The following is a 46,832-nucleotide window of genomic DNA, read 5'->3' as shown; positions in this document are numbered from 1 at the left end:
GAATTTCTTGACGACCATAGAGCATTGGAACCACCTGATCCCATCCCGAACTCAGCAGTGAAACGATGCATCGCCGATGGTAGTGTGGGGTTTCCCCATGTGAGAGTAGGTCATCGTCAAGATTAAATTCCGAAACCCCTATCTGCGTACGCAGGTAGGGGTTTTGTTTTTGTGCGTGAAAAAGTTTCCACTCGCTTGCCATCGCACCGGACTGCTTCAGGCTGTCACAGGCACCTGACAATGCTAAGGTTCGACCCTGGCTTTTGCACATTTCCAAGGAAGCTCTCATGGCGGACGCCTCGCTGCTCAGCGCTGGCTTTATGGTGGTCCACGGCAATCGCCTGGATGAACTGCGTAGTCTGGTAGTCAGTTGGATGCGGCGTTATCCGCTCGCGCCCCTGGAAAATGAAATTGCTCTGGTGCAGAGCAACGGCATCGCCCAATGGCTGAAGTTGGCCTTGGCCGAAGACCCTGAAGACGACGATATGGGCGGCTGCGGCATTGCAGCGGCCATAGATGTGCAGTTGCCTGGCAGCTTTATGTGGCAACTCTATCGGTTGGTGCTGGGACGCGACGAGATCCCCGCCAAGTCCTTGCTGGACAAGGCGCCACTGACCTGGCGTTTGATGCGATTGCTGCCGGAATTGATCAATCAGCCGCACTTCGAGCCCCTGCAGCGCTTCCTGACCAACGACACCGATCTGCGCAAGCGCTATCAATTGGCTGAGCGCCTGGCGGACTTGTTCGACCAGTATCAGGTCTACCGTGCGGACTGGCTGGAAGACTGGGCAGCAGGACGTCATCAGCTTCGTAATGGCCGAGGCGAGAGCAAGCCGCTGACACCGGCTAACTGTTGGCAGGCCGAGTTGTGGCGTGCGTTGCTGCTGGATGTGGGAGAACAAGGCATGGCGCAAAGTCGTGCCGGTGTTCACCAGCGGTTCATTGAAACCATCACCCGCCTGGACACCGCCCCCCGTGGCTTGCCGTCCCGGGTCATCGTTTTCGGTATCTCTTCGTTGCCCGCTCAAGCCCTGGAAGCCCTCGCTGGATTGGCGCGTTTCAGCCAGGTCCTGTTGTGCGTGCATAACCCATGTCGTCACCATTGGGCAGACATCGTCGCCGATAAAGACCTGTTAAGGCACCAATACAAACGTCAGGCACGCAAGGCCGGCATGCCCGTTGTGCTTGACCCGCAGACCCTGCACCAGCACGCACACCCATTGCTGGCGGCCTGGGGCAAGCAAGGTCGTGACTACATCAACCTGCTCGACAGCTATGACGACCCCAACAGCTACCGCTCGGCATTTCGCGACGGCCGCATCGACCTGTTCAGCGACAACCCGCCGTTCACCCTGCTCAACCAACTGCAGGACGACATCCTGGAGTTGCGTCCGCTGAATGAAACCCGCCAGCTGTGGCCGGCCATCGACCTCACGCAGGACGATTCGATTCGTTTTCACATTGCCCATAGCGCACAACGTGAAGTGGAGATTCTCCATGACCAGCTGCTTGCGCGCTTCAGTGCCAACCCTCAGTTGCGCCCACGGGATGTGATTGTGATGGTGCCGGACATCGACAGCTACGCGCCTCACATTCGGGCGGTATTCGGCCAGCTTGAACGCGAGGATCGGCGCTTTATCCCGTTCACCCTGACGGATCAGGGCCAGCGTGGCCGTGACCCGCTGCTGATTGCCGTCGAGCATTTGCTCAAGTTGCCCGATAGCCGATTCCCGGTCAGTGAAATCCTCGACTTGCTCGACGTGCCCGCCTTGCGGGCCCGATTCGGGGTACAAGAGCGCGACCTGCCGACGCTGCATCGCTGGATAGAAGGCGCGGGTGTTCGCTGGGGCATGAGTGCCGAACAGCGTGCGGGCCTGGGGCTACCGGGTGAGCTCGAGCAAAACAGTTGGCGCTTTGGCTTGCGCCGCATGCTGCTGGGCTATGCCGTGGGCAGTGGCGAGGCCTGCGATGGCATCGAACCCTACGATGAAATCGGCGGCCTGGATGCGGCCCTGATCGGCCCGTTGGTGGCCTTGCTCGATGCCTTGCAGATTGCTCACCAGGAGTTGTCACGACCGGCGTCGCCCGAGCAATGGGGCGTGCGCCTGCAAGCCTTGATGCAGGTATTTTTCCTGGCCAGCAATGAGCACGACGACTACCTGCTCGCCCAGCTCGAGTTACTGCGCGAAACCTGGCTGGAGACCTGCGAGTCGGTTGGCCTGCACGACGAGCTGCCGCTGACCGTCGTGCGTGAAGCCTGGTTGGCCGGCCTCGATCAAGGGCGCTTGTCCCAGCGGTTCCTGGCCGGCGCAGTGAATTTCTGCACCTTGATGCCGATGCGCGCCATCCCGTTCAAGCTGGTATGCCTGCTGGGCATGAACGACGGTGACTACCCGCGTGCGCAACCGCCACTGGACTTCGACCTGATGGGCAGCGACTACCGTCCCGGTGACCGTTCGCGGCGAGAAGACGATCGCTACCTGCTGCTCGAAGCCTTGCTCTCGGCTCGCGATCAGCTCTACATCAGTTGGGTCGGACGCAGTATTCGCGACAACAGCGAGCGCCCGGCATCGGTGCTCATCGGTCAGTTGCGTGATCACCTGGCCAATGGCTGGAAACGTGTGGATGAAGATCAAGAGTTGTTGGCGGCGATGACCCAGGAGCATCCACTGCAGCCCTTCAGTGCACGTTATTTCCATGAAGGTGATCAGCTGTTCAGCTACGCCCGGGAATGGCAGCTATTGCATGAGGATCGCCCTCACTCCCAGGCGCCGGTCCTGCTGGATCCCTATGTTCAGGAAGAGCCGCTGAGCCTGGCGCAGCTTCAGGATTTCCTGCGCCACCCAGTGCGGCACTTTTTCAGTCAGCGCCTCAAAGTGTTTTTCGAATCGGCGCAGGCACCCCTGGAAGACGAAGAGCCCTTTGTGCTCGATGCCCTGCAGCGCTACAGCCTGAGCGACAGCTTGCTGGAAGCGGCGCTGAGCCATCCGGATCAACCCGAGCAAGCCTTGCAGCTCCAGGCCCAGCGCTTGCAACACAGTGGCTTGCTGCCAATGGCCGGCTTCGGTGAGTGCCTGCAGCGTGAGTTGATCGAGCCGCTGCCGGATCTGGTGCAGCGTTATCAACAGCTGCTGGCGTTGTGGCCCACACCGAACACCAGCGCGCTGCCGGTTTCGCTGCAGCTCAATGGCGTGAGTCTGGAGGGCTGGCTCAGCGGGCTCCATCAGCGGGCCGACGGTGGCTTTTTGTCGGTCACGACGATCCCCAACAGCATTGGTTCGATCAAGACGCGCAAATGGCATCGGCTGACCCGGCCGTGGATCAACCATCTGGTGGCTTGCGCGTGCGGCTTGCCGATGACCACGGGCCTGGTCGCCAGTGACGACACCCTGCTACTGGCCCCGCTGGATGAACACTCCGCGCGGCAGATCCTTGGCGATCTGCTGCAGGCCTGGCAGTCGGGCATGCGTCAGCCCCTGCCGGTGGCGGTCAAGACGGCGTTCGCCTGGCTGGGCCAGACTGATCCGGTCAAAGCACAGGCTGCGGCTCGCAAGGCCTACGAGGGCGATGGCTTGACCAGCGAAGGCGAGCGCCGGGAAAGCCCTGCGTTGGCACGCCAGTTCGCCGATTACAACGCCCTGATTGCCGATGAAACCTTTGAGGCCTGGTGTGACGCGCTCTACCGTCCGCTGCTCGAAGCGTCCTGGCGTTCCGTGACCCGCGAGGAATCGCCCGCATGACAGCAACAGTCCCCCTGGCATTAGCCTTCCCGCTTCGCGGTAGCCAACTGATCGAAGCCAGCGCCGGTACCGGCAAGACCTTCACCATTTCGGCGCTGTATCTGCGCCTGGTGCTGGGGCACGGCGATCAGCTCAGCGGTTTTGGCCGCGAACTGCTGCCGCCGCAAATCCTCGTGGTGACCTTCACCGATGCGGCCACCAAGGAGTTGCGCGAGCGTATCCGCACCCGACTGGCGGAGGCCGCCCGGTTCTTCCGCGACGAAACACCGGCCCCCGACAGCCTGATCGCCGACTTGCGCGGGCAGTACAGCGTCGAGCAATGGCCCGGCTGTGCGAACCGCCTGGACATCGCCGCGCAATGGATGGATGAGGCCGCCGTTTCGACCATCCACAGTTGGTGCCAACGCATGCTGCGCGAGCACGCATTCGACAGCGGCAGCCTGTTTACCCAATCCCTTGAGACCGATCACAGCGACTTGCTCGGCGAAGTGGTGCGCGATTACTGGCGCCTGTATTGCTATCCGATGCAGGGCGACGCGCTGAACTGGGTGCGGTCCAACTGGGGCGGCCCGGCAGCGTTGTTGTCGCGGGTGCGAGGGCTGTTCGAGAGTGAGCGTGACAGCGCAGAGGGCAAGGCACCGGCCGAGTTGATTGGCGAGTGCTTGCAGGCACGACGTGAGGCGCTGGTAGCGCTCAAGGCACCCTGGGTGCAATGGGCTCCCGAGTTGCGTGACATCTGCCTGCAGGGCGTGGCGAGCAAGGCCGTTGACGGTCGCAAGATGCAAGCCCGTTACTTCGAGCCCTGGTTCGAGAAAATCAGTGCCTGGGCCGAGGATGAAAGCCTTGAGCAATTGGACATCGGCACCGGCTTCACTCGCCTGACCCCCGATGGCATGGCCGAAGCCTGGAAAGGCCAGGCCCCCACTCATCCGGGGCTGGACGCCATGTCCGGCTTGAAAGCCCATCTGGATGCACTGCCGACGCCGGACGCCGGGGTGTTGAAACATGCGGCGCAGTGGATCGGCGCGCGCTTTGAACATGAGAAACGCCGTCGCGCCGAAATGGGCTTCGACGACATGTTGCTGCGCCTGCGCGCGGCGTTGCAAGCCGAGGGCGGTGAGCGCCTGGCGACCTTGATCCGTGAGCAGTTCCCGGTTGCGTTGATCGATGAGTTCCAGGACACGGATCCGGTGCAGTACCGCATCTTCGAGAGCATCTATCGCATTGAGGACAACAACCCAGAGTGCGGGCTGTTTCTGATCGGCGATCCGAAGCAGGCGATCTATGCATTCCGGGGCGCCGATATCTACACCTACCTGCGGGCACGCCAGGCGACGAGCGGACGCTTGCACACCCTGGGCACCAACTTCCGTTCCAGCCACGGCATGGTCGATGCGGTGAACCATGTGTTCCAGAGGGCTGAATGCCGAGAGCAGGGGCGGGGTGCGTTTCTGTTCCGTGAGCCGGACGGCGAGAACCCCGTCCCCTTTTCGCCGGTAGCGTCCCAGGGCCGCAAAGAGTCGTTGCTGGTCGACGGCCAGGCGGTGCCGGCGCTGAATGTCTGGCAGCTGTCCAGCGAACAACCCTTGTCGGGCGCCGTCTATCGACAGCAACTGGCCGCCGCGTGCGCCAGTGAAATTACCGGATTGCTCAACGGTGGCCAGCAGGGGCGGGCGGGTTTCGTGCGCGACGCGCAAGCGCTCGTGGGCTTGCTGCCGGCCGACATCGCGATTCTGGTGCGCGATGGCAAGGAAGCCCAGGCCGTGCGCAATGAGTTGTCCGCGCGAGGGGTACGCAGTGTCTACCTTTCGGACAAGGACTCAGTGTTCGCCGCCCAGGAAGCCCATGACCTGCTGAGTTGGCTCAAGGCCTGTGCCGAGCCGGATGTCGAGCGTCCGCTACGTGCGGCATTGGCCAGCATCACCCTCAACCTGTCGTTGATAGAGCTGGAACGGTTGAACCAGGACGAGTTGGCCTGGGAACGGCGCGTCATGCAGTTTCGTGCGTATCGGCTGATCTGGCGGACTCAGGGGGTGCTGCCGATGTTGCGGCGCTTGCTCCACGACTTCGAACTGCCTCAGGCGCTGATTGCCCGCAGCGATGGCGAGCGGGTGTTGACCAACCTGCTGCACCTCTCGGAATTGCTGCAACAGGCCGCCGCCGAACTGGATGGCGAGCAGGCCCTGATCCGGCATCTGTCCGAGCACCTGGCGTTGTCCGGGCAGGCCGGTGAGGAGCAGATCCTGCGCCTGGAAAGCGATGAGCAACTGGTCAAGGTGGTCACCATCCACAAGTCCAAGGGCCTTGAGTACCCCTTGGTCTTCCTGCCGTTCATCTGCTCGGCCAAGCCAGTGGACGGCAGTCGCCTGCCGTTGCATTACCACGATGAGCACGGCAAGTCTCAGGTCTCCATGAGCCCGACGCCCGAGCTGATTGCACGGGCCGATCACGAGCGCCTGGCAGAAGACTTGCGGTTGCTCTACGTGGCCCTGACCCGGGCCCGGCATGCGTGCTGGCTCGGCGTCAGCGACCTCAAGCGTGGCAACAGCAACAGCTCGGTACTGCACCTCTCTGCGCTGGGTTATGTGCTCGGCGGGGGCGAACAGCTGGCTGAATCGGCGGGCCTGGCTCGTTGGCTGCGAGACATGCAGCACGACTGCGTGGCACTGAGCGTTGGCGAGATGCCCGAGGCCACCGACGAGCGCTATCACCCACCGCGCAACGAGGCGAAGTTACTCGCACCGCGAGAGCCCAAGCGCAGGGCGGCGGAAAACTGGTGGATCGCCTCCTACAGTGCGCTGCGCATTGGCGACCGCCTGGTGGGTGCTGGCGACGAGGCCCCGGAAAGCCCGCAAGCGCAAAAACTCTTCGATGACGAGCGCCTTGACCCGAACGCCCCCCGTGAGGTGCTCGTCAGTGGCGGCGATATCCATCGTTTTCCCCGTGGGCCGAATCCCGGGACCTTTCTTCATGGCCTGCTGGAGTGGGCCGGCAACGAGGGCTTCAGCGCCGATCACCAGGCCATCGAAGACGCCATTGCCCGCCGTTGCAACCGCCGCGGCTGGGAAGGCTGGATCACGACCCTGAGTGGCTGGCTGGAACACCTGATCCAGGTACCGTTGCGCCTGGGCGCGGACCAATCGCCGGTGGTATTGGGACACTTGACCGAGTACCGGGTGGAGATGGAGTTCTGGTTCGCCAGCCACACCGTCGATGTAGTGAAACTCGATGAGCTGGTGCGGCAATACACCCATGGCGGCGCTGCCCGGGTAGCGGCCGAGCCGGTGAAACTCAATGGCATGTTCAAGGGCTTTATCGACCTGACCTTCGAACACGAGGGGCGCTACTACGTGGCCGACTACAAATCCAACTGGCTGGGTGCCGACGACTCGGCCTACACCGAGCAGGCCATGGAGCAGTCGATGCTCGATCACCGTTATGACCTGCAGTACGTGCTGTACCTGCTGGCGTTGCATCGCCAGCTCAAGGCACGGCTCGCCGACTACGATTACGACCGCCACATGGGCGGCGCCTTGTACCTGTTCCTGCGGGGCACTCAGGCAGCGAGCCAGGGCGTGTATTTCACCCGTCCACCACGCACCTTGATCGAACGCCTGGACCGCTTGTTCCAGGGCCAACCAGAACCCAGGGCCGAAGCCGCCTGGGAGCAGGGTGTATTGCTATGAATCGCTCCTTCGCCGACCTGTTACCCACACCCCTGACGGCCGAGAGCCTGGCGCAACTGGCGCCCCTGAGCCGTGCCGAGGACTTGTTGTTGTTGCTTGAGCGCTGGGTCGAGCGCGGCTGGCTGCGGGCGCTGGACAAGGCCTTTGTCGCCTTCCTCCATGAGCGCGACCCGGGCGGTGATCCCCTGGTGTTGCTGGCGGGGGCATTGACCAGTCACCAGTTGGGGCACGGTCACGTCTGTCTTGACCTGTTCGAGACGCTCAAGGCGCCGGACTTCGCCCTGTCCCTGCCGCCGGAAGGCGAGGTGCAGACCGGCACCCGCTTGTTGCCCTCGCAATTGCTGGAAGCCGTGGAAGGCGCTCACTGGTGCAAGGTGCTGGCGTCAAGCCCGCTGGTGGCGTTGGCCGCCGATGGGCGAGAGGAGGCCCGGCACCGGCCGTTGGTGTTGTCCGGCAAGCGCCTGTACCTGCGCCGGTACTGGGCGTACGAGCGGCGCATCGACAGCGCATTGCGCGAACGGCTGGTGGCCCATGAGCCGGTCGCGGCTGATCTGTCCGAGCGCCTCGACGGGTTGTTTGGGCCGGTCAAGGCCGGTGCCCCGATCGATTGGCAGAAACTGGCCTGTGCCCTGGCCACCCGTGGTGCATTCAGCATCATCACCGGCGGGCCGGGCACCGGTAAAACCACCACCGTCGTGCGCTTGCTGGCGCTGCTCCAGGCACCCGCCGTGGAGGCGCAAAAGCCGTTGCGCATCCGGCTCGCGGCGCCGACCGGCAAGGCCGCTGCGCGGTTGACCGAGTCCATCAGCCAGCAAGTCCGTACGCTGCAGGTCGCCGACAATGTCAGAGACAAGATCCCCTCTGACGTGACCACGGTCCACCGTCTGCTGGGCAGCCGTCCGGGCACCCGGCATTTCCGGCATCACGCTGGCAATCCGCTGCCGCTGGATGTGCTGGTGGTCGACGAGGCGTCGATGATCGACCTGGAAATGATGGCCAACCTGCTCGACGCCTTGCCGGCCCACGCCCGCCTGGTGTTGTTGGGTGACAAGGACCAACTGGCCTCGGTGGAGGCCGGCGCCGTGCTCGGTGACCTGTGTCGCGATGCCGAGGCCGGTTGGTACAGCCCACAGACCCGTGACTGGCTGGAAGCGGTCAGCGGTGAACAGCTGGGCGGCAGCGAGCTGCAGGAGGACCACGATGGCCGTCACCCGCTGGCCCAGCAAGTGGTGATGTTGCGCCACTCGCGGCGCTTCGGTGAGGGCAGCGGCATCGGTCAGCTGGCGCGCTGGGTCAATCAACAGAACGCCGAGCACGCACGGCAGTTGCTGGCGGCCCGTAGCCATGCCGATCTGCATTTGCTGGCGCTCAAGGGCGAGCAGGACAGGGCGCTGGAGCGCCTGCTGCTCGATGGCCAGGGTGACGGCCCGAAAGGGTATCGGCATTACCTGAGCCTGCTGCGCAATCAGCGACCGCCCCTGGACGCCGCCCCCGACGATGGTTGCTGGGAGAACTGGGCCCGCGATGTCTTGCACGCCTTTGATGCGTTCCAGTTGCTGTGCGCCGTGCGCAAGGGACCATGGGGGGTGGAAGGGCTGAATCAGCGCATCACGACAGCGTTGCTCAAGGCCCGACTGATCGACAGCGACCAGCAATGGTACGAAGGTCGGCCCGTGCTGATGACGCGCAACGACTACGGCCTGGGCCTGATGAACGGCGACATCGGCATTGCCCTCAAACTGCCAGAGCGTGATGGGCAGGATGTCGGTCGCCAGGTACTGCGCGTGGCTTTTGCCCGTAACGATGGCCAGGGTGGCGTGCGGTTTGTGCTGCCGAGCCGGCTGAACGATGTGGAAACCGTGTATGCCATGACGGTGCACAAGTCCCAGGGCTCGGAATTCGCCCACACCGCGCTGATCCTTCCGGATGCGCTGAACCCGGTGCTGACCAAGGAACTGATCTACACCGGCATTACCCGGGCCAAGGACTGGTTCAGTCTGATAGAGCCCCGCAGCGGCGTGTTCGAAGAGGCGGTGCGGCGTAAGGTCAAGCGCTTGAGCGGGTTGATGCTGGAGCTGGGTTGATGGCGGTTAAAGATGACTGATCGATCAGCTTTTCCATGGGTCGCGGACGCTGGAAACACCGGATAGTCAGTCGGGCCGCGCACTGCGTGGCCTCGCCGCTGTTTCTGTGCTGTGCTATCGTTGCGGCATCATTTTCGTCACGATCAAAGAGAATTCCTGCATGAAGCTGGCTGTCTGGACGACAGAATGCATGGTGGGCTGGAAGCGATTCTGGCTGGCCGGGATGTTCTGTTTGTTCAGCCTTCCGCTGTTCGCCCAGTCGCAAGCGCCTGTGAGCATGGCCGATCAACGCGCAAAATCCGTCACCCAGGTCGTGCTGGGTATTCTCAGTTATGCGCGCTGGCCGGTAGAACCGACCCGGTTGCGGCTCTGCGTGATCGGGCCCACGGAATACACCGACGACCTGGTCAAGGGCACGACCCAGGCCACCGGGCGCCCGGTGCTCGTGCGCCGCCTGTTGGCCAGCCACCCGGACATTGTCAACGAATGTGATGCGGTCTACCTCGGCAAGTTGACCCCCGAGGAGCGCAACACGCTGTTTGCCGCGCTGACGGGTCGCCCGGTGTTGAGTATCAGCGAGGGCGGCGATCAATGTACGGTCGGCAGCCTGTTCTGCCTGCAGGTTACTGACAGCCATGTGTCATTCGAGGTCAACCTCGACTCGGTCGCTCGCAGCGGCGTGCGCATTCACCCCAGTGTCTTGCAACTGTCGCGCCGTAAACAGGCGGCCCCATGAGCCTGTTCAATAGAAGCGCGCGTCCGACCCTGCGCTCGGTCATTGGCCGTGGCAACCTGATCGTCGCCCTGGTCGGCGTGGCCATGACCAGCATATCTTTGACCGCGCTGGGCGTGCTGGCCTTGCGGGTGTACGCCGATCACAACCTGCACCTGATCGCCCGCTCCATCAGCTACACCGTGGAAGCGGCGGTGGTATTCAACGATAACGTGGCGGCGAACGAGGCGCTGGCATTGATCGCCGCCACGGAAGAAGTGGCCGATGCCCAGGTGTTCGACGCCAGTGGCCAGTTGCTGGCGCGTTGGCAGCGGCCGGAAACCGGACTGGTGTCGGAACTTGAAATGCAGATTTCCCGCGCCCTGCTGGAAGAACCCATCCGCCTGCCCATCATCCATCAGGATCGGCCCGTGGGCAGTATTCTGCTCACCGGACATGGCGCCAGCCTGATGCGCTTCCTGCTCAGCGGCCTGGCCGGGATCGTCCTGTGCACCGTACTGAGTGCCGGGGTGGCGATGTTCCTGGCGCGCCGGCAACTGCAAGGGATCATCGGCCCGTTACGGCGCTGGGCGGATGTCGCCCATGCCGCACGGATCGAGCGCGCGTTTGACCAGCGTGTGCCACCGGCGCGTATCGCCGAACTGGACAGCCTGGGCAATGATTTCAATGCCCTGCTCGATGAGCTGGAGTCCTGGCAGACCAATCTGCAAAGCGAGAACGAAACCCTGGCTCACCAAGCCAGCCACGACAGCCTGACTGGGCTGCCAAACCGGGCCTTCTTCGAAGGCCGCTTGATCCGCGCCTTGCGCAACGGCAGCAAGCACAATCAGCGGGTGGCGGTGCTGTATCTCGACAGTGATCGCTTCAAGGGGATCAACGACAGTTTCGGCCACGCCGCGGGTGATGCAGTGTTGGTGGCGGTGGCTAACCGGGTCCGGGCGCAGTTGCGTGAGGAGGACCTGGTGGCACGCCTGGGTGGCGATGAGTTTGCCGTGCTGCTGACGCCGTTGCACAGGACCGAAGATGCCGAACGGATTGCCGGCAAGATTATAGACAGCATGCAGATGCCGGTTCAGTTGCCAGGCGGCCACTCGGTCCTGACCTCACTGAGCGTGGGCATCGCGATTTTTCCCGATCATGGCACCACCCCCGGCGCCTTGCTCAATGCCGCCGATGCGGCGATGTATCACGCCAAAAGCCTCGCTCGAGGCGGGCAATACACGGCACGGTCGGAGCACCTTGCCGTCAACGTTCAAACCAGGAGCTAACCCCCTTGTTTTCTCTGACTCAGCGTTCCCTTCGACTCTTCACCCTGACCCTGTTCATGGCCATGCTGGCCTTGACCGGGTGCCAGACAGCACCGCAAAAAGGCCTCACCCCCGCGCAAATCACCGTGCTCAAACAACAGGGGTTCGAATTGACCGAGGAAGGCTGGGAGTTCGGTTTGTCGGGCAAGGTGCTGTTTGGCAGTGACGTGGAACGCCTGAACGCCCAAAGCACCGACATCGTCGAGCGGATTGGCAAGGCGCTGCTGGGCGTCGGCATCGAGCGCGTGCGAGTCGATGGCCACACCGACGCCTCGGGCAAGGAAGCCTATAACCAGCAACTGTCCCTGCGCCGGGCCAAGAGTGTGGCCACGGTATTGACCCGCGTTGGCATGCGCGAAGAGAACATTCAACTGCGTGGCCTGGGCAGCAGCGAGCCGGTGGCACCCAACAACAGCGCTGCGGGACGCACCGAGAACCGCCGGGTGGCGATCGTGGTCAGCGCCGACTAGTCGGCGAATCGCATCGTTCGGGTCTCACCCATCAACAGCGCCTGGTTCTGCTCGGTCACGGCGCGGATGTAATCCCACAACAGGGTGATCCGCTTGAGTTTGCGCAGGTCTTCGCGGCAGTACATCCAGAACTGCCGGGTGATCGTGATCTCTTCCGGCAATACCGGCAGCAGCCGTGGGTCCTGGGCCGCCAGGAAGCACGGCAGGATTGCCAGCGAGCGGCCTTGCTGTGCCGCGACAAACTGCGCAATCACGCTGGTGCTGCGCAGGTTGGCGCTGGCGCCGGGCAGCACGTTGGCCAGGTACAGCAGCTCCGAGCTGAAGGCCAGGTCGTCGACATAACTGATGAACTGATGCTGGCCCAGATCGGCCGGACGGCGAATTGGTGGGTGCTGGTCGAGGTAGTCCTGGGTCGCGTACAACTGCAAACGGTAGTCGCAGAGTTTGCAGCAGACGTAAGGACCGTGTTCCGGGCGCTCCAGGGCGATGACAATGTCGGCTTCGCGCTTGGACAGGCTGATGAAGTGCGGCAGCGGCAGGATATCCACCGAGATCGCCGGGTAGGCATCGACGAAGTGGCTGAGCTGCGGGGTGATGAAGAAACTGCCGAAACCCTCGGTACAGCCCATCCGGACGTGGCCGGATAACGCCACTCCCGAACCCGAGACCTGTTCGCACGCCATGTGCAGGGTGCTTTCTATGGACTCGGCATACCCCAGCAAACGCTGGCCCTCGGCGGTCAGGACAAAGCCGTTGGTCCGGGACTTCTCGAACAGCAAGGTACCCAGGGAGCCTTCCAGCGAGCTGATGCGCCGCGACACCGTGGTGTAGTCCACTGCCAGGCGCTTGGCGGCGGTGCTGGCCTTGCGGGTGCGGGCGACTTCAAGGAAAAACTTCAGGTCGTCCCAGTTCAGGGAGCCCAGGGATGTGATGTTTTTTTGCATGTTGGACCGGCTTTTATGTGCGTTCTTATTAGAAGTTTGCACATCTATACTCCAAAAACAGCCCGATAACCAATTCGCGGTACACGCCTCATCTCAAGGCGACTTGCTCGCCTTGGCTCCTAGCATAATTACAAGTTCCGGAGACCAGCATGAACGCATCGCTTACGCCCAACGAAACCACCGTGCAGACCGTCAAGCTGTTGATCGATGGTCAGTGGGTCGAGTCCAGGACCACCGAATGGCACGACATCGTCAACCCGGCGACCCAGCAAGTGCTGGCCAAAGTCCCGTTCGCCACGGCCGAGGAAGTTGATGCGGCGATCAGTGCGGCCCATCGCGCCTTCCAGACCTGGAAGCTGACCCCGATCGGCGCGCGGATGCGCATCATGCTCAAGCTCCAGGCGCTGATTCGCGAACACTCCAAACGCATTGCCGTTGTCCTGAGCGCCGAGCAAGGCAAAACCATTGCCGACGCCGAAGGCGATATTTTCCGTGGCCTGGAAGTGGTCGAGCACGCCTGCTCCATCGGCAGCCTGCAAATGGGCGAGTTCGCTGAAAACGTCGCCGGTGGCGTCGACACCTACACCCTGCGCCAGCCGATCGGTGTGTGCGCCGGTATCACGCCGTTCAACTTCCCGGCGATGATTCCGCTGTGGATGTTCCCGATGGCCATCGCCTGCGGCAACACCTTTGTCCTCAAGCCTTCCGAACAGGACCCGCTGTCGACCCTGCTGCTGGTGGAGCTGGCGATTGAGGCCGGCGTACCGGCTGGCGTGCTCAACGTGGTGCACGGCGGCAAGGACGTGGTGGATGCCCTGTGCACCCACAAGGACATCAAGGCCGTTTCGTTCGTCGGTTCGACCGCGGTCGGTACCCACGTCTACGACCTGGCTGGCAAGCACGGCAAGCGCGTGCAATCGATGATGGGCGCCAAGAACCACGCCGTGGTGCTGCCCGATGCCAACCGTGAGCAAGCACTCAACGCCCTGGTCGGCGCAGGTTTCGGCGCGGCCGGTCAACGCTGCATGGCCACCTCGGTGGTGGTGCTGGTGGGCGCGGCCAGGCAGTGGTTGCCAGACCTCAAGGCCCTGGCGCAACAACTCAAGGTCAACGCTGGCAGCGAGCCGGGTACCGATGTCGGCCCAGTGATCTCCAAGCGCGCCAAGGCACGGATTCTGGAACTGATCGAAAGCGGCATCAAAGAGGGCGCCAAGCTTGAGCTCGATGGCCGTGATATCAGCGTTCCGGGCTTCGAGCAGGGCAACTTTGTCGGCCCGACCCTGTTCTCCGGTGTGACCACCGACATGCAGATCTACACCCAGGAAATCTTCGGCCCGGTGCTGGTGGTGCTGGAAGTCGATACCCTGGATCAGGCCATTGCCCTGGTCAACGCCAACCCGTTCGGCAACGGCACCGGCCTGTTCACCCAGAGCGGTGCGGCGGCGCGTAAGTTCCAGAATGAAATCGACGTGGGCCAGGTCGGCATCAACATCCCGATTCCGGTGCCGGTCCCGTTCTTCAGCTTCACCGGTTCTCGTGGCTCCAAGCTCGGCGACCTGGGCCCGTATGGCAAGCAAGTGGTGCAGTTCTACACTCAAACCAAGACCGTCACCAGCCGCTGGTTCGACGATGACAGCGTCAATGACGGTGTGAACACCACCATCAACCTGCGTTGAGGAGCCGGACATGAAAATCGCTTTTATCGGTCTCGGCAACATGGGCGCGCCGATGGCGCGCAACCTGATCAAGGCCGGCCATTCGCTGAACCTGGTCGACCTGAACAAAGCCGTGCTCGCGGAGCTGGCGCAACTGGGCGGTACCATCAGTGCGACGGCCCGTGAGGCCGCGCAAGGTGCAGAACTGGTGATCACCATGCTGCCGGCCGCCGTGCATGTGCGCAGTGTCTGGCTCGGTGAAGACGGCGTGCTGGCCGGGATCGCCAAGGGTGTACCGGCCGTGGATTGCAGCACCATCGATCCGCAGACCGCCCGCGATGTCGCCGCCGCAGCGGCCAAACAAGGTGTGAGCATGGCCGATGCACCGGTTTCCGGTGGTACCGGTGGCGCGGCGGCTGGCACACTGACCTTCATGGTCGGGGCCACCCCGGAACTGTTCGCCACCCTGCAACCGGTGCTGGCGCAGATGGGTCGCAACATCGTGCACTGCGGCGAAGTCGGTACCGGGCAAATCGCCAAGATCTGCAACAACCTGCTGTTGGGGATTTCCATGGTCGGCGTCAGTGAAGCCATGGCCCTGGGCGATGCCCTTGGGATCGACACGGGCGTGCTGGCGGGGATCATCAACAGTTCCACCGGCCGTTGCTGGAGTTCGGAAATGTACAACCCGTGGCCGGGCGTGGTTGAAACGGCCCCGGCGTCCCGTGGTTATACCGGCGGTTTCGGTGCCGAACTGATGCTCAAGGACCTGGGGCTGGCCACTGAAGCCGCGCGCCAGGTGCACCAGCCGGTGGTGCTCGGGGCGGTGGCCCAGCAGCTGTATCAGGCCATGAGCCTGCGCGGTGAAGGTGGCAAGGACTTCTCGGCGATCATCAACGGCTATCGCAAACCTCAGTAGGGGTGTTTCCGGGGGACTGCATCGAGTGGTGCCCCGGTTTTTTACACAGGACGTGTGGCGAGGAGCTTGTGTGGCGAGGGAGCTTGCTCCCGCTCGAGTGCGAAGCAGTCGCAAATCAGCCCATGTGTTTTACCTGATACACCGCGATCCCCGGTTTTGGGTCCGCTTCGCGTACCAGCGGGAGCAAGCTCCCTCGCCACAGGGGCGATCGCTTGTTCAGCAGCGTATTTTTACCGGGAACCCACGTCGGGTGGGCTCCCGGTTTTTTGTGCTCAGGCGAACACGAAATACTTGCGCACGGTCTCGACCACTTCCCACGTGCCTTTCATTCCCGGCTCCACGACGAAGATATCACCGGCACGCAGATGGATCGGTTCCATGCCGTCCGGGGTGATCACGCAGTAGCCTTCCTGGAAATGGCAGTACTCCCACTTCACGTAGTCCACTCGCCATTTGCCCGGTGTGCAGATCCAGGTGCCCATGATCTTGCTGCCATCCTCGCTGGTGTAGGCGTTGAGGTTGACGGTGTGCGGATCGCCTTCGAGCTTTTCCCATTTGCAGGCGTCGAGGACGGGCAGCGGATGGGTATCGCGCAGGACGGTAATGGGTTTGGACATGCTGACTCCGAGCGTTAGGCAGGACTGAAGTCGCACCCTATAGCGTCCATCCGCGGGTCAGTTGTCTGTGCTCGACACTGAGCTATCCAGAAACGCGCGCGGCTTCACACTCGCTCGAGCGGGCACTGCTGTTGCACGTGCGCCAGGCTTGCCTGGAGCTTGGACAGTTGCTGGTGTTGCTGGGTCAGTTGCACGATGCTGTCGGCCAACTGCTGCTTTTTGTCGATGATGGCCTGCAGGGCCAAGTCCCAGGGTGGTGTCTGGTCGCGGTGGTCCTGAAGCATCACCTGCATTTCCTTGAGCTTGAAACCCAATTGCTGGGCGCATTTGATGAAGCTCAACAGGTCGACAGTGTGCTGGTCGTAAATGCGGTATTTGCCCTGGCGCTGCGCAGGCGGCAACAGGCCAATATCCTCGTAGTGGCGGATGCTCTTGATAGTGGTGCCCGACAGCTTTGCCGCTTTACCGATGTACATGAAAAGTCCCTTTTTCGTAAGTGTCCCGGATGACACCGCCGATTATCTCCGAGACTTAGCCCTCAGCGATAGCCTGCGCCTGCATCAACCAGCTGTTGCGTTGCTGCGGCGTTGAGTTGAGCACCGGGCCGAAGGTCAGGGTGTTCAGCGGTCTGATGCCGCAAAAGGCCAGGGTGGTCTTGCGCATTTGATGCACGCCGGGCATGCGATAGATCCAGCGGTAATACCAGGGCGGTGTGTCCATGGTCACCAGCAGGTCGGCGGTGCGACCCTGCAGCAGCTTGTCTGGAAAGGCCTTGCCGGGACGGTACTTGAAGGCAAAGCCAGGCAGGAACACCCGGTCGAAAAAGCCCTTGAGCAACGCTGGAATCGCCCCCCACCAGATCGGGTACACAAAGGTCAGGTGTTCGGCCCAGGTGATGTCCGCCTGAGCCTTCAACAGGTCGGCTTCCAGGGGCTGAACCTGCTGGTAGCCTTCGCGCAATATCGGGTCGAAACTCAAGGCGCCCAGGGGCAGCTCACGGACCTCATGCCCGGCACTGTTTGCCGCCTGCACATAGCGATCGGCCAGGGCGCCGCAAAAGCTGTTACTGGAAGGGTGGCCGAGAATCACCAGTATCCGTTTGCCCATGTGCCTCTCCCTGGAAGGTAAAACCAGGAGGATAAAGTCGGCCCCTTGGGGGAGAGTCAAGATCCTTGGGCCGTACCTGCAGCAGCCATTGAAATTTCTATCCGATAAACTCCGTTTTTTTAGCATTAAGTGCGAAACATTTGGCCGTTGCCGAAGGATTTCGCAAGAAAGTTGACGGGTTTCACTCGTATCATTCACGGGTGAGCAGGCCGAGATTCCAATAATGAAAACAACACCATCGTGGTGGGACATCAGTCCCCCCTTGAGCACCGCAACCCCCACGTGGCCAGGTGATACGCCGTTTCAGGAAGAACGCGTGTGGACGTTCGGGCCCGAGTGCCCGGTCAACGTCGGCCGCGTCACCCTGTCTCCCCACACCGGGGCCCACGTCGATGCACCGCTGCATTACCGCCCCGACGGCGCGCCAATTGGCGAGGTGTCGCTAGAGGTCTACATGGGCCCGTGCCGTGTCCTGCACTGCCTGGACAGCGGCGCCCTGGTTCAGCCCGGGCAACTGCAAGGGCGGCTGGCCAATGTGCCGGCGCGCGTGCTGTTGCGCACCTATCGACAGGCCCCCCTGGCGACCTGGGACCCGGACTTCACCGCAGTCGCCAAGGAAACCGTCGAGCTGCTGTCGAGCCTCGGCGTGCGCTTGATCGGCATCGATACGCCGTCGCTGGACCCCCAGCAATCCAAGACCATGGATGCGCACAACGCCGTGGCCCGCCATGGCATGGCGATCCTCGAGGGCATCGTGCTCGATGAGGTGCCGGAAGGCGACTACGAGCTGATCGCGCTACCGCTGCGCTTCGCCAATCTGGACGCCAGCCCGGTTCGGGCGATCCTGCGTCCACTCCCTACACTGCAACCTGAGGAGTCGGTTCGATGAGCCAATGTCCCTATTCACCGGGCAACCCGACAGACGAATGGCATAACGCCGAGCTGAATTTTTCCGACTCCATGAGTTACGGCGACTACCTGGACCTGGGCAAGATTCTCAGCGCCCAGCATCCGCTGTCCCCGGACCATAACGAAATGCTGTTCATCATCCAGCACCAGACATCCGAGCTGTGGATGAAACTGATGCTGCACGAGCTCAAGGCTGCCCGCGAACACGTTCGCCTGGGCGAATTGCCGCCAGCGTTCAAGATGCTGGCGCGGGTGTCGCGGATTTTCGATCAGCTGGTGCATGCCTGGACCGTGCTGGCGACCATGACCCCGACCGAATACCACGCGATCCGGCCGTTCCTGGGGCAGTCGTCGGGCTTCCAGTCGTTCCAGTACCGCGAGATCGAGTTCATCCTCGGCAACAAGAGTGCAACGCTGCTGCGCCCCCATGCCCACCGCCCGGAGTTGTTGGCGGAACTGGAGAAGTCGATCGCCACACCGTCGCTGTATGACGAGGCGATTCACTTGATGGCCCGCGCGGGGCTGGCGATTGATCCGCAGCGCTTGACGTGCGACCCGACCCAGCCGACTGCGCATGACGCCACGGTCGAAGCGGCCTGGCGTGTGGTCTACAAAGACCCGGCGCAGTACTGGGACCTGTATCAGTTGGCCGAGAAGTTCATCGACCTCGAAGACTCGTTCCGCCAGTGGCGTTTCCGCCATGTCACCACGGTTGAACGGATCATCGGTTTCCAGCCAGGCACCGGCGGTACGGAAGGTGTCGGCTACCTGCGCAAGATGCTCGACACCGTGTTGTTCCCCGAGTTGTGGCGAGTGCGGTCGACCCTCTGATCGGTCAATAAAAAAGCCCCGGCATTCAGTGAATACCGGGGCTTTTTACTGACTGGCGAACGCTTACTGAGTGACCGATAAGGCGCGAGTGCGAGCCACGCGCATCCGATAGGCCACGAACAGGATCGCGACCCAGACCGGGATGGCGAACACCGATGCCCGAATACCTGGAATCATCAGCAAGACGTAGATGATCACGGCCATGAAGGCCAGGCACAGGTAGTTGGTGTACGGCGACCAGAATGCCTTGAAGCCCGGCACGATGCCTTTTTGCTGCATCGCCTTGCGGAACTTCAGGTGCGTCAGGCTGATCAGCGCCCAGTTGATCATCAACGAGGCAACCACCAGGGCCATCAACAACTCCAGCGCTCCATGGGGGGCCACGTAGTTGACCACCACGCACAGCATAGTGACCAGTGCCGACACACCCAGCGCCAGCAATGGAACGCCTTGCTTGTTCAGCTTCATCAGCTTTTTCGGGGCATCGCCCTGTTCGGCCAGGCCGTACAGCATGCGGCTGTTGCAGTAGACGCCGCTGTTGTACACCGACAGCGCGGCGGTGAGGACCACGAAGTTGAGGATTTGCGCGGCGGTGTCGCTGCCGATCAGGGCGAAGATCTGCACGAACGGGCTACCACTGTAGGCATCGCCGGAAGCGCCGAGGGTCTGCAGCAGTTGATCCCATGGGTACAGCGACAGCAGCACGGTGAGGGCGCCGACGTAGAAGATCAACACGCGGTAAACCACCTGGTTGATCGCCTTGGGAATCACTTTGCGTGGCTCGCTGGCTTCAGCCGCGGTGATACCCACCAGTTCCAGGCCGCCGAAGGAGAACATGATGAACGCCATCGCCATCAGCAGGCCGGTGGTGCCGTTCGGGAAGAAACCGCCATGGTCCCACAGGTTGCTCACCGAGGCCTGCGGGCCGCCGGTGCCACTGAACAGCATGTAGCAGCCCAGGGCGATCATGCCGATGATCGCCACGACCTTGATGATCGCGAACCAGAACTCCATTTCACCGAAGACTTTCACGTTCATCGTGTTGATCAGGTTGACCAGCACGAAGAACACCGCGGCACTGACCCAGGTCGGCACCTCGGGCCACCAGAACTGGATGTACTTGCCGACCGCGGTCAGTTCCGCCATGCCCACCAGTACGTACAGTACCCAGTAGTTCCAGCCCGACAGGAAGCCGGCGAAACCACCCCAGTAGTTATGCGCGAAGTGACTGAAGGAACCGGCGACCGGCTCCTCGACAATCATTTCGCCCAGCTGGCGCATGATCAGGAAGGCGATAAACCCGGCAATCGCATAGCCGAGGATCATGGAAGGCCCCGCCGACTTGAGCACGCCAGCGGAACCCAGGAATAACCCGGTACCAATTGCTCCGCCCAATGCGATCAGCTGAATGTGTCTATTTTTCAGCCCCCGCTTGAGTTCGCCTTGTTGCTGTCTTTCATCCGCCATCTGGTTACCTTCTAGTTGTTTTGATCCGGCCTTGTTGCACCCCGACAGCTTATTCAATTACCGCCCGTTTGTGAGCGTCAGGCGTTGCTTTCGGTGAACTTTTCATAATAAAGCTGCACGTTTTCCAGGGATTGGCTCGCCAGCCAGGTCCTGATCGACTCGACCATGGGCACAGGCCCGCAGACATACAGGTCGGCCGGGGCATCGCGCAGTTCGCTGGCATCGAAGTGTTCGGCGATGTAACCGCGCTTGCCCGTCCAGGAGGGCGTGGGTTCGCTGAGCACCTCGGTGTAGCGAAACCCCGGAATGCGCTGGGCATAGGCCCGGATGCGTTCAACCTCGCACAGGTCGACCGCCTCGCGCACGCCGTAGTACAGGTGCACGGGGTGTTCGCAGCCGCGTTCGGCGATTTCATCCAGCATGCCCAGCAGGGCCGACAACCCCGTACCGCCCGCCACCAGCACCAGCGGCCGGGTGATGTGGCGCAGGTAAAACGCGCCCAGCGGCGCTTCCAGGGCGATTTGATCGCCGACCTGGCAGCGTTCGCGAATGTAGTTGCTCATCACCCCGTCCGGCAGCAGGCGAATCAGGAACTGCAACTGATTGCTGCTGGTCGGGCGGTTGGCGAACGAATAGGAGCGCAGGTTCGCGGTGCCCGGAATCAGCAGACGGGCGTACTGCCCCGGTAGAAAGTCCAGCGGCTGGGCGCTGGCACCCAGGTCCAGGTGCAGGATCGCGGTGCTGGCCGATACCTGGGTGACCTGCGTCACGGTGCCGTTGAGCCGAGCGGGTTCGGCGGCATTGCACAGGCTGGAGGCGAAGTCGAAATAGAACGCCGCATCGGAGGTTACCCGGGTCTGGCAGGTGAGCATCTTGCGTTGTTGCAGGTCCAGGCTGGAAAGGGCGTCCTCGTCCACATAGTCCTGGCTGTAGTCGCCGGACTCACAGCGGCCCTGGCAGGTGCCACACACCCCTTCGCGGCAATCGAGTGGAATCCTGATGCCATTGCGCAGCGCCGCATCGAGCAATATCTCGTTGGCGTGCACGGGAAAAAACAGTGTTTTGCCATCGGCGAAACTGAACGCAACCTTGTGGTTCATGCCCCGGTCTCCATGGTGTCAGAGGTGGTAGAAATCGAGCACCGAGTTGATGGTGTCGTTGAGCAGCAGCACATGCTTGCGGGCAATGACCCAGCTGTTGTCATGCGGCTTGAGGCGATAGGTCGCGGTGCCGTAGAACTGCTCGGAGGTCGCCAGGCGATAGAACAGCGTGTGCCAGTTCAGTCGCACCTCCAACTCACCCTGTGGCAGTTCGCTGATGCGCACGTTGTTGATCAGGTGCAGGGTGCGCGGCAAGGGCGTGGCGGAGGCCGCCTTGCCGGTGCGCAGGCGGAACACCCGGTCTTCCAGGCCCGAGCGGTTGGCGTAGTAGATCAGTGACATCTCGCGCTTGGGGTCCTGGGTGTAGACATGCTCCGAATCCCACTGCGGCAGGTGAAACTCGCTGTGCTCGTCGAAGAGGGCGAGGTAGGCGTCCCACTCCTTGGCGTCGCACAGCTCGGACTTGCGGTAGAAAAACTGCTCGATCTGGTACTGCAATTGCGCATTCATGTTCACACCTCACGTAGCTTCAGGGATTTCGCGTCCAGGCCATCGAGCAGGAACCTCTGCCAGTTGCTGTGCTGGTTGACGTAAAGCCCTTCATGGGTGAACTCGGTGCCGGTCATGGCCGGGGCGATACCGATCGCCTCGCTGTTGGGCGTGGCACCCGTGGCCCAGCGGTGGCTGCCGCGTGAAATATCGCTCCAGCGTTCCAGGCGAGCCTGGAAGCCGCGCTGGGCTTCACGGAATTCCACCAGGTCATCCGGTGTGCCGAGTCCGGAGACGTTGAAGAAGTCCTCGAACTGGCGAATGCGGTTCTCGCGGTCGGCGTCCGACTCGTTCTTCACCCCCAGGCACTGGCTGATGATCTCGGTCTTGTTCCACGCCACCGGGCGGATGATGCGCAGCTGCGAGCTGATCTGGTCGAGGAAGAACAGGCTCGGGTAGATGTTCAGGTTGCGCAGCCGATGCATCATCCATTCGGCTTTTTCCTGGCCATGCTCGTCGATCAGGCGCGGCATGATCGTGCTGTAGCCGGAGCGCACCGACGGGTTGGGCATGTCACTGAACAGCACGCTGTGGCCGTTGTTGAAGGCGAACCAGCCGTCGTCGGTGTTGGCATCGCCGGCCCCCAGCTTGCTGTAGTCCAGGGTGCTGCCCGTGGCGGTACCGTTGTCGCTGTTGACCTGCTGGCGATGCTGCACCGTGGCCACGTAGTTATAGTGGACCGTGCTGACGTGGTAGCCATCCAGGCCATTCTCGTTCTGCAGTTTCCAGTTGCCGTCGTAGGTGTAGGCCGACTTGCCGGGCAGCACTTCCAGTTCACCGGTGGGCGACTGGGCGACCATCATGTCGAAGAACACTTTGGCGTCACCGAGGAAGTCTTCCAGGCTGTTATCGCCGTGTACGTCCAGGCTGATGAACACGAACCCCTTGTAGCTCTGGATGCGGGCTTTCTTCAGGCCTCGGGTGGCCTTGTCGAACCCTTCGGGGTACTCGCCAGGCGCCTTGACCTTGACCAGGCGGCCGTCGCTCTTGTAGCACCAGGCATGGAACGGGCAGGTGAACGTCGACTGGTTGCCCTTGCCGACCCGGGTCAACGTGGTGCCGCGATGCTGGCAGGCGTTGATCAGTGCGTTGAGCTGGCCGTCGCCGTCGCGCGTGATGATCATCGGCTGGCGCCCGGCACGCATCGTGATGAAGTCGTGGTTATTGGCCAGCTCGCTTTCGTGGCAGGCGTAGATCCAGTTCTTCTCGAAGATCAGTTCCATTTCCAGGTCGAACAGTTGCGGCTCGGTGAAGATGTCTCGGGCGATGCGGAACACGCCCTCTGCCGGACGGAAGTCCAGGCAGCCTTCAATGAAGGTTTTCCATTGCTCGAAGTTTTTTTCGCCACTCATGGGTGTGCCCCTTTTTTTATTCAGGCCAATCGATGAGCACATTAGAGAGAGTGGGGAGGGGGAGGGTCTATCCGCTTAGTCGGCGAAGGCAATCCGCTAAGTTCGCTGCGTGGAACGCTGCGTTATCGCTGTGGCGAGGGAGCTTGCTCCCGCTCGACTGCGCAGCAGTCGTAAATGTCCCTAGCGAATTTCAACTGAAATAACGCGTTAACTGGACTCAGGACCGCTTCGCGCTCCAGCGGGAGCAAGCTCCCTCGGCACAGGTGCTTGTCGGTAATGAGTGCGTCCCATGGGTAACACTCGCATCGGATTGGGCAGCGAATACCCAAGCGCCTGCACCATTCGATGAACGGCTGCCCCGGTGCGGCGCATTGAGGTACTGTTTTGCCCAGCCTGGAGTGCTGTTCAGGGGCATGCGCCGTGATTCGGGGCGTGCTTTATCCACATAGTTGGCGATTGCTATCCATTGGGTCGGCAGGCGCGTTGAGTGGTCTGGAACTTGCTCGCTTCACGCCAGAGGTGCGCCGTCAGAGCGCGCTGAAAAAAATATTGCCGTGGGTGCGCCGTGATGAGTAGCAAAGCTGATCCGCAGTTTCGCGATATTCGTATCGATCACTATGACCTTGAAGGGGCCAGGACCTGGATGTCGGGGATCTGCGGCCCACATCGCCTCGAAACCACGACGCCGGAGCGGATCCGCTTTCATCACAGCGCCAATGTGTTCAAGTCCATGGCCACCACCCTGGGCACGATCGAGTACGGCACCGATGTGACCGTCGACATCGAAGACGCCGAACACTTCAGCAGCTACAGCCTCAGCCTGCCGCTGGTGGGCGAGCAGGAGCTGCGCAAGGACGGCACGCTGCTCAAGTCCAACCGCGATCAAGGGGTGATCATTTCTCCGAATGAAAGCCAGATGCTGGCGATCTCCGGTGACTGTCGCAAGCTTCAGGTGGTGATCACCCGCGCCGCCATGAGCGAGTCGCTGGAAGGGATCCTGCAGCACCCGCTGGATGCGCCGTTGCGCTTCGAACCGGTGATGGATGCGGTGGACGGCGCGTCGGCGGCGTGGTGGCGCATGGCGCGGTATTTCATCGCGGAACTGGAGCACAGCAATGTGCTGTTCGATCAGGTGACCTTCACCCGGGACCTCGAAAGCTCGTTGATCAAGGGCCTGATCCTCGCCCAGCCGAACAATTACTCCGAGGAGCTGCGCCAGGTGTTGGCGGTGAAGGTGCCGCACTATCTGGTCCGGGCCAAACAGTACATCCACGACAACGCCCGCGAAGCGGTGCACCTGGAAGATATCGAAGCGGCGGCGGGGGTTTCCCGGTTCAAGTTGTTCGAGGCGTTCAGGAAGTACTTCGCCCTGTCACCGATGGCCTATCTGAAGAAACACCGGTTGAACGCGGTGCGTCAGGATCTGCTTGAGCATGGCCAGGCGCGCAATATCTCGGAGATCGCCATGGCCTGGGGTTTTACCCACATGGGCCGGTTTTCCGCCGAGTACCGCAAGCTGTTCGACGAATCCCCCAGCGCCACCGTGCAGCGTCACGAAGCCCGGCGTATGCGCGGGTTTTGAGTGGGTCGCAGCCTTACTTGCGGGCAACCAGATCCAGCAGGTTGACCCGTTCCTTGATTTTCTGCAGGACGATTTCCGAACGGATATCGGTCACCCCCGCCGTGCGGTTGAGCTTGTTGACGATGAAATCCGAGAAGTGCTTGAGGTTGCGTGCCTGGATCCGCAGCACGTAGTTGCTGGCACCGGTAATCACGTAGGCAGTGGTCACTTCCGGCCAGTCCTGGACCTTCTTGATGAAAGTCTCGTGCCAGTCGTCGATGTCCTGGCGCAGGGACACATGGACGATGGCTTCCAGCTCCACGCCCAAGCGTTCGGCGCTCAGTTCGGCGCGATAACCGGTGATGATCCCTTCGCTTTCCAGCAGGCGTAAACGACGCAGGCAGGCCGAGGGCGACAGCGCGACTTTCTCCGCCAGTTCCTGGTTGCTGATACGGCCATCCTGCTGCAGGTAATGCAGGATCCGCAGGTCTGTGGAGTCGAGTGTCATGGGTTGAATAAATCCGCGGTTTTTTGAGTTGGATTCGAATTATCTTCGAGATAACTACTATATGACCTGCCACTTTGCACGAAAATTCTGCAAAGGTTCGTTCATTATCTGCTCATCGTGCAGGCATGGAAATCCCCGGAATACGGTAGCCACCGGCCGCATGTCACTTAAAGAACAGGACCGACAATGACCACAAGAAACGATTGCCTGGCGCTCGATGCACAGGACTCCCTGGCCCCTTTGCGTGATCAGTTTGCCCTGCCCGAGGGCGTGATCTACCTCGACGGCAACTCTCTGGGGGCTCGCCCGGTCGCGGCCCTTGAGCGCGCCCGGGCGGTGATTGCCCAGGAGTGGGGCGATGGTTTGATCCGCAGTTGGAACAGCGCCGGCTGGCGCGATCTGCCGCAGCGCCTGGGCGATCGCCTGGCCGGGCTGATCGGTGCCGGTGAAGGCGAAGTGGTGATCACCGATACCACCTCGATCAACCTGTTCAAGGTGCTCGGCGCGGCCTTGCGCGTGCAGGCCTCGCGAGCGCCTGAGCGGCGGGTGATTGTCAGCGAGTCGAGCAACTTCCCCACCGATCTGTACATTGCCGAAGGGCTGATGGATTTGCTGCAACAGGGCTACAGCCTGCGTCTGGTGGACAGCCCGCAAGCGCTGGCGCAGGCGATTGACCAGGACGTCGCCGTGGTCATGCTGACCCACGTCAACTACAAGACCGGCTATATGTACGACATGCAGGCCACGACCACGCTGATCCACGAATGTGGCGCGCTGGCGGTCTGGGACCTGGCTCACTCGGCTGGCGCGGTGCCGGTGGACCTGCGCCAGGCCGGTGCGGACTACGCCATCGGCTGCACCTACAAATACCTCAACGGCGGCCCGGGTTCGCAAGCGTTCGTCTGGGTCTCGCCGCAGCTGTGCGACCTGGTCACGCAGCCGTTGTCGGGCTGGTTCGGCCACGCCCGCCAGTTCGACATGGAATCGGGTTATGAGCCGAGTCGCGGCATTGCCCGTTACCTGTGCGGCACGCAGCCGATCACTTCGCTGGCCATGGTCGAGTGCGGCCTGGACATCTTCGCCCAGACCGACATGGCCAGCCTGCGCCGTAAATCCCTGGCCCTGACCGATCTGTTCATCGCGCTGGTCGAGGAACGTTGCGCCGCCCACGACCTGAAGCTGATCACCCCGCGTGAGCACGCCCGGCGCGGCAGCCATGTCAGCTTCGAACACCCGCAAGGTTATGCGGTGATTCAGGCCTTGATCGCCCAAGGCGTGATCGGTGACTACCGTGAGCCACGGATCATGCGCTTCGGTTTCACCCCGCTGTACACCAGCTTCACCGAAGTGTTCGATGCGGTGCAGATCCTGGGTGACATTCTCGACCAGAAGACCTGGGCGCACGCGCAGTTCCAGGTTCGTCACAGCGTGACCTGATCCCTCTGGAAACCGGGCTCGGTGATGCTCATGCACCGTGGCGAGGGAGCTTGCTCCCGCTGGGCGGCGTAGCGACCCCAAGATCTTTGTCGTGAACAATGATGTTGTGAGTGCTGCGCACTCAAGCGGGAGCAAGCTCCCTCGCCACAGGTTTGCGTTCGATTGCAGGGCTCGGTGTTTGATCAACGATGTGCTCTTAAAAAAACAAGTATTCAGAGGACAGACACATGAGCGAAGCCAGCGGCTTTGACACCATATCCAACCGCGAGCATGGCTTGCGGCGCCAGCTCACCTCGGGGCAGATGAGCATGATTGCCATCGGCGGGGCGATCGGCACCGGGCTGTTCATGGGCAGTGCCTATGCCATCGGCTATGCCGGACCGAGCGTGCTGCTCAGCTACGCCATTGGCGCGATCATCACGTTGCTGTTGATGGGCTGCCTGGCAGAAATGACCGTGGCCCATTCCACCTCCGGTTCCTTCGGCGCCTATGCCGAGTTCTACATCAGCCCCCTGGCCGGGTTCCTGGTGCGCTATGCCTATTGGGCGGCGATTGTGCTGGCGGTCGGCACGGAAGTGACGGCGGTGGCGATGTACATGAAGTACTGGTTCGCCAACGTGCCTGAATGGATCTGGATCGTCTCGTTCTCCAGTGTGCTGATCGTGCTCAACGCCATCAGCGTGAAGACGTTCGGTACCTTCGAGTACTGGTTCTCGACCATCAAGATCGCGGCGATTGTCGGCTTCATCATCCTGGCGGTGTACGTGGTATTCGGTTCCGGCAACCCGGACTACGGCGTGCAGCACTACACCGCTCACGGCGGCTTTTTCCCCCATGGCCTGCAAGGGATGTGGGTGGCGGTGATCGTGTCGATCTTCAGCTACCTGAGCGTGGAAATGATCGCGGTGGCGGCTGGTGAAGCCGAGGACCCGGAGCAAGCGGTCAAGAAAGCCTTCCGCGCGACCATGGTGCGGCTGGTGGTGTTTTACCTGCTGACCCTGGCCCTGATGCTGGCGATCGTGCCTTGGGTACAGGCCGGTCAGACCCAGAGCCCGTTCGTCACGGTGATGCAAACCATCGGTATTCCCGGTGCCACCGGGGTGATGAACTTCGTGATCCTGATCGCCGCCTTGTCCGCGATGAACAGCCAGCTCTACATCACCACACGCATGATGTTCAGCCTGTCCCGTGGCGGTTACGCACCCAAGGCGATGGGGGCGTTGAGCAAGAGCGGCATCCCGTTGAATGCCTTGTTGCTGTCCAGCTCGGGCATTGCCCTGGCGACCTTGCTGAACGTGATGTACCCGGAAAGCTCCTTCACCCTGATGATGGCGATATCCATGTTCGGCGCCATTTTCACCTGGTTCATGATCTTCCTGACGCACTACTGTTTCCGCCGATATCACCAGCGTCACGGCGAGCGAAAGCTGTCGTTCCGCATGCGCCTGTTTCCCTACTCGACGCTGCTGGGGCTGGTGCTGATGGGGGCGGTGATGATCACCACCTACTTCACCGACGCATTCAAGATGACCCTGGTGTTTGGCGTGCCGTTCCTGCTGATTCTGTCGTTGGTCTACGGAGTGTTTTTCCGCAAGGGCCGGGCCAGTGCAACGCTGGGCTCCGTGCCTGACGAGGCTTGATCGGCTAGACACCCTGTCGGTGGGCACCTGTTGGTCAACGGCTAGCGGATGAGGGGCTGAGCATCTCGATGGGACGGATGTCGAAGTCACGCTCCAGGTAGTCCATGCGCGTGTCGAAAAACGCCTTCATGTGCGGCAGGTTCGAGTGCACCTCCAGATGGGCCTGGGACTGCCAGATCTCGTAGAAGATAAACAGTGTCGGGTCTTGCTGGTCGCGCAGCATGTGGTACTCGATGCAGCCCGGTTCGGCGCGGCTGGGCTCGACGTAGGCACGGAACAGCGCTTCAAAGGCCTCGGCGCATTCCGGGCGGGTTTTGGCGTACAGGATGAAGCCGTGGCGTGGGCTCATGGACGACTCTTCTGGAAGGGAGGGAGAAAATTCTACGGCAACAATCGACTGGCTATTCGTGCGTATAGGTCAAATGTATTTTGCCGAAGCAGGGCTTATTCACGGGGGTGTCGATCGATACCCTGCCGTCATCGAATTGAACCTTCCCCGATTGCGCGAGTGATCCACCACGCACATCGGACCCAGATGATGAGGCTCCCCATGAAAAAAGTGCTATTGCTCAACGGCGGCAAGAAATTCGCCCACTCCGACGGTCGCTACAACGCCACCCTGCACGAAGCCGCCCTGAGCGTGCTGGACCGTGGCGGTGTCGATATCAAAGTGACCCACATCGACGAGGGTTACGACATTAGCGATGAAGTCAGCAAATTCCTCTGGGCCGATGTGATCATCTACCAGATGCCAGGCTGGTGGATGGGCGCGCCCTGGACAGTGAAAAAGTACATCGACGAAGTCTTCACCGAAGGCCACGGCAGCCTCTATGCCAGCGACGGCCGCACCCGTTCCGACGCCTCGCAGAAGTACGGCAGCGGTGGCCTGATCCACGGCAAGCAGTACATGCTGTCGCTGACCTGGAACGCCCCGCAGCAAGCCTTCGACGACCCGACCGACTTCTTTGAAGCCAAGGGTGTGGACGCGGTGTATTTTCCGTTCCACAAGGCCAATGAATTCCTCGGCATGACCGGTTTGCCGACCTTCCTGTGTGTCGACGTGATGAAGCGTCCGAACATTGAGGCCGATATCGCGCGCTATGAGCAGCACCTCAAGCAGGTGTTCGACTTGCCGGCGTGACCTGCGTTCTGCCCCGCATCCAGCTACTATCGGACATCTCGGCGCAACCTCCTGCCCGTGGCAAGGGAGCATGCTCCCGCTCGATTGCGCAGCCATCGTAGAATGACGACAGGGGTATGGCTGAAGAACCGCTCCGAATGGTTTTGGGGCCGCGTTGCGGCCCAGCGGGAGCAAGCTCCCTCGCCACGATGAGAGCCCATTCGACAGGAAGGACACACGTGAAAGCCAGATCCGATGAGTTGCAGATTTTTGTCTGCGTGATCGAGTGCGGTTCGATTTCCGCGGCGGCCGAGCAGGTCGGGCAAACGCCCTCGGCGGTCAGCCGCACGCTGTCGCGACTGGAGGCCAAGCTCGACACCACGCTGATCAACCGCACCACGCGGCGCATGGACCTGACCGAGGAGGGCAAGTACTTCTTCGAGCAGGCCAAGCGGATCCTCGAGCAGATGGACGAGCTGGAAGAACGCCTGTCGTCGCGGCACCAGACGCCGTCGGGGCGGCTGCGGATCAACGCCGCGTCACCCTTCATGCTGCATGCCATCGTGCCCTACATCGATGAGTTCTGCCGCTTGTATCCGGACATCCAACTGGAGCTCAACAGCAACGACCTGATCATCGACCTGCTGGAGCAGAGCACCGACATCGCGATCCGCATCGGTGCCCTGGCGGATTCGACCCTGCATGCGCGCTCGCTGGGATGCAGTCCGTTGCACATCCTGGCCAGCCCGGCCTATCTGGAAAAGCACGGCACCCCGACCAGCGTTGCACAGCTGGCCGGGCACCGGTTGCTGGGCTTCACCCAGACCGAAACCCTCAACCACTGGCCGCTGCGCCACGCGCACGGTGACCGCTGGCAGATTCAACCGGGCATCAGCGCCTCCAGTGGCGAAACCTTGCGTCATCTGGCGCTGGAGGGGCAGGGCATTGCGTGCCTGTCGCACTTCATGACGATCGAAGACATCAAGGCCGGACGCCTCAAGCCGGTGCTGGCCCAAGCCAACAGCGGCTATCGCCAGCCAATCAATGCGGTGTACTACCGCAACTCGCAACTGGCCCTGCGGATTCAGTGCTTCCTCGACTTCATCCAGGGCAAGCTGGCCGCTTATGCGAGTGAAGTGTTCGAAGGCTGACGCATGACCTTCGCGCAAGCGTGAATGAGGTAGAGCGAAGCCTTTTTCAGCAGGGATCAGCTCGCAGTTGGATTGTCGCGCCGGGCCCCGTAGCAGGCTTCGGTGGTGGTGTGAATTCAGCACAAAGTGGACTTGCTCAAACCTTGTTACAACGCCTAAGGTTCCTCCTGCCTCTATAACAAGAAAGGATGGATTCCATGCGTGTTGTGTTGTTCAAGACCCTGGCCCTGGCGGCGGCGATTGCCGCCAGTTCGTCGTCGTTTGCTGCAATGCTGGAAGGCGGTGCCGTGGCTGCACCGAACCAGTACGGCGCCGATGTCGCGGCGCAAGTGCTAAAGAAGGGCGGCAACGCCGTCGACGCCGCGGTGGCCACCGCGTTCACCCTGGCGGTGACCTACCCGGAAGCGGGGAACATTGGTGGCGGTGGTTTCATGACCCTGTTCATCGACGGCAAGCCGTACTTCCTCGACTACCGCGAAACGGCGCCCAAAGCCGCGACCAGCGACATGTACCTGAACGAGAAGGGCGAGGTCATCGAGAACCTCAGCCTGGTCGGCGCTCGCGCTGCCGGCGTACCGGGTACGGTGATGGGCCTGTGGGAAGCCCACAAGAAGTTCGGCAAGCTGCCCTGGAGCGAGCTGATTACCCCGGCCATCGGCTACGCCAAGACCGGCTTCAAAGTCGCGGACAAACAGTACCAGTACCGCGAAGATGCGCTGAAACTGTTCAACGGCACGACCAACTTCGCCGATTATTTTGGCCGCATGAAACCCGGTGAAACCTTCCGCCAACCCGAGCTGGCCGAGACTCTGGAGCGGATTGCCGACAAGGGCGCCAGCGAGTTTTATCAAGGCAAGACCGCCGACCTGCTGGTCGCGCAGATGAAGGCCGACAAGGGCCTGATCAGCAAGCAGGACCTGCACGACTACAAGGTCAACTGGCGTGAACCGCTGACGGTCAACTGGCGCGGCAATACCCTGTACACCGCACCGCCACCGAGCTCCGGCGGTCTCGCCCTGGCGCAACTGATCGCGATCAAGGAAGACCGCGCCGCCGACTTCAAGGGCGTCGAACTGAACTCGGCGAAGTACATTCACCTGCTCGCGGAAATCGAAAAACGCGTGTTCGCCGACCGTGCCGACTACCTTGGCGACCCGGCGTTTTCCGATGTGCCGGTCAAGCAACTCACCGATCCGGCGTATCTGAAAAAACGCGCAGCCGAGGTCAACCCGAACGCCATTTCGCCGACCGAGAAAGTCCGTCCGGGCCTGGAGCCGCACCAGACCACGCACTTCTCCATCGTTGATGCCGACGGCAATGCGGTGAGCAACACCTACACCCTGAACTGGGACTACGGCAGCGGTGTCGTGGTCAAAGGCGCGGGTTTCCTGCTCAACGATGAAATGGACGACTTCAGCTCCAAGCCCGGCGTGGCCAACGCCTTTGGTGTGGTCGGTGGCGACGCCAACGCCATCGCTCCGGGCAAGCGCATGCTGTCGTCGATGAGCCCCAGCCTGGTGACCCGCGATGGCAAGGTCACGCTGGTACTCGGCACGCCAGGTGGTTCGCGGATCTTCACCTCGATCTTCCAGGTGCTGAACAACCTGTATGACTACAACCTGCCGCTGGAAAAAGCCGTGGCCGCGCAACGCGTCCATCACCAGTTGCTGCCCAAGGACACGATCTACTACGACGCCTACGCGCCCCTGACCGGCAAGGTCGCCGATGAGCTGAAAACCATGGGCTACACCCTGGAAGACCAGGGCTGGGAAATGGGCGATATCCAGGCGATCCGCGTCAACGGCAGCGCCCTGGAAACCGCTTCCGACCCTCGCGGCCGAGGTGTGGGTAAAGTCGTGAAGTAACCCCTGTCCGCCATGATCGTTCCCACGCTCCCGCGTGGGAATGCCGCCCGGGACGCTCCACGTCTCAGGTGCGGACGCAGCGTGTCCGTAGAGGCATTCCTTTGCTGCGCGTGGGAACGATCGCAACGCGCCTTGCATGAAAATCCCGCCCGCCTATTTTCATTAATCGCGACACGGCATATCTGTTAGCGACATTTCTCGCTTGTGTGCGAAAGTCAGTTTCGCCTCGTTTGAAAATCCATCCTCGAAATGATTAATGAGTTTCACAACACATCGACGTGACCCTTTTCGAGGAGTACCGCATGGCATCGTCGTTTATCTACAAACCGACGGCGGCGCGCTACGGCATGCTGCTGGCCATCGACGTGCTCGCTACCGAACTGGCACTGGCGCAACCTGAAGATAACCAGGAGCGCCTGCGGCGGATCAAGCTGGCCCTCGACGATTACCGTGGCGGCGATGACCATCTGCCGCTGGGAGACTGACATGCAGTACCACACGCTGATTCGCAACGCCTCGGTCATCGACGGCAGCAACCGCCCCGCGTACCCCGCCGACGTCGGCATCGTGGATGGGCGCATCCAGCGCATCGGTGACTTGCAGGGCGCCCGTGGCGATGAGGAAATCGACGCCGCTGGCCGGGTGCTCGCGCCAGGGTTCATCGACGTGCACACCCACGATGACACGGTGGTGATCCGCCAGCCGCAGATGCTGCCCAAGCTTAGCCAGGGCGTGACCACGGTGATCGTCGGCAACTGCGGGATCAGTGCCTCTCCGGTGAGCCTGCGTGGCGATCCGCCGGATCCGATGAACCTGCTGGGTACCCCGGCGGCCTTTGTTTACCCACGCTTCAGCGATTACCGCGCGGCGGTCGAAGCCGCCCATCCGACGGTGAATGTGGCGGCATTGGTAGGGCACACGGCACTGCGCAGCAATCACCTGGACGACCTGTTCCGTACTGCCACGCCCGAGGAAATAAGCGCGATGCGCGAGCAACTGCGCGAGAGCCTGGAGGCCGGTGCGCTGGGGCTGTCCACCGGCCTGGCCTATGCCAGCGCCTTTTCGGCATCCACCGATGAAGTGCAGCAGTTGGCCGCCGAGCTGGCCGCCTTTGGCGCGGTCTACACCACCCACTTGCGCAGTGAGTTCGAGCCGGTGCTGGAGGCCATGGACGAGGCGTTCCAGATCGGCCGGCAGGCGCAGAGCCCGGTGATCATTTCCCACCTCAAATGTGCCGGCGCCGGCAACTGGGGGCGCAGCCCGCAGTTGTTGGCGTCCCTGGAGCTGGCGGCGAAAACCCATCCGGTGGGCTGCGATTGCTATCCCTACGCGGCGAGCTCTTCGACCCTGGACCTCAAGCAAGTCACCGATGCCCACCGCATCACCATCACCTGGTCCACGCCGCACCCGGAGGTCAGTGGTCGCGACTTGATCGATATCGCCACCGAGTGGGGCATGTCGCTGCTGGACGCGGCCCGTCGCCTGCAACCGGCCGGTGCGGTCTACTACGGCATGGACGAGGCGGACGTGCGGCGCATTCTGGCCCATCCGCTGTCGATGATCGGCTCCGACGGCCTGCCCGAAGACCCGTTTCCCCATCCGCGTTTGTGGGGGGCGTTTCCCCGGGTGCTGGGGCATTTCAGTCGTGATGTCGGCCTGTTCCCGCTGCACACCGCGGTGCACAAGATGACCGGGTTGTCGGCGGCGCGTTTTGGCTTGAAGGCGCGTGGCGAGATTCGCGAAGGGTACTGGGCTGACCTGGTGTTGTTCGATCCGTTGCGGGTGCGGGACGTGGCGGATTTCAATGACCCGCAGCGTTCGGCCGAAGGGATCGACGGGGTGTGGGTCAACGGGGTGCGCAGTTATGTCGATGGTCAGGCGAATGGGCGGCGGGAGGGGCGGTTTCTGGCGCGGGATGGGGATTTGCGGGTGGGGTTTCGTTAACGCTATGTAGATACCCTGAACTGCGTGTGTGCACCGAGCTTTTGTAGGCGTTGGCTTGCCAGCGAAGGCGGTCTGGTGGCCGGCCATTCTCGTGCAGGTGCGGTGTACATATCCGTTGCTGCGGTTACGGCTACTTATGGTTCCGCCCTTACGGCGTGTCACTTTGGCAAACGCCCCAAAGTAACCAAAGGTCTCGCCCCGAGCGTCCGGCCCCTCGCCAAGGCTCGGGGTTCCCTCGGCTCCGGCATTCCTCAGGGGGCATCGCCCTCCGGTCGGCTTCGCTCGACCTCCATGCGATGTCCTCGACTGCGTCGAGGGGCGCTGCGCGCCATTCCCCTGATGAACGCCTGCGCTCGGCCTACCGAAGGGGCGGGTGGATCAAAAGCCAAAGCCAAAGCAAGAGCAAGAGCAAGAGCAAGAGCAAGAGCACGGCGACCTGCCGGTCGGCCTGGGTGGTGTTTGGCAATGACCTGATTGTCGATCGTCGATTGTTCCCACGCGGGAGCGCGGGAACGACCTGGCGATCGTATCAAGACTCGTTCCTTGTATATGATGAGCCCCTTCACCCAAGGAGCTGCGCCATGCGTTTTGGAAAAACCACCCCCATCCTGCGGATCTTCGACGAGGTCAAGGCGTTGGAATTTTACGTCGATTTTCTAGGCTTCAGCCTCGACTGGCAGCACCGCTTCGAGGCGAATTTCCCGGTGTATCTGCAGGTGTCGCGGGGCGACTGTGTGCTGCACTTGTCCGAACACCATGGCGACGCCACGCCGGGGTCGGCATTGCGTATCGAGACCGATGCGCTGCCAGCGTTCCACCAGCAGTTGCTGGCCAAGGATTATCGTTATGCCCATCCCGAGATCCAGACCATGCCCTGGGGCAGTCAGGACATGACGATCAATGATCCGTTCGGCAACCGGCTGGTGTTCACCAACGCGATCTGCGTTTGAGCCTCAGGCTTCGTCCGGCGCGCGGTGCATCTGGCGGAACTCGCCAGGTGGCATCCCGCGTCGGCTTTTGAAGGTGCGGTGAAAGGAACGCGGTTCGGTGAAGCCCAGGTACTGGGCGATGTCCTGGATCGGCAAGGCGCTGTTGAGCAGGTAGTGCTCGGCCAGTTCCTGGCGCAGGTCATCGAGGATTTGCTGGTAAGTGGTACCGGCCTGGTGCAACTGGCGTTGCAGGGTGCGCACCGACACGGCGAACTGCTCGGCCACCTGTTCCTTGCGCGGCAGCCCTTCCTTGAGCAACTGGCGCAGGATGTTCTTCACCCGCTGCTCCAGGGACGCGTCTTCCAGCGTGGCCATCAAGCCCAGGGCGTGTTCTTCCAGGGTGCGCAGCAATTGCGCATCGGCCTGGCGCAGGGGCAACTGCAGGTAGGGCAGCGGGGTAATGAGCGCCGAGTACGGCTGGTTGAACAGCACCGGGCAGTCGAAGAATTGCTCGTATTGCGCCAGGTCGGTGTCCGCCGGCATGCCGTGCTCGAACCAGATCGCGGCGGGTGAGAGCTGGGTGTCGGCAATCCAGCGCGCATATTGCAACCAGGACCCCAGGACATTTTCCACCAGGTGCCGACGGATTCGTGGGCGTTGATGGCGACAGGTCCAGATCAGGTGCACGTGGTCGCCCTGGAGTTCGGCGCGGCTGACCCCCATGTCGCCCACCAGCTTCTCGAAGGGCATGATCCGGCTCATGGCATCGCCCAGGGTCGCGCAGTTCATGGTGATGTAGCCCAGCACGCTCCAAGAGTTGGGCAGGACAAAACGCGCCGAATTGAGCCCGAACAACGGGTCGCCCGAGTGTTCGCAGAAGTAGTCGAGCAAGCGTTCATGGGCTTCGCCCGGCAAGCGCAGGCTGTTGTCGCTCAATTGTCGGGCCTGCAACCCGGCCGCCGCCAACGCAGGCTCGATGGCCACGCCCAGCTGTTCGGCGTGACGCACGTATTTGAGCAGCGGGGGAACCGAGGTGTAGCCAAGGGATTGCATGATCGGGTTCCTTTGATCGAAGCACGCGCTGGCGCGGGCGAATACCCTGAAAGGTAATTTGAAACCACAGCTAAAGTAAATGGCTGAGCCGGCTGCGCGGGTTGACTCAATTGGCTACTCGAACTGGCCCGATGCGACCGTGACAGGTCCGGGCGGCTGGCTAGTATAGGCGCCTGAAATGTCACCTATAAGAACCGGAAAAGGACACACGCATGCGACGCTGGAACGGCTGGGGGGATGCAACCACGGTGGTCGAGTTGCCGGCCCAGGGGGCGGGGTTTCTCGCGGCACGGGTCGGCACCGGCCAGGCGCTGCCCGATGCCACGCTTGAGGCGGCCTTGGCCAGGGTGCCGGCTTCGCGGCTCGACGAACACCCGCTCTACAGTGTCGGTGCCCACGACCGCTTGCTGCATGCCCGCGGCCAGAGCCTGTCGGATTGGCTGGCCCTGCGTGAAGGCGCGCCAGGCATTTATCCTGATGCGGTGGCGTTCCCGCAGAGTGCCGAACAGATCCGTCAGTTGCTGGCACTGGCCCAGGAGCAGGACCTGTGCCTGATCCCTTATGGTGGCGGCACCTCAGTGGCCGGGCACATCAACCCACCGCTGTCCGCACGGCCGGTGGTGACCGTGTCCCTGGCGCGCATGAGTCGCCTGCTCGATCTCGATGAGCAGAGCCTGTTGGCCACCTTCGGCCCCGGTGCCACCGGGCCGCAGGTGGAGAGTCAGCTGCGCGCACGGGGCTACACCCTGGGGCATTTTCCGCAGTCCTGGGAGTTGTCGACCCTGGGCGGTTGGGTGGCCAGTCGCTCCAGTGGCCAGCAGTCCTTGCGCTACGGGCGCATCGAGCAGTTGTTCGCGGGCGGAACCCTGGAAACCTTCGCCGGGCCACTGGAAATCGCGACGTTCCCGGCCTCGGCGGCCGGTCCAGACTTGCGCGAAGTGGTGTTGGGCTGCGAAGGCCGTTTCGGGATCATTTCCGAGGTCAAGGTGCGGGTCAGCCCGCTGCCGGCCGATGAACGCTTCTACGGTGTGTTCCTGCCCGACTGGAGCCGTGCCCTGCAAGCCATCCGCCAGTTGGCCCAGGCCCGCGTGCCGCTGTCGATGCTGCGCCTGTCCAACGCCGTGGAAACCGAAACCCAGCTGGCCCTGGCGGGCCATCCGCAGCAGATTGCCTGGCTGGAGAAGTACCTGGCCCTGCGCGGTGCCGGCGCGGGCAAATGCCTGCTGACCTTTGGCGTGACCGGTAACCGGCGGCAAAATGCCCTGTCCCTGAGCCAGGCCCGGCAACACCTGAAGGCCTTTGGCGGGGTGTTCACCGGTACCCTGCTGGGCAAGAAGTGGGCGCAGAACCGCTTCCGCTTTCCCTATCTGCGCGAGAACCTGTGGAACGCCGGCTACGTGGTGGACACCCTGGAAACCGCGACCGACTGGAGCAATGTCGACAACCTGCTCAACCGCATCGAAAACAGCCTGCGCGATGGCCTGGCCGCCGAAGGTGAGCGGGTCCATGTGTTCACCCACCTGTCCCATGTCTACGGTGAAGGCTCAAGTATCTACACCACCTACGTGTTCCGTCCGGCGGCCGACTACCCGGCCACGCTGGCGCGCTGGCAGGCACTCAAGCAGGCGGCCAGCCAGACCATCGTCGATAACCACGGCACCATCAGTCACCAGCATGGCGTGGGCAAGGATCACGCACCCTACCTGTTGCGGGAAAAGGGCGCGCTGGCCATGGATACCTTGCAGGCCCTGGGCCGGCATTTCGATCCGGCGGGGCGCCTGAACCCTGGCACCCTGCTGCAGGAGTGACGGCCATGAGCCTGGACTGGAATGCGGCGTGGCGACGGCAGGTGTTGCCGACGCTGGCGGACGAAACCTGGGACCTGATCGTCATCGGCGGCGGTATCAGCGGCGCCGGGATCCTGCGTGAAGCGGCGCGTCGCGGCTGGCGTTGCCTGCTGCTGGAGCAGCGTGATTTTGCGTGGGGCACGTCCAGTCGTTCTTCGAAAATGGTCCATGGCGGCTTGCGCTACATCGCCAAGGGCCAGTGGCGCCTGACCCGCGACTCGGTCCACGAGCGCCAGCGCCTGCTCGAAGAAGCTCCGGGGCTGGTGGAGCCCATGAGTTTTCTGATGCCCCATTACCGTGGCGGCTTTCCCGGCCCCCGGGTGATGGGTGGGCTGTTGACGGTCTATGACGCCCTGGCCGGGCGGCGTAGCCATCACTTTTATGACGCGCAACAGATGCGTTATCTGGCACCGGGCGTCGCGCAAGACGATCTGCTGGGCGGGACCTGTTTTGTCGATGCACTGACCGATGACGCCCGCCTGGTGATGCGCGTGCTGGCCGAGGCCCGGGCCGATGGCGCGCTGGCGCTCAACGGTGTGCGGGTGCAGCAGTTGTTGCGCGAAGACGGGCGGGTTTGCGGGGTGCAGGTCGAGGATTGCGAAGGAGGGGCGTCGCTGCAGGTGCGTTGTCGCGCACTGGCGGTGGCCACCGGCGCCTGGGCCGAGCGTTTGCGCCCGGCGAGCGCTGGCCGGCAGTTGCGGCCGTTGCGTGGCAGTCATCTGCTGTTGCCGGGCTGGCGCTTGCCGGTGGCACAGGCGTTCACCTTCTTGCACCCACGCGATCGCCGGCCGGTGTTTGTGTTCCCCTGGGAAGGCGCCACGGTGGTCGGCACCACCGACCTGGATCACCGCGAGGACCTGGACCAGAGCGCGAGCATCAGCGGCGAGGAGCTCGAGTATCTGCTGGAAGCGTGCACCCGGCAGTTCCCTGCGGCCGAAGTGGGAGCTGCCGATGTGCTCTCGACCTGGTCGGGGGTGCGCCCGGTGGTGGGCAGCGCCAGCGGCGAGCAGCAGGGCAAACCCTCGGATGAAGCCCGTGAGCATGTGCTGTGGCAGGAGCCCGGCTGCGTGACCCTGGCCGGCGGCAAACTGACCACCTTTCGCCCCCAGGCCATTGAGGTGTTGAAGGCCTGCGCGGCCATGCTCGGCCGTCCTGTCAGCGATGATGGCGCGCCGGTGTTTGCCGCCGTGCCGGCACTGCCGATTCCTGGCCTGAGTGGCCGTCAGTGGCGACGCCTGGCCGGGCGCCATGGCCGCGACCTGCCACGGTTGGCGCAGCTGTTGGAACAGCTGGGCGGCGAGACCGTGGGCGGCAGTGACACCTTGTGGGCGGAACTGGCCTTTGCCTGCGAGGCGGAGATGGTCCTGCACCTGGATGACCTGCTGCTGCGCCGCACCCGAGTCGGGCTGTTGCTGGCCAGGGGCGCGGCGGATGAGCTGCCGGCCATTCGTCGTCTGTGCCAGCCCCGGCTGGGCTGGGATGACGAGCGTTGGCAAGAGGAAGAACAGCGTTACCGGGCGTTGTGGCAACGCCATCATGGTTTGCCGGATGCCACGCACTGAATGCCCATTGAAGAGAGCTCCATGGATAACCAGAACAAGCGCTACCTGTTGGCAATCGACAATGGCACCCAAAGCGTACGCGCCTTGCTGTTCGACCTGCAGGGCAATCTGCTGGGCAAAGGCAAGGTCGAGTTGCAGGCCTATTACTCGACCCAGCCCGGCTGGGCCGAGCAGGACCCGGACTATTACTGGGCCAAACTGGGGGAGGCCTGCCAGCAGTTGTGGCAGCAGACCGGTATCGATCGCCAGCAGATTGGCGGTGTGTCCCTGACCACCCAGCGCGGCACCCTGATCAACGTCGATGCCCAGGGCAAGGCCTTGCGACCGGCGATTCTGTGGCTCGACCAGCGCCAGACCGAGGTCGAAGGCGGGATCAAGGGACCCTGGGGCTGGCTGTTCAAGCTGGTCGGCGCGCAAGCCACCGTGGACTATTTTCGCGCCCAGGCCGAGGCCAACTGGGTCGCTCGCCACCAACCCGAGGTGTGGGCGGCCACCGACAAATTCCTGCTGCTTTCGGGGTTTCTCACTCACCGCCTGTGCGGGCGTTTTGTCGACTCGGTGGGCTGCTGCGTGGGCTACCTGCCGTTCGACTTCAAGCGTCTGCGCTGGGCCGCGCCCGCCGACTGGAAATGGCAGGCGCTGGCGGTGCGCCCCGAGCAACTGCCGGGTCTGTACAAACCCGGTGAAACCCTGGGCCACATCAGCGCCGAGGCCAGTCGGCATACCGGCATTCCCGAGGGCTTGCCACTGATCGCCGCCGGTGCCGACAAGGCCTGCGAAGTGCTGGGCGCCGGTGTGCTCGACGAGAAAACGGTGTGCCTGTCGTATGGCACCACCGCGACGATCACCACTACCCGTTCGCGCTACCGGGAAATCATCCCGCTGATCCCGCCTTACCCGGCGGCGATGCCGGATCACTACCACTGCGAGGTAATGATTTATCGCGGCTACTGGATGGTCAGCTGGTTCAAGAACGAGTTTGGCCTGCGGGAAATGCAGCAGGCCAAGGAACAGGGCGTGGAGCCGGAGCAACTGTTCGATGCGCTGGTCAATGCGGTGCCACCGGGCTCCATGGGCCTGATGCTGCAGCCGTACTGGTCGCCGGGTATCCGTGAGCCGGGTGTGGAAGCCAAGGGGGCGATGATCGGCTTTGGCGACGTGCACACCCGGGCGCACATCTATCGGGCGATCCTCGAGGGGCTGGCCTATGCCTTGCGCCAGGGCAAGGAGCGCATCGAGAAGCGCACGAACGTCACCATCGAGCGCTTGCGGGTGGCCGGTGGCGGCTCCCAGAGCGATGCGGCGATGCAACTGACCGCAGACATTTTTGGCCTGCCGGCGGAGCGCCCCCATGTCTACGAAGCCTCCGGCCTGGGGGCTGCGATTGCCTGTGCGGTGGGGCTTGGGTTGTATCCGGACTTCCCCTCGGCCATTGCCGGCATGACCCGGGTCGGCGAGGTGTTCATGCCCAGGCCCGAGGCGCAGCAGATCTATCAGCGGTTGTACAACGAGGTGTACCTGCGCATGTACCGTCAGCTCAAGCCCTTGTACCAAAGCATCCGGCAGATCACCGGCTACCCGGCCTGAAGACGGTTTCACGGGCGTTAGCGAGCTGTTCAGTCAAGGATAGGGTTGCTCGATACATCCCCCGTGGCGAGCGAGCTTGCTCGCGCTGGGCTGCACAGCAGCCCCAAAAACGATCGCCGAGTTCGTTCTGAAAGACCGCAGTCGCTTTGTTGGGCGCGCTTCGCGCACCAGCGCGAGCAAGCTCGCTCGCCACGGGCCTCGCACTCGCTTCAAGCGTTTCTGAATTGAACAGCATGGCGCTCTGGCTGGCGCTTTTTGCCTGTCTGCCGTGGCGCTATCGGAGAGTTTTTTTGGCGAGATTGGACAGTGCCATGGCCTGGGGCGGTTGTTAGGCTCAGTCCCTGTGCTCATCCAATAAGATCAAAAAGCCCATGAAGCTGACGTTTCTCCTGCTGCTGCTCGGCGCGGCTGCCCCCACGGCCTGGGGCTGGTCCAACCATACAGTGGGCAGCTACCTGGCGCTGCAGGACCTGGCCGTCTTGCGCGACGCACCGCCGGTCGAGGTCGAACCGCTGGAGCAGTTTCTCGCCCAGCAGTACGCAGGCGTGAGCGAACTATTGGAGGAGCAGGAGCGCTTCGCCCGGCAGCACTTTCCCGAATATCCGCCGCGCCCGGACAACCTCAAGTTGCCGCCCGTGCCCGGGGACAATCTGCGACAGGCATTTCTCAGCGCCTTGCGGGTCAATCCGCAGATCCACCTGGCCATGGTGATCCAGCCGATGCCGGGGCAAACCCCGGTGGCGGGTGAGCAACTGAAGGCCGAGCAAGTAATGGTCGAGCAAACCCGCTCGCCCTGGAACCAGCAGCGTTTCATCCGCCTGACGGCCGGGGAACAGGTATCGCCCGTGGCGGTGCTCGCCAGCGCCGCCGACGAACCGGACTACGGTCACGACATCAACCTGTTCAGTGACAACCCAGGTGACGTGGCCGCGCTATACGGCTTCGGCCCGCAGCCTTTTGGCGATCCGCGTTTCCAGTACAGCTCCCAGGCGCCGTTCCACATGGGCTTTTTCCATGAGAGCCCGGTGGTGTACGCCGCCGCCGGATTTCTGCAGCGCAGTTGGCCGGACTGGCGAGCCTACCAATACCTGAGCTTGTCGCGCCTGGCCTTCGCCACGGGGCATGCCTACTGGGGCTATCGCTTTCTCGGTTGGGGCCTGCACTACGTTCAGGACCTGACCCAGCCGTATCACGCCAAACCGCTGCCGGGTGTCGAGCTCGACAGCATGCTGTTGATGGAGGCCAAGGCCCTGGCCGGCTATGACAGCGACAAGCACGAGGCCATCGAGCGGGTCGCCACCCGGCACACCGAGGTGGAGAAGTACCAGTTCGCCTGGCTCCACCGCCTGCTGCGCGCAGGCCAGGCGCACCCGATGCTCAGCGCCTACGTCGACACCCGCGAAGACGCCACTTACCCGCCGTATTCGGTGGACTACCTGCGCGAGGTCGTCAGCGCCCAGTCCGTCGCCCAGGCCGCTGAGTTTGATGCTGCGATCGGGCAATGGCTGAGCGCAACCCCGGCCACCCTGAGCTTCAGCACCGGCAACCAGTTGCAGCCCGAAGCGTTCGACCACCCGGCACTCAATCAGCAACTGTTCCAACTGCTGGGGCATTTCGGGGCTCATAGCCGGATCTATGTCGGTGCTGGCCTGGCCCCGGCCCAGAGCGATACCGCTGCACCTTGAGCCATCGGGCGAGGGCGCGCGGACACAAAAACAACAAGATCAGCAGGGAAGGGAGGAACACACAATGAGCATTCGATCACGCCTGTCCAGCGCGAAGGTGCCGGGCACGCTGTCGGCGGGGATAGGGTTGGCAGGGCTGCTGCAAGTGTGCGTCGTCGATGGCGTGCAGGCCATGGAGTTCAGCCTGCTGGACAAAGAGGTGACCGGTTCGTTCGACAGCACCTTGTCCTATGGCCGCCTGTGGCGGGTGCAGGGCCGGGACAAGAGCAACGATGACGTCAACACCAACGACGGTAATCGCAACTTCGATACCGGGCTGGTTTCCGAGGTGTACAAGATCACCTCGGAGCTGGAGGCCAACTATCAGAACTACGGGATGTTCATGCGCGGCACCGCGTTCTATGACACCCAACTGATGGACAAGCGCAACGATTACTACCGCAACAACAGCCCCTCGCAACCGAGCCAGAGCTACCCCAACGACGACCACTTCACCGATCAGACCCGTGACATCGCCGGCAGCCGGGTAGAGATGCTCGACGCCTATATCTATGGCAATTGGGACGTGGCCGCGATGCCGGTGACGGCACGCCTGGGGCGCCAGGTGTTCAACTGGGGCGAGGGGATTTTCTATCGCGGCGGGGTCAACACCACCAACCCGGTGGACGCGGCCAAGTATCGGTTGCCGGGGGCCGAGGTCAAGGAAGTGCTGATGCCGGTAGAGGCAGTCAGCTTCAACATCGGCTTGAGCGACAACCTGACGATGGAAAGTTTCTACCAGACGAACTGGAAGGAAACCCGCATCGACCCGGTCGGCACCTTCTACTCCCAGACCGATCTGTTCGCCGACGGCGGCAACACCGCCTACAACAACTTCACCGGCACCGCGCTGGATACGCCGGTGCCCGGCTTCGGCAACGTGATCGATCTGTACAGCGCGCTGGGCAACAACCCGGTATTGAGCCAGGTGCTGGGGACCACCGGCCTGTACGCCAACGGCGTGACGCCGGCGTTCGGCAATACCCTCAAAGTGGCTTCCGTGGGCAAGGACTACAACGCCCGCAACGATGGTCAGTTCGGCTTCGCCTTTCGCTACATCGCCGAGGAGCTCAACAGCACCGAATTCGGCGTGTACCTGGTCAACTACCACGCCAAGGAGCCGACGATCTCTGCTGACCTGGGCGGTTACCAGGGTATCGACATGGATGCCCTGACCAATCTGTTGGCCGGGGTGGCCGGCAGCCAGGCCGGGGAACTGGCCAACGGCCTGGCCACCGTGGACGTGCTGGGCAGCATTCAGGCGCATCGGCGCTACGCCGAAGACATTCGCATGTACGGCTTCAGCTTCAACACCACCCTGGGCCAGGCGTCGGTGTTTGGCGAAGTGGCCTATCGGCCCAACTTGCCCATCGGCGTCGCGGCCACCAACGACCTGATCGGCGACCTGGCCAATGGCGCCGCTGCGGCGGCGGCCGGCCAGACCATCAACATCGGCGGACAGATGGTCCAGCTCGACAGCCAGATCAACAACGGTGAGCGGGTGGAATCGTTCAACACCTCCCTGGGCAGTATCTACAACTTTGGCCCGAACCTGTCCTTCGACTCCCTGTTCGGCGTGTTCGAACTGGCTTCCGAACATTTGCGCGGCAGCGACCTGCAGTACACCGCCTTTGATGGCAGCACGCGCTATTACGCTGGGACCGGCAACTATTCCTATGTGTCCGGCGGGGATCGTGCTGACCAGGTCAACCGTAACTCCTACAGCTACACCGCGATGTTCAACGGCACCTGGAACGACGTGTATGCCGGGGTCAACGTCTCGCCTTATGTCGTCTACAAGGATGACTTCAAGGGCAACAGCTATCAGGCGGGCAACACCATCGAGGGGCGCAAGGCCTACACCCTGGGGGTCAAGGCCAACTACCAGAACAAGCTGGAGGCCGAACTGCAGTACACCGAGTTCTACGGCGGTGGCCAGAACAACGGTATTCGCGACCGTGACAACGTTGGCTTCAACCTCAAGTACTTCCTGTGAGTGTTCAGGCCCCTTGGCTTGCGGGCGATGCCGCCCTGCCTTTATTTCGGAGAATGTCCATGCTTCACACACCGCGACTGATCAAGACCACGTTGGCCCTGGTCCTGAGCCTGGCGGCTGGCAGCGCGCTGGCTGCCCTGTCCCCTCAGCAAGCCCAACAACTCAAGTCCGCGTTGACGCCGCTGGGCGCCGAGCGTGGCGGTAATGCGGCCGGCACCATTCCGGCCTGGGACGGCGGCATTACCCAGGCCCCCAAGGGCTATACCCCAGGCCAGCATCACCTGGACCCGTTCCCGGGCGACAAGCCGTTGTTCACCATCACCAAGGCCAACCTCGAGCAGTACAAGGCTCAGCTCAGTGCGGGCCAGATCGCGCTGTTCAACAGTTACCCCGACACTTTCCAGATGCCGGTGTACACCAGTCGCCGCTCGGGTTCCGCGCCGCAGTGGCTGTATGACAACACCTTCAAGAACGCCACCAGCGCCAAGCTGCTTGACGGCGGCAACGGCTTTTCCGATGCCTATGGTGGCGTGCCGTTCCCGGTGCCGAAGGACGGTGTCGAGGCGCTGTGGAACCACATCACCCGCTATCGCGGGATCTACGTGGTCCGCCGCGCGTCCGAAGCGCCGGTACAACGTAACGGCAGCTTCGCCCTGGTGACCTCGCAGCAGGAGGGGATGTTCACCTACTACCGTCCGGGCGGGCAGTACGCGGACCTGAAGAACATCCTGTTCTACTACCTGGCCTTCGTGAAGAGCCCGGCCCGCCTGGCGGGCGGCGCGGCGTTGGTGCACGAGACCCTGGACCAGCTCAAGGACCCGCGTCAGGCCTGGGTCTACGACGCCGGCCAGCGCCGCGTGCGCCGTGCGCCGAACCTGGCGTATGACACCCCGATCGCGTCGTCGGACGGCCTGCGCACGGCGGACGATACCGACCTGTTCAACGGCTCGCCGGACCGTTACGACTGGAAGCTGGTCGGCAAGAAAGAGGTCTACATTCCCTACAACAACTACAAGGTCGGCAGTCCCGAGGTGAAGTACGCGGACTTGCTCAAGCCGGGGCACCTCAACCCGCAGTACACCCGTTATGAGTTGCACCGGGTCTGGGTGGTGGAAGGCACGCTCAAGCCGGGCTCGCGACACATCTACTCCAAGCGCGTGCTGTTTCTCGACGAAGACAGCTGGGGCGCCGCGGTGGTGGACCAGTACGACGGGCGAGGGGAGCTGTGGCGGGTGTCGATGGGCTACCTGAAGAACTTCTACGACCTGCCGACGACCTGGAGCGCAATGGACGTGTTCCACGACCTGCAGGCGCGGCGTTACTACGTACAGAACCTGGATAACGAAGAGACGCAAACCGTGGACTTCGCCCAGCCGGTGCCAGAGGACGCGTATTTCATGCCGTCGGCCTTGCGTCAACGCGGGACGCGGTAAGAGAC

Annotated in this window: 35 protein-coding genes, 1 rRNA gene and 1 pseudogene; 26 read left to right on the top strand and 11 right to left on the bottom strand. The window is 62.5% G+C overall.

The window, feature by feature from the left end; all coding sequences use genetic code 11:
• Window positions 1-6 precede the first annotated feature (6 nt).
• The 7 genes from rrf to CKW25_RS19845 all read left to right on the top strand — a co-directional run bounded on the left by rrf (window position 7) and on the right by CKW25_RS19845 (window position 12,020).
• Window positions 7-122: ribosomal RNA gene (gene rrf / locus CKW25_RS19875) — 5S ribosomal RNA — on the top strand.
• 165 nt (window positions 123-287) lie between these two features.
• Window positions 288-3,740, top strand: coding sequence for an exodeoxyribonuclease V subunit gamma (recC, locus tag CKW25_RS19870; protein WP_095081787.1), 3,453 nt, complete (start codon window positions 288-290; stop codon window positions 3,738-3,740).
• Window positions 3,737-7,426 carry an exodeoxyribonuclease V subunit beta gene (gene recB / locus CKW25_RS19865; protein WP_095081785.1) on the top strand — a complete coding sequence of 1,230 codons (3,690 nt, stop codon included), beginning with the start codon at window positions 3,737-3,739 and terminating at the stop codon, window positions 7,424-7,426. Before recC ends, recB begins: the two co-directional genes overlap by 4 nt.
• On the top strand, window positions 7,423-9,510 hold the full coding sequence (recD, locus tag CKW25_RS19860) for an exodeoxyribonuclease V subunit alpha (protein WP_095081783.1): 2,088 nt from the start codon (window positions 7,423-7,425) through the stop codon (window positions 9,508-9,510). The genes recB and recD overlap by 4 nt, the downstream gene beginning before the upstream one ends.
• Before the next feature lie 160 nt (window positions 9,511-9,670).
• The gene (locus tag CKW25_RS19855; RefSeq protein ID WP_095081781.1) at window positions 9,671-10,246 is read left to right on the top strand and encodes a YfiR family protein; all 576 of its coding nucleotides are present in this window, start codon (window positions 9,671-9,673) and stop codon (window positions 10,244-10,246) included.
• Window positions 10,243-11,511 carry a diguanylate cyclase domain-containing protein gene (locus tag CKW25_RS19850; RefSeq protein WP_095081780.1) on the top strand — a complete coding sequence of 423 codons (1,269 nt, stop codon included), beginning with the start codon at window positions 10,243-10,245 and terminating at the stop codon, window positions 11,509-11,511. The genes CKW25_RS19855 and CKW25_RS19850 overlap by 4 nt, the downstream gene beginning before the upstream one ends.
• 5 nt (window positions 11,512-11,516) lie before the next feature.
• Window positions 11,517-12,020, top strand: a complete 504-nt coding sequence (locus CKW25_RS19845; RefSeq protein WP_172736578.1) for an OmpA family protein — start codon at window positions 11,517-11,519, stop codon at window positions 12,018-12,020.
• Here the strand turns inward: CKW25_RS19845 and CKW25_RS19840 are convergent.
• On the bottom strand, window positions 12,017-12,964 hold the full coding sequence (locus tag CKW25_RS19840) for a LysR family transcriptional regulator (protein WP_095081779.1): 948 nt from the start codon (window positions 12,962-12,964) through the stop codon (window positions 12,017-12,019). The two genes, CKW25_RS19845 and CKW25_RS19840, sit on opposite strands and share 4 nt — an antisense overlap.
• A 149-nt stretch (window positions 12,965-13,113) precedes the next feature.
• Here CKW25_RS19840 and CKW25_RS19835 point away from each other — a divergent pair, with 149 nt between their 5' ends.
• Complete coding sequence (locus CKW25_RS19835) at window positions 13,114-14,640, top strand: CoA-acylating methylmalonate-semialdehyde dehydrogenase (protein ID WP_095081777.1); 1,527 nt, start codon at window positions 13,114-13,116, stop codon at window positions 14,638-14,640.
• A gap of 10 nt (window positions 14,641-14,650) precedes the next feature.
• A complete protein-coding gene (mmsB, locus tag CKW25_RS19830; protein WP_095081776.1) occupies window positions 14,651-15,538 on the top strand; it encodes a 3-hydroxyisobutyrate dehydrogenase in 888 nt (295 codons plus the stop codon).
• A gap of 272 nt (window positions 15,539-15,810) precedes the next feature.
• Here the strand turns inward: mmsB and CKW25_RS19825 are convergent, their stop codons facing one another.
• The 3 genes from CKW25_RS19825 to CKW25_RS19815 form a co-directional block, all read right to left on the bottom strand.
• Window positions 15,811-16,155 (bottom strand): cupin domain-containing protein, encoded by a 345-nt coding sequence (locus tag CKW25_RS19825; protein WP_095081774.1) that lies wholly within the window; start codon window positions 16,153-16,155, stop codon window positions 15,811-15,813.
• Window positions 16,156-16,259: 104 nt separating this feature from the next.
• On the bottom strand, window positions 16,260-16,631 hold the full coding sequence (locus CKW25_RS19820) for a MerR family transcriptional regulator (RefSeq protein ID WP_095081772.1): 372 nt from the start codon (window positions 16,629-16,631) through the stop codon (window positions 16,260-16,262).
• A gap of 55 nt (window positions 16,632-16,686) precedes the next feature.
• A complete protein-coding gene (locus CKW25_RS19815; RefSeq protein ID WP_095081770.1) occupies window positions 16,687-17,262 on the bottom strand; it encodes an NAD(P)H-dependent oxidoreductase in 576 nt (191 codons plus the stop codon).
• Between the two features lie 223 nt (window positions 17,263-17,485).
• Between CKW25_RS19815 and kynB the strand changes: the two genes are divergently transcribed.
• Both kynB and kynA read left to right on the top strand, forming a co-directional pair.
• Window positions 17,486-18,151: an arylformamidase gene (kynB, locus tag CKW25_RS19810; protein WP_095081768.1), complete on the top strand. Its 666-nt coding sequence runs from the start codon at window positions 17,486-17,488 to the stop codon at window positions 18,149-18,151.
• Window positions 18,148-19,002 carry a tryptophan 2,3-dioxygenase gene (kynA, locus tag CKW25_RS19805; RefSeq protein WP_095081767.1) on the top strand — a complete coding sequence of 285 codons (855 nt, stop codon included), beginning with the start codon at window positions 18,148-18,150 and terminating at the stop codon, window positions 19,000-19,002. Before kynB ends, kynA begins: the two co-directional genes overlap by 4 nt.
• A gap of 63 nt (window positions 19,003-19,065) precedes the next feature.
• Here kynA and CKW25_RS19800 read toward each other — a convergent pair whose 3' ends face one another.
• The 4 genes from CKW25_RS19800 to antA all read right to left on the bottom strand — a co-directional run bounded on the left by CKW25_RS19800 (window position 19,066) and on the right by antA (window position 23,470).
• On the bottom strand, window positions 19,066-20,469 hold the full coding sequence (locus CKW25_RS19800; protein WP_095081765.1) for an amino acid permease: 1,404 nt from the start codon (window positions 20,467-20,469) through the stop codon (window positions 19,066-19,068).
• A 77-nt stretch (window positions 20,470-20,546) separates the two neighbouring features.
• Entirely contained in the window at window positions 20,547-21,569 is a 1,023-nt protein-coding gene (gene antC / locus CKW25_RS19795) for an anthranilate 1,2-dioxygenase electron transfer component AntC (protein WP_095081764.1), read from the bottom strand.
• Between the two features lie 18 nt (window positions 21,570-21,587).
• Window positions 21,588-22,079: an anthranilate 1,2-dioxygenase small subunit gene (antB, locus tag CKW25_RS19790; RefSeq protein ID WP_095081763.1), complete on the bottom strand. Its 492-nt coding sequence runs from the start codon at window positions 22,077-22,079 to the stop codon at window positions 21,588-21,590.
• A 2-nt stretch (window positions 22,080-22,081) separates the two neighbouring features.
• Window positions 22,082-23,470: an anthranilate 1,2-dioxygenase large subunit gene (antA, locus tag CKW25_RS19785; protein WP_095081762.1), complete on the bottom strand. Its 1,389-nt coding sequence runs from the start codon at window positions 23,468-23,470 to the stop codon at window positions 22,082-22,084.
• Window positions 23,471-24,038: 568 nt separating this feature from the next.
• Between antA and CKW25_RS19780 the strand changes: the two genes are divergently transcribed.
• Window positions 24,039-25,052: an AraC family transcriptional regulator gene (locus CKW25_RS19780; protein WP_095081761.1), complete on the top strand. Its 1,014-nt coding sequence runs from the start codon at window positions 24,039-24,041 to the stop codon at window positions 25,050-25,052.
• 13 nt (window positions 25,053-25,065) lie between these two features.
• Here CKW25_RS19780 and CKW25_RS19775 read toward each other — a convergent pair whose 3' ends face one another.
• Window positions 25,066-25,539, bottom strand: coding sequence for an Lrp/AsnC family transcriptional regulator (locus CKW25_RS19775; RefSeq protein ID WP_095081759.1), 474 nt, complete (start codon window positions 25,537-25,539; stop codon window positions 25,066-25,068).
• 186 nt (window positions 25,540-25,725) lie between these two features.
• On the opposite strand from CKW25_RS19775, the gene kynU reads away from it, so the two are divergent.
• Window positions 25,726-26,976 carry a kynureninase gene (kynU, locus tag CKW25_RS19770; protein ID WP_095081758.1) on the top strand — a complete coding sequence of 417 codons (1,251 nt, stop codon included), beginning with the start codon at window positions 25,726-25,728 and terminating at the stop codon, window positions 26,974-26,976.
• A 227-nt stretch (window positions 26,977-27,203) separates the two neighbouring features.
• Window positions 27,204-28,616: an amino acid permease gene (locus CKW25_RS19765; RefSeq protein ID WP_095081756.1), complete on the top strand. Its 1,413-nt coding sequence runs from the start codon at window positions 27,204-27,206 to the stop codon at window positions 28,614-28,616.
• Window positions 28,617-28,650: 34 nt separating this feature from the next.
• Here the strand turns inward: CKW25_RS19765 and CKW25_RS19760 are convergent, their stop codons facing one another.
• On the bottom strand, window positions 28,651-28,965 hold the full coding sequence (locus tag CKW25_RS19760; RefSeq protein ID WP_095081754.1) for a putative quinol monooxygenase: 315 nt from the start codon (window positions 28,963-28,965) through the stop codon (window positions 28,651-28,653).
• Between the two features lie 201 nt (window positions 28,966-29,166).
• Between CKW25_RS19760 and CKW25_RS19755 the strand changes: the two genes are divergently transcribed.
• The 6 genes and pseudogenes from CKW25_RS19755 to CKW25_RS19730 all read left to right on the top strand — a co-directional run bounded on the left by CKW25_RS19755 (window position 29,167) and on the right by CKW25_RS19730 (window position 35,646).
• On the top strand, window positions 29,167-29,757 hold the full coding sequence (locus tag CKW25_RS19755; protein ID WP_095081752.1) for an NAD(P)H-dependent oxidoreductase: 591 nt from the start codon (window positions 29,167-29,169) through the stop codon (window positions 29,755-29,757).
• Window positions 29,758-29,975: 218 nt separating this feature from the next.
• Entirely contained in the window at window positions 29,976-30,887 is a 912-nt protein-coding gene (locus tag CKW25_RS19750; protein ID WP_095081750.1) for a LysR family transcriptional regulator, read from the top strand.
• Between the two features lie 197 nt (window positions 30,888-31,084).
• The gene (gene ggt / locus CKW25_RS19745) at window positions 31,085-32,752 is read left to right on the top strand and encodes a gamma-glutamyltransferase (protein WP_095081748.1); all 1,668 of its coding nucleotides are present in this window, start codon (window positions 31,085-31,087) and stop codon (window positions 32,750-32,752) included.
• Window positions 32,753-33,060: 308 nt separating this feature from the next.
• Window positions 33,061-33,237 (top strand): annotated as a pseudogene (locus CKW25_RS19740) (MurR/RpiR family transcriptional regulator); the annotation flags it as partial.
• A 1-nt stretch (window position 33,238) separates the two neighbouring features.
• Window positions 33,239-34,696, top strand: a complete 1,458-nt coding sequence (locus CKW25_RS19735) for an amidohydrolase family protein (RefSeq protein WP_095081746.1) — start codon at window positions 33,239-33,241, stop codon at window positions 34,694-34,696.
• A 581-nt stretch (window positions 34,697-35,277) separates the two neighbouring features.
• A complete protein-coding gene (locus tag CKW25_RS19730; RefSeq protein WP_095081745.1) occupies window positions 35,278-35,646 on the top strand; it encodes a glyoxalase superfamily protein in 369 nt (122 codons plus the stop codon).
• Window positions 35,647-35,649: 3 nt separating this feature from the next.
• Here CKW25_RS19730 and CKW25_RS19725 read toward each other — a convergent pair whose 3' ends face one another.
• The gene (locus CKW25_RS19725; RefSeq protein WP_095081743.1) at window positions 35,650-36,678 is read right to left on the bottom strand and encodes an AraC family transcriptional regulator; all 1,029 of its coding nucleotides are present in this window, start codon (window positions 36,676-36,678) and stop codon (window positions 35,650-35,652) included.
• Between the two features lie 212 nt (window positions 36,679-36,890).
• Here CKW25_RS19725 and CKW25_RS19720 point away from each other — a divergent pair, with 212 nt between their 5' ends.
• From CKW25_RS19720 to CKW25_RS19695, 6 genes are all read left to right on the top strand, one after another.
• On the top strand, window positions 36,891-38,486 hold the full coding sequence (locus tag CKW25_RS19720; protein ID WP_095081742.1) for an FAD-binding oxidoreductase: 1,596 nt from the start codon (window positions 36,891-36,893) through the stop codon (window positions 38,484-38,486).
• 5 nt (window positions 38,487-38,491) lie between these two features.
• Window positions 38,492-40,087, top strand: a complete 1,596-nt coding sequence (locus CKW25_RS19715; RefSeq protein ID WP_095081740.1) for a glycerol-3-phosphate dehydrogenase/oxidase — start codon at window positions 38,492-38,494, stop codon at window positions 40,085-40,087.
• Between the two features lie 21 nt (window positions 40,088-40,108).
• Window positions 40,109-41,674: an FGGY-family carbohydrate kinase gene (locus CKW25_RS19710; RefSeq protein WP_095081738.1), complete on the top strand. Its 1,566-nt coding sequence runs from the start codon at window positions 40,109-40,111 to the stop codon at window positions 41,672-41,674.
• A gap of 371 nt (window positions 41,675-42,045) precedes the next feature.
• Window positions 42,046-43,359, top strand: a complete 1,314-nt coding sequence (locus CKW25_RS19705; RefSeq protein ID WP_095081736.1) for a phospholipase — start codon at window positions 42,046-42,048, stop codon at window positions 43,357-43,359.
• A 64-nt stretch (window positions 43,360-43,423) separates the two neighbouring features.
• The gene (locus tag CKW25_RS19700; protein WP_095081734.1) at window positions 43,424-45,394 is read left to right on the top strand and encodes a DUF1302 domain-containing protein; all 1,971 of its coding nucleotides are present in this window, start codon (window positions 43,424-43,426) and stop codon (window positions 45,392-45,394) included.
• 59 nt (window positions 45,395-45,453) lie between these two features.
• Window positions 45,454-46,827 carry a DUF1329 domain-containing protein gene (locus tag CKW25_RS19695; protein ID WP_095081731.1) on the top strand — a complete coding sequence of 458 codons (1,374 nt, stop codon included), beginning with the start codon at window positions 45,454-45,456 and terminating at the stop codon, window positions 46,825-46,827.
• The last annotated feature ends 5 nt before the right edge of the window (window positions 46,828-46,832 follow it).

It is taken from the genome of Pseudomonas sp. Irchel s3h17, assembly GCF_900187505.1.
Classification (GTDB): domain Bacteria; phylum Pseudomonadota; class Gammaproteobacteria; order Pseudomonadales; family Pseudomonadaceae; genus Aquipseudomonas.
The sequence above is the reverse complement of the archived record's forward strand: the minus strand, read 5'-3'. Positions and strand labels throughout refer to the sequence as shown.

Coding starts and splice junctions, on each gene's coding strand:
- recC (WP_095081787.1), top strand. CDS start 288: ATGGCGGACGCCTCGCTGCTCAGCGCTGGCTTTATGGTGGTCCACGGC.
- recB (WP_095081785.1), top strand. CDS start 3,737: ATGACAGCAACAGTCCCCCTGGCATTAGCCTTCCCGCTTCGCGGTAGC.
- recD (WP_095081783.1), top strand. CDS start 7,423: ATGAATCGCTCCTTCGCCGACCTGTTACCCACACCCCTGACGGCCGAG.
- CKW25_RS19855 (WP_095081781.1), top strand. CDS start 9,671: ATGAAGCTGGCTGTCTGGACGACAGAATGCATGGTGGGCTGGAAGCGA.
- CKW25_RS19850 (WP_095081780.1), top strand. CDS start 10,243: ATGAGCCTGTTCAATAGAAGCGCGCGTCCGACCCTGCGCTCGGTCATT.
- CKW25_RS19840 (WP_095081779.1), bottom strand. CDS start 12,964: ATGCAAAAAAACATCACATCCCTGGGCTCCCTGAACTGGGACGACCTG.
- CKW25_RS19835 (WP_095081777.1), top strand. CDS start 13,114: ATGAACGCATCGCTTACGCCCAACGAAACCACCGTGCAGACCGTCAAG.
- mmsB (WP_095081776.1), top strand. CDS start 14,651: ATGAAAATCGCTTTTATCGGTCTCGGCAACATGGGCGCGCCGATGGCG.
- CKW25_RS19825 (WP_095081774.1), bottom strand. CDS start 16,155: ATGTCCAAACCCATTACCGTCCTGCGCGATACCCATCCGCTGCCCGTC.
- CKW25_RS19820 (WP_095081772.1), bottom strand. CDS start 16,631: ATGTACATCGGTAAAGCGGCAAAGCTGTCGGGCACCACTATCAAGAGC.
- CKW25_RS19815 (WP_095081770.1), bottom strand. CDS start 17,262: ATGGGCAAACGGATACTGGTGATTCTCGGCCACCCTTCCAGTAACAGC.
- kynB (WP_095081768.1), top strand. CDS start 17,486: ATGAAAACAACACCATCGTGGTGGGACATCAGTCCCCCCTTGAGCACC.
- kynA (WP_095081767.1), top strand. CDS start 18,148: ATGAGCCAATGTCCCTATTCACCGGGCAACCCGACAGACGAATGGCAT.
- CKW25_RS19800 (WP_095081765.1), bottom strand. CDS start 20,469: ATGGCGGATGAAAGACAGCAACAAGGCGAACTCAAGCGGGGGCTGAAA.
- antC (WP_095081764.1), bottom strand. CDS start 21,569: ATGAACCACAAGGTTGCGTTCAGTTTCGCCGATGGCAAAACACTGTTT.
- antB (WP_095081763.1), bottom strand. CDS start 22,079: ATGAATGCGCAATTGCAGTACCAGATCGAGCAGTTTTTCTACCGCAAG.
- antA (WP_095081762.1), bottom strand. CDS start 23,470: ATGAGTGGCGAAAAAAACTTCGAGCAATGGAAAACCTTCATTGAAGGC.
- CKW25_RS19780 (WP_095081761.1), top strand. CDS start 24,039: ATGAGTAGCAAAGCTGATCCGCAGTTTCGCGATATTCGTATCGATCAC.
- CKW25_RS19775 (WP_095081759.1), bottom strand. CDS start 25,539: ATGACACTCGACTCCACAGACCTGCGGATCCTGCATTACCTGCAGCAG.
- kynU (WP_095081758.1), top strand. CDS start 25,726: ATGACCACAAGAAACGATTGCCTGGCGCTCGATGCACAGGACTCCCTG.
- CKW25_RS19765 (WP_095081756.1), top strand. CDS start 27,204: ATGAGCGAAGCCAGCGGCTTTGACACCATATCCAACCGCGAGCATGGC.
- CKW25_RS19760 (WP_095081754.1), bottom strand. CDS start 28,965: ATGAGCCCACGCCACGGCTTCATCCTGTACGCCAAAACCCGCCCGGAA.
- CKW25_RS19755 (WP_095081752.1), top strand. CDS start 29,167: ATGAAAAAAGTGCTATTGCTCAACGGCGGCAAGAAATTCGCCCACTCC.
- ggt (WP_095081748.1), top strand. CDS start 31,085: ATGCGTGTTGTGTTGTTCAAGACCCTGGCCCTGGCGGCGGCGATTGCC.
- CKW25_RS19735 (WP_095081746.1), top strand. CDS start 33,239: ATGCAGTACCACACGCTGATTCGCAACGCCTCGGTCATCGACGGCAGC.
- CKW25_RS19730 (WP_095081745.1), top strand. CDS start 35,278: ATGCGTTTTGGAAAAACCACCCCCATCCTGCGGATCTTCGACGAGGTC.
- CKW25_RS19725 (WP_095081743.1), bottom strand. CDS start 36,678: ATGCAATCCCTTGGCTACACCTCGGTTCCCCCGCTGCTCAAATACGTG.
- CKW25_RS19720 (WP_095081742.1), top strand. CDS start 36,891: ATGCGACGCTGGAACGGCTGGGGGGATGCAACCACGGTGGTCGAGTTG.
- CKW25_RS19715 (WP_095081740.1), top strand. CDS start 38,492: ATGAGCCTGGACTGGAATGCGGCGTGGCGACGGCAGGTGTTGCCGACG.
- CKW25_RS19710 (WP_095081738.1), top strand. CDS start 40,109: ATGGATAACCAGAACAAGCGCTACCTGTTGGCAATCGACAATGGCACC.
- CKW25_RS19705 (WP_095081736.1), top strand. CDS start 42,046: ATGAAGCTGACGTTTCTCCTGCTGCTGCTCGGCGCGGCTGCCCCCACG.
- CKW25_RS19700 (WP_095081734.1), top strand. CDS start 43,424: ATGAGCATTCGATCACGCCTGTCCAGCGCGAAGGTGCCGGGCACGCTG.
- CKW25_RS19695 (WP_095081731.1), top strand. CDS start 45,454: ATGCTTCACACACCGCGACTGATCAAGACCACGTTGGCCCTGGTCCTG.